Origin of the sequence: Actinacidiphila sp. bgisy167, assembly GCF_965342175.1 — a bacterium.
Lineage (GTDB): Bacteria > Actinomycetota > Actinomycetes > Streptomycetales > Streptomycetaceae > Actinacidiphila.
Genome location: NZ_CBDRBL010000030.1, coordinates 1 through 55,725, shown reverse-complemented (window position 1 = coordinate 55,725; position 55,725 = coordinate 1). Strand labels below are relative to the sequence as shown.

At 72.7% G+C, this 55,725-nt stretch carries 51 protein-coding genes, 1 tRNA gene, 1 other RNA gene and 3 pseudogenes (1 of these 56 only partly in view); 43 read left to right on the top strand and 13 right to left on the bottom strand.

Annotation, left to right across the window (positions count from 1 at the left end):
- The 4 genes from ACRWND_RS14685 to ACRWND_RS14670 all read left to right on the top strand — a co-directional run.
- Positions 1 to 1,681, top strand: partial view of a protein kinase domain-containing protein gene (locus ACRWND_RS14685; RefSeq protein WP_431949231.1) — the 3' portion only. The gene continues 74 nt to the left of window position 1, outside the view; only the last 1,681 of its 1,755 coding nucleotides appear in the window; the start codon falls outside the window, past its left edge; the stop codon is at positions 1,679 to 1,681.
- A gap of 237 nt (positions 1,682 to 1,918) precedes the next feature.
- Positions 1,919 to 4,054, top strand: coding sequence for a protein kinase domain-containing protein (locus ACRWND_RS14680; RefSeq protein WP_431949229.1), 2,136 nt, complete (start codon positions 1,919 to 1,921; stop codon positions 4,052 to 4,054).
- An 84-nt stretch (positions 4,055 to 4,138) separates the two neighbouring features.
- Positions 4,139 to 5,257 (top strand): peptide chain release factor 2, encoded by a 1,119-nt coding sequence (gene prfB / locus ACRWND_RS14675; protein ID WP_431949227.1) that lies wholly within the window; start codon positions 4,139 to 4,141, stop codon positions 5,255 to 5,257.
- A 307-nt stretch (positions 5,258 to 5,564) separates the two neighbouring features.
- Positions 5,565 to 6,437, top strand: a complete 873-nt coding sequence (locus ACRWND_RS14670) for a hypothetical protein (protein ID WP_431949225.1) — start codon at positions 5,565 to 5,567, stop codon at positions 6,435 to 6,437.
- Between the two features lie 101 nt (positions 6,438 to 6,538).
- Here the strand turns inward: ACRWND_RS14670 and ACRWND_RS14665 are convergent, their stop codons facing one another.
- The gene (locus tag ACRWND_RS14665; RefSeq protein WP_431949223.1) at positions 6,539 to 6,730 is read right to left on the bottom strand and encodes a hypothetical protein; all 192 of its coding nucleotides are present in this window, start codon (positions 6,728 to 6,730) and stop codon (positions 6,539 to 6,541) included.
- A 274-nt stretch (positions 6,731 to 7,004) separates the two neighbouring features.
- Between ACRWND_RS14665 and ftsE the strand changes: the two genes are divergently transcribed.
- The 10 genes and pseudogenes from ftsE (at position 7,005) to ACRWND_RS14615 (ending at position 16,446) form a co-directional block, all read left to right on the top strand.
- Positions 7,005 to 7,694: a cell division ATP-binding protein FtsE gene (ftsE, locus tag ACRWND_RS14660; RefSeq protein ID WP_431949221.1), complete on the top strand. Its 690-nt coding sequence runs from the start codon at positions 7,005 to 7,007 to the stop codon at positions 7,692 to 7,694.
- Between the two features lie 44 nt (positions 7,695 to 7,738).
- Positions 7,739 to 8,656 (top strand): permease-like cell division protein FtsX, encoded by a 918-nt coding sequence (gene ftsX / locus ACRWND_RS14655; protein ID WP_431949219.1) that lies wholly within the window; start codon positions 7,739 to 7,741, stop codon positions 8,654 to 8,656.
- Between the two features lie 81 nt (positions 8,657 to 8,737).
- A complete protein-coding gene (locus ACRWND_RS14650; RefSeq protein ID WP_431949217.1) occupies positions 8,738 to 9,901 on the top strand; it encodes a S41 family peptidase in 1,164 nt (387 codons plus the stop codon).
- 54 nt (positions 9,902 to 9,955) lie between these two features.
- Positions 9,956 to 10,438, top strand: a complete 483-nt coding sequence (smpB, locus tag ACRWND_RS14645; RefSeq protein ID WP_431949215.1) for an SsrA-binding protein SmpB — start codon at positions 9,956 to 9,958, stop codon at positions 10,436 to 10,438.
- A 118-nt stretch (positions 10,439 to 10,556) separates the two neighbouring features.
- Positions 10,557 to 10,944: a transfer-messenger RNA gene (gene ssrA / locus ACRWND_RS14640) on the top strand.
- 123 nt (positions 10,945 to 11,067) lie between these two features.
- A complete protein-coding gene (locus ACRWND_RS14635) occupies positions 11,068 to 11,241 on the top strand; it encodes a hypothetical protein (protein ID WP_431949213.1) in 174 nt (57 codons plus the stop codon).
- Positions 11,242 to 11,433: 192 nt separating this feature from the next.
- A pseudogene (locus tag ACRWND_RS14630) lies at positions 11,434 to 11,720 on the top strand (winged helix-turn-helix domain-containing protein); the annotation flags it as partial.
- A gap of 204 nt (positions 11,721 to 11,924) precedes the next feature.
- Positions 11,925 to 14,198, top strand: coding sequence for a HelD family protein (locus ACRWND_RS14625; RefSeq protein WP_431949211.1), 2,274 nt, complete (start codon positions 11,925 to 11,927; stop codon positions 14,196 to 14,198).
- Positions 14,199 to 14,545: 347 nt separating this feature from the next.
- Positions 14,546 to 15,967, top strand: a complete 1,422-nt coding sequence (locus tag ACRWND_RS14620; RefSeq protein WP_431949209.1) for an NAD-dependent malic enzyme — start codon at positions 14,546 to 14,548, stop codon at positions 15,965 to 15,967.
- A gap of 197 nt (positions 15,968 to 16,164) precedes the next feature.
- Positions 16,165 to 16,446 carry an HU family DNA-binding protein gene (locus ACRWND_RS14615; protein WP_319138084.1) on the top strand — a complete coding sequence of 94 codons (282 nt, stop codon included), beginning with the start codon at positions 16,165 to 16,167 and terminating at the stop codon, positions 16,444 to 16,446.
- Between the two features lie 85 nt (positions 16,447 to 16,531).
- Here ACRWND_RS14615 and murA read toward each other — a convergent pair whose 3' ends face one another.
- A complete protein-coding gene (gene murA / locus ACRWND_RS14610) occupies positions 16,532 to 17,866 on the bottom strand; it encodes a UDP-N-acetylglucosamine 1-carboxyvinyltransferase (RefSeq protein WP_431949206.1) in 1,335 nt (444 codons plus the stop codon).
- A 255-nt stretch (positions 17,867 to 18,121) separates the two neighbouring features.
- Here murA and ACRWND_RS14605 point away from each other — a divergent pair, with 255 nt between their 5' ends.
- The 6 genes from ACRWND_RS14605 (at position 18,122) to ACRWND_RS14580 (ending at position 25,615) form a co-directional block, all read left to right on the top strand.
- Positions 18,122 to 18,700: a YqgE/AlgH family protein gene (locus ACRWND_RS14605; protein WP_319138080.1), complete on the top strand. Its 579-nt coding sequence runs from the start codon at positions 18,122 to 18,124 to the stop codon at positions 18,698 to 18,700.
- 11 nt (positions 18,701 to 18,711) lie between these two features.
- On the top strand, positions 18,712 to 18,993 hold the full coding sequence (locus ACRWND_RS14600; RefSeq protein ID WP_431949204.1) for a DUF3039 domain-containing protein: 282 nt from the start codon (positions 18,712 to 18,714) through the stop codon (positions 18,991 to 18,993).
- A 67-nt stretch (positions 18,994 to 19,060) separates the two neighbouring features.
- A complete protein-coding gene (locus ACRWND_RS14595; RefSeq protein WP_431949202.1) occupies positions 19,061 to 20,224 on the top strand; it encodes a hypothetical protein in 1,164 nt (387 codons plus the stop codon).
- Positions 20,225 to 20,803: 579 nt separating this feature from the next.
- The gene (locus tag ACRWND_RS14590; RefSeq protein WP_431949200.1) at positions 20,804 to 21,712 is read left to right on the top strand and encodes an FAD binding domain-containing protein; all 909 of its coding nucleotides are present in this window, start codon (positions 20,804 to 20,806) and stop codon (positions 21,710 to 21,712) included.
- Positions 21,709 to 23,217, top strand: a complete 1,509-nt coding sequence (locus ACRWND_RS14585) for a (2Fe-2S)-binding protein (protein ID WP_431949198.1) — start codon at positions 21,709 to 21,711, stop codon at positions 23,215 to 23,217. The genes ACRWND_RS14590 and ACRWND_RS14585 overlap by 4 nt, the downstream gene beginning before the upstream one ends.
- A 61-nt stretch (positions 23,218 to 23,278) precedes the next feature.
- A complete protein-coding gene (locus ACRWND_RS14580; RefSeq protein WP_431949196.1) occupies positions 23,279 to 25,615 on the top strand; it encodes a xanthine dehydrogenase family protein molybdopterin-binding subunit in 2,337 nt (778 codons plus the stop codon).
- Positions 25,616 to 25,671: 56 nt separating this feature from the next.
- Here the strand turns inward: ACRWND_RS14580 and ACRWND_RS14575 are convergent.
- A tRNA-Cys gene (locus ACRWND_RS14575) sits at positions 25,672 to 25,743 on the bottom strand.
- A 91-nt stretch (positions 25,744 to 25,834) separates the two neighbouring features.
- Positions 25,835 to 26,704 (bottom strand): alpha/beta fold hydrolase, encoded by an 870-nt coding sequence (locus ACRWND_RS14570; RefSeq protein ID WP_431949194.1) that lies wholly within the window; start codon positions 26,702 to 26,704, stop codon positions 25,835 to 25,837.
- 58 nt (positions 26,705 to 26,762) lie between these two features.
- Here ACRWND_RS14570 and ACRWND_RS14565 point away from each other — a divergent pair, with 58 nt between their 5' ends.
- From ACRWND_RS14565 to ACRWND_RS14540, 6 genes are all read left to right on the top strand, one after another.
- The gene (locus ACRWND_RS14565) at positions 26,763 to 28,214 is read left to right on the top strand and encodes an MFS transporter (protein ID WP_431949192.1); all 1,452 of its coding nucleotides are present in this window, start codon (positions 26,763 to 26,765) and stop codon (positions 28,212 to 28,214) included.
- Positions 28,215 to 28,245: 31 nt separating this feature from the next.
- Entirely contained in the window at positions 28,246 to 28,446 is a 201-nt protein-coding gene (locus tag ACRWND_RS14560) for a hypothetical protein (RefSeq protein WP_431949190.1), read from the top strand.
- Positions 28,447 to 28,453: 7 nt separating this feature from the next.
- Positions 28,454 to 28,615: a hypothetical protein gene (locus ACRWND_RS14555; protein ID WP_431949188.1), complete on the top strand. Its 162-nt coding sequence runs from the start codon at positions 28,454 to 28,456 to the stop codon at positions 28,613 to 28,615.
- A 32-nt stretch (positions 28,616 to 28,647) separates the two neighbouring features.
- A complete protein-coding gene (locus ACRWND_RS14550) occupies positions 28,648 to 30,456 on the top strand; it encodes a DEAD/DEAH box helicase (RefSeq protein WP_431949186.1) in 1,809 nt (602 codons plus the stop codon).
- 330 nt (positions 30,457 to 30,786) lie between these two features.
- Positions 30,787 to 31,452 carry an IclR family transcriptional regulator gene (locus ACRWND_RS14545; RefSeq protein WP_431949185.1) on the top strand — a complete coding sequence of 222 codons (666 nt, stop codon included), beginning with the start codon at positions 30,787 to 30,789 and terminating at the stop codon, positions 31,450 to 31,452.
- A gap of 69 nt (positions 31,453 to 31,521) precedes the next feature.
- A complete protein-coding gene (locus ACRWND_RS14540; protein WP_431949183.1) occupies positions 31,522 to 32,310 on the top strand; it encodes a S16 family serine protease in 789 nt (262 codons plus the stop codon).
- A gap of 22 nt (positions 32,311 to 32,332) precedes the next feature.
- Here the strand turns inward: ACRWND_RS14540 and ACRWND_RS14535 are convergent.
- A pseudogene (locus ACRWND_RS14535) lies at positions 32,333 to 32,527 on the bottom strand (glycine betaine ABC transporter substrate-binding protein); the annotation flags it as partial.
- Between the two features lie 71 nt (positions 32,528 to 32,598).
- Entirely contained in the window at positions 32,599 to 33,075 is a 477-nt protein-coding gene (locus ACRWND_RS14530; RefSeq protein WP_431949181.1) for an Lrp/AsnC family transcriptional regulator, read from the bottom strand.
- Positions 33,076 to 33,208: 133 nt separating this feature from the next.
- Here ACRWND_RS14530 and hppD point away from each other — a divergent pair, with 133 nt between their 5' ends.
- Positions 33,209 to 34,354: a 4-hydroxyphenylpyruvate dioxygenase gene (hppD, locus tag ACRWND_RS14525; protein ID WP_431949179.1), complete on the top strand. Its 1,146-nt coding sequence runs from the start codon at positions 33,209 to 33,211 to the stop codon at positions 34,352 to 34,354.
- 73 nt (positions 34,355 to 34,427) lie between these two features.
- On the opposite strand, the gene ACRWND_RS14520 is transcribed toward hppD, so the two are convergent.
- A complete protein-coding gene (locus ACRWND_RS14520) occupies positions 34,428 to 34,859 on the bottom strand; it encodes a hypothetical protein (RefSeq protein ID WP_431949177.1) in 432 nt (143 codons plus the stop codon).
- Between the two features lie 135 nt (positions 34,860 to 34,994).
- Between ACRWND_RS14520 and ACRWND_RS14515 the strand changes: the two genes are divergently transcribed.
- A complete protein-coding gene (locus tag ACRWND_RS14515) occupies positions 34,995 to 36,362 on the top strand; it encodes an FAD-binding oxidoreductase (protein WP_431949175.1) in 1,368 nt (455 codons plus the stop codon).
- Between the two features lie 112 nt (positions 36,363 to 36,474).
- Here ACRWND_RS14515 and ACRWND_RS14510 read toward each other — a convergent pair whose 3' ends face one another.
- A complete protein-coding gene (locus ACRWND_RS14510) occupies positions 36,475 to 36,960 on the bottom strand; it encodes an SsgA family sporulation/cell division regulator (RefSeq protein WP_431949173.1) in 486 nt (161 codons plus the stop codon).
- A gap of 457 nt (positions 36,961 to 37,417) precedes the next feature.
- On the opposite strand from ACRWND_RS14510, the gene ACRWND_RS14505 reads away from it, so the two are divergent.
- From ACRWND_RS14505 to ACRWND_RS14495, 3 genes are all read left to right on the top strand, one after another.
- Complete coding sequence (locus ACRWND_RS14505) at positions 37,418 to 38,635, top strand: RDD family protein (protein ID WP_431949171.1); 1,218 nt, start codon at positions 37,418 to 37,420, stop codon at positions 38,633 to 38,635.
- A gap of 56 nt (positions 38,636 to 38,691) precedes the next feature.
- Positions 38,692 to 39,420: an RDD family protein gene (locus ACRWND_RS14500; protein WP_431949169.1), complete on the top strand. Its 729-nt coding sequence runs from the start codon at positions 38,692 to 38,694 to the stop codon at positions 39,418 to 39,420.
- An 80-nt stretch (positions 39,421 to 39,500) separates the two neighbouring features.
- Positions 39,501 to 40,157 (top strand): RDD family protein, encoded by a 657-nt coding sequence (locus ACRWND_RS14495; protein WP_431949167.1) that lies wholly within the window; start codon positions 39,501 to 39,503, stop codon positions 40,155 to 40,157.
- Positions 40,158 to 40,234: 77 nt separating this feature from the next.
- On the opposite strand, the gene ACRWND_RS14490 is transcribed toward ACRWND_RS14495, so the two are convergent.
- Positions 40,235 to 40,516: a hypothetical protein gene (locus tag ACRWND_RS14490; RefSeq protein ID WP_431949165.1), complete on the bottom strand. Its 282-nt coding sequence runs from the start codon at positions 40,514 to 40,516 to the stop codon at positions 40,235 to 40,237.
- A gap of 357 nt (positions 40,517 to 40,873) precedes the next feature.
- Here ACRWND_RS14490 and ACRWND_RS14485 point away from each other — a divergent pair, with 357 nt between their 5' ends.
- On the top strand, positions 40,874 to 43,198 hold the full coding sequence (locus tag ACRWND_RS14485) for an immune inhibitor A domain-containing protein (RefSeq protein WP_431949163.1): 2,325 nt from the start codon (positions 40,874 to 40,876) through the stop codon (positions 43,196 to 43,198).
- A gap of 75 nt (positions 43,199 to 43,273) precedes the next feature.
- Complete coding sequence (locus tag ACRWND_RS14480) at positions 43,274 to 43,591, top strand: hypothetical protein (RefSeq protein WP_431949162.1); 318 nt, start codon at positions 43,274 to 43,276, stop codon at positions 43,589 to 43,591.
- Positions 43,592 to 43,633: 42 nt separating this feature from the next.
- Here ACRWND_RS14480 and ACRWND_RS14475 read toward each other — a convergent pair whose 3' ends face one another.
- Together ACRWND_RS14475 and ACRWND_RS14470 are read right to left on the bottom strand one after the other, a co-directional pair.
- Positions 43,634 to 44,230, bottom strand: a complete 597-nt coding sequence (locus tag ACRWND_RS14475; RefSeq protein WP_431949160.1) for an isochorismatase family protein — start codon at positions 44,228 to 44,230, stop codon at positions 43,634 to 43,636.
- Between the two features lie 83 nt (positions 44,231 to 44,313).
- Positions 44,314 to 45,648 carry a nicotinate phosphoribosyltransferase gene (locus tag ACRWND_RS14470; protein WP_431949158.1) on the bottom strand — a complete coding sequence of 445 codons (1,335 nt, stop codon included), beginning with the start codon at positions 45,646 to 45,648 and terminating at the stop codon, positions 44,314 to 44,316.
- A gap of 81 nt (positions 45,649 to 45,729) precedes the next feature.
- On the opposite strand from ACRWND_RS14470, the gene clpS reads away from it, so the two are divergent.
- From clpS to ACRWND_RS14430, 8 genes are all read left to right on the top strand, one after another.
- On the top strand, positions 45,730 to 46,041 hold the full coding sequence (gene clpS, locus ACRWND_RS14465) for an ATP-dependent Clp protease adapter ClpS (RefSeq protein ID WP_431949157.1): 312 nt from the start codon (positions 45,730 to 45,732) through the stop codon (positions 46,039 to 46,041).
- Positions 46,042 to 46,146: 105 nt separating this feature from the next.
- Entirely contained in the window at positions 46,147 to 46,710 is a 564-nt protein-coding gene (locus ACRWND_RS14460) for a DUF2017 domain-containing protein (protein WP_431949156.1), read from the top strand.
- Positions 46,711 to 47,298: 588 nt separating this feature from the next.
- On the top strand, positions 47,299 to 48,735 hold the full coding sequence (locus ACRWND_RS14455; protein WP_431949155.1) for an amino acid permease: 1,437 nt from the start codon (positions 47,299 to 47,301) through the stop codon (positions 48,733 to 48,735).
- Positions 48,736 to 48,820: 85 nt separating this feature from the next.
- On the top strand, positions 48,821 to 49,246 hold the full coding sequence (locus tag ACRWND_RS14450; RefSeq protein ID WP_431949154.1) for a Mov34/MPN/PAD-1 family protein: 426 nt from the start codon (positions 48,821 to 48,823) through the stop codon (positions 49,244 to 49,246).
- 66 nt (positions 49,247 to 49,312) lie between these two features.
- The gene (locus ACRWND_RS14445) at positions 49,313 to 49,417 is read left to right on the top strand and encodes a putative leader peptide (RefSeq protein WP_322975702.1); all 105 of its coding nucleotides are present in this window, start codon (positions 49,313 to 49,315) and stop codon (positions 49,415 to 49,417) included.
- Positions 49,418 to 49,479: 62 nt separating this feature from the next.
- Positions 49,480 to 49,785 carry a MoaD/ThiS family protein gene (locus tag ACRWND_RS14440; protein ID WP_431949153.1) on the top strand — a complete coding sequence of 102 codons (306 nt, stop codon included), beginning with the start codon at positions 49,480 to 49,482 and terminating at the stop codon, positions 49,783 to 49,785.
- A complete protein-coding gene (locus ACRWND_RS14435) occupies positions 49,785 to 50,735 on the top strand; it encodes a PLP-dependent cysteine synthase family protein (RefSeq protein ID WP_431949152.1) in 951 nt (316 codons plus the stop codon). The genes ACRWND_RS14440 and ACRWND_RS14435 overlap by 1 nt, the downstream gene beginning before the upstream one ends.
- Before the next feature lie 231 nt (positions 50,736 to 50,966).
- Positions 50,967 to 51,719: an MBL fold metallo-hydrolase gene (locus ACRWND_RS14430; RefSeq protein ID WP_431949151.1), complete on the top strand. Its 753-nt coding sequence runs from the start codon at positions 50,967 to 50,969 to the stop codon at positions 51,717 to 51,719.
- A 79-nt stretch (positions 51,720 to 51,798) separates the two neighbouring features.
- Here ACRWND_RS14430 and ACRWND_RS14425 read toward each other — a convergent pair whose 3' ends face one another.
- The gene (locus tag ACRWND_RS14425) at positions 51,799 to 53,052 is read right to left on the bottom strand and encodes a PTS transporter subunit EIIC (RefSeq protein WP_431949150.1); all 1,254 of its coding nucleotides are present in this window, start codon (positions 53,050 to 53,052) and stop codon (positions 51,799 to 51,801) included.
- Positions 53,053 to 53,172: 120 nt separating this feature from the next.
- Positions 53,173 to 54,501 (bottom strand): PTS transporter subunit EIIC, encoded by a 1,329-nt coding sequence (locus ACRWND_RS14420; RefSeq protein WP_431949149.1) that lies wholly within the window; start codon positions 54,499 to 54,501, stop codon positions 53,173 to 53,175.
- A gap of 133 nt (positions 54,502 to 54,634) precedes the next feature.
- Between ACRWND_RS14420 and ACRWND_RS14415 the strand changes: the two are divergent.
- Together ACRWND_RS14415 and rph are read left to right on the top strand one after the other, a co-directional pair.
- Positions 54,635 to 54,871 (top strand): annotated as a pseudogene (locus tag ACRWND_RS14415) (glucose PTS transporter subunit EIIB); the annotation flags it as partial.
- 101 nt (positions 54,872 to 54,972) lie between these two features.
- On the top strand, positions 54,973 to 55,719 hold the full coding sequence (gene rph / locus ACRWND_RS14410) for a ribonuclease PH (protein ID WP_431949148.1): 747 nt from the start codon (positions 54,973 to 54,975) through the stop codon (positions 55,717 to 55,719).
- The last annotated feature ends 6 nt before the right edge of the window (positions 55,720 to 55,725 follow it).

The following is a 55,725-nucleotide window of genomic DNA, read 5'->3' as shown; positions in this document are numbered from 1 at the left end:
CCAGGTGCGGGACACCGGCGAGACCGTCGCGATCAAGGTGCTCAAGGAGGAGCTGGCGAGCGACCCGGACATCGTCATGCGCTTCCTGCGTGAGCGCTCCGTCCTGCTCCGGCTGCGCCACCCCCACATCGTCCGGGTCCGCGACCTGGTCGTGGAGGGCGAGCTGCTCGCCCTGGTGATGGACCTCGTCGACGGCCCCGACCTCTACCGCCACCTGCGCGAGAACGGCCCGTTCTCGCCGGTCGGCGCCGCCCTGCTGACCGCCGCCGTGGCCGACGCCCTGGCGGCGAGCCACGCCGACGGCGTGGTCCACCGGGACCTGAAGCCGGCCAACGTCCTGCTCGCCACGGTCGAGGGCCCGGACGGCGCCCAGCAGATGCACCCGATGCTGACGGACTTCGGCATCGCGCGCCTGGCGGACTCGCCCGGCGTCACCCGCACCCACGAGTTCGTCGGCACGCCCGCCTACATAGCGCCGGAGTCGGCCCAGGGCCGTCCGCAGACCTCGGCGGTGGACGTCTACGGCGCCGGCATCCTGCTGTACGAACTGGTCACCGGCCGTCCGCCCTTCAGGGGCGACAACGCGCTCGAGGTGCTGCAGCAGCACCTGAGCGAGGAGCCGCGCCGCCCCTCCACCGTGCCCGAGCCGCTGTGGACGGTCATCGAGCGCTGCCTTCGCAAGGAGCCCGGTGAGCGGCCCAGCGCGGAGAACCTGGCCCGCGCCCTGCGCGTCGTCGCGGCGGGTGTGGGCGTGCACTCCTCCCCGGCGCAGTCCGAGGCTGCGCTCGGCGTCGCCTCGCTGCTCGCGCCGGACCCGGCCCCCGCGACCGTCCCGGACACGCCGCTCGTGCCGCCGGGCGCCGCCGACCGCACCCAGGTGCTGCCGAACCGCCCGCCCGCCGGCGGGTACGACGCGTACGACCCCAATGCCGCGACCAGTGTGCTGCCCGCCTCTGCCGCCGGCGCGGCGGACGCGACGCGGGTGATCCCGGGCGGCTCGGCGTCGGCCGGGTCCGGCGACGGCACCCGTGTGATGCCGCCGGTGCCGGACGGGCCGCAGGGCTCCGGCCCGGACGCCCCGCAGGGGCCGCACCCGTGGGAGTCGCAGCTCAGCCGCGCCCGGGCACGCGCCGAGCAGACCGAGATCCAGTACCTGGACCCGGAGCAGGACCCGCTGCGTCGCAGACCCCGCCGGGCGGCCGCCCAGCAGCCGCCGCAGGCGCACCAGCCGCAGCCGCAGCCGCAGCCGCAGCCTCCGTACCGGCAGCCCGCCCAGGCCCCGCAGCCGCACCCCCAGCGGTACCAGCCGCAGCCGCAGCCCCGGCAGCAGCCGCCGCAGCCCCAGCAGTACGCGCCGCGCCACCAGCAGCCGCAGCACCAGCGCTACGAGCCCCAGCGCCCGCCGGCGCCCGAGCCCGCCGCGTACCGCGAGCCTCGGCAGCGCAGCGCCAACCCCATGAAGATCCCGGGCCTGGGGTGCCTCAAGGGCTGCTTCACGATGATCATCGTGCTGATCGTGATCATCCTGCTCGTCTGGTACCTCACCCCCGTCCAGGAGTGGATCGGCGAGGGCAGGAGCCTGTGGCGCACCGCCAGCGACGGTGTCGAGGGCTTCTGGAAGTGGGTCTCGGACCTCGGTGGCTCCTCGGGCGGCTCCGGGACTTCCGGCGGCACCCCGTAGGACCCCCGCACGACGCGCGCACGGCGCCGGGCACCGCCCGGTGCCGTGCGGCGGGTGCGCCTCCGGCGGCCGGCCCACCGTCACCTTCCACTGAGGCCGGGGTGGTGATTTGTCGACTTCTGGAGGGTGATTTCTCCCGGAGAAGCCGCACTCACCCCTGCCAGGCTCCCCCAACCGGCTCGCATCCGCGTAGCTTTGTCGCCAACACGACGGCACCTCGGAGGAGTCGGAGCAGCCTTGGGACGGAAGATCGGCAGCCGGTACACCGCGCACCAGGTGCTGGGGCGGGGTTCCGCGGGCACGGTGTGGCTGGGCGAGGGCCCCGAGGGCCCGGTCGCCATCAAGCTGCTGCGCGAGGACCTCGCCTCCGACCAGGACCTCGTCGGCCGCTTCGTCCAGGAGCGCACGGCCCTGCTGGCGCTCCACCACCCGCACATCGTCGGCATCCGCGACCTGGTGGTCGACGGCAGCGACCTCGCGCTCGTCATGGACCTGGTCCGCGGCACGGACCTGCGCTCCCGGCTGGAGCGCGAACGCCGGCTCACCCCCGCGGCAGCCGTCTCCATCACCGCGGACGTCGCGGACGGCCTGGCCGCGGCGCACGCCGCGGGCGTCGTCCACCGCGACGTCAAACCCGAGAACGTGCTGCTGGACAGCGCCGCCCCGCCCGGACCGGGCGGGGCGCCCCCGGCGCTGCTCACCGACTTCGGCATCGCGCGGCTGGTCGACTCCCCGCGCCGGACCCGCGCCACCCGCATCATCGGCACCCCCGACTACCTGGCCCCGGAGATCATCGAGGGCCTGCCGCCGCGGGCCTCGGTCGACATCTACGCCCTCGCCACCGTCCTGTACGAACTGCTCGCCGGCTTCACCCCGTTCGGCGGCGGCCACCCGGGCGCGGTCCTGCGCCGGCACGTCACCGAGTCGGTCGCGCCGCTGCCGGACCTGCCGGACGAGCTGTGGCGGCTGCTCTCCCAGTGCCTCGCCAAGGCCCCCGCCTCCCGGCTGAGGGCGGCCGAGGTCGGCGCCCGGTTGCGCGAGCTGCTCCCGTCCCTCGCGGGACTGCCCCCGCTGGAGGTGGACGCGCCCGGGGACCACCAGGGCGAGGAGGCGTACGACCCCGGCTCCCCCGCCGAGCCCTACGACGCGCCGGCCACCCGGCCGCGCGGCGCCGTCCCCCTGGTCCGCGGCTCCGCACCCGACTCGACGCGCGACACGCACACCAGCATCAAGCTGCCCACCGCGGAGGAACTGGCCGGCGCCCGGCCCGCCCCGGTGCCCGGCCAGCGGGCCCGCCACCGGGCCGTCCCCGACGCCCTCCAGCGCCGCCGTGTCAAGATCGGCGCCGCGGCGGCCGCCGCGCTGGTCGTCGGTCTCGGCGGCTGGGCGATCGCGGCCTCCGGTTCCGACGACGACGCCGGTTCCACCAGCCGCGAGGACAAGCCGACCAGCGAGGCCTCGACCACCCCGACCGCCCCCACCGGCGCCGCCGCCTCCCCGCAGGGCGCGGTCGACACCCCGGCGGCGACCACCGAGGAGGCCGCGCTGCGCTGGTCCGGCTACACGGCGCTGCCCCGCCTCCCTGACCGCGACGTCCACCCGGTCGGAGGCCCTCGCGCGATCGCCGTGTCCGGGACCACGTATGTCTTCACCCGGGGCAGCGACAAGAACATCTGGTATCTGGCCGCCGGCGCCTGGCACCGGCTCACCGGTATAAGCGTCGCCGACGACCCCTCGGTCGTCTCGTCGCGAGCCGGACAGCTGGACGTCTTCGCGCTCGGCACCGACCACAGGGTCTACCGCCGCACCCTGAGCGGCGGAGCGTGGGGCGACTGGTACCAGGTCGACCAGCCCGCCCGGTTCACCACCACCCCCGCCGCCGCGTCCTCCGCGCCCGGCCGCATCGACCTGGTCGGCTGCTCCGGCGGGGACCTCGTCACCTCCTCCTGGACCGACGGCCGCTGGAACGCCTGGGCACTGGTCCCCACCGCGGGCCGGATCACCGCCGCCCCCGGCCTGGTGTCGGCCGCGCCCGGCACGCTCGACGCCTTCGCCGTCCGCAAGGCCGACGGCGCGGTGCTGCGCCTGTCGTACGTCAACGGCGCCTGGCGCCCCTCCGAGATCGTCACCGGCCTCGACGCAACGGGCCGTCCCGAACCCGCCGTGTCCGACGGCCGGCTCTTCGTCCTCGCCCCCGCCGCCGACGGCGCCCTGGTCGCCGCGGTCCTCGACGGCGGCGCGTGGACCCCGGTGCCGCTCTCCGCCGGCACCTCCTCCCACCCCGGCCTGGCCACCGCGGACGACACCCTGACCCTCTACCTCCGGCGCCCCGACGGCACGCTCGCCCATGCCTCGGCCCCCCTCCCGGCCTGAGCGGTAACGGGGTTTCCCGGCCGGCGGCCGACCCGTCCCGGCGCACCGGAGCGGCAACGCGCGGCGTGCCGGTACGCTGGGGGCGTGGCAGTCCTGGATGTATCCGAAGAGCTCAAGTCCCTCTCGTCGACCATGGCCTCGATCGAGGCCGTTCTGGACCTCGACAAGCTGAGGGCAGACATCGCCGTGCTCGAGGAGCAGGCGGCGGCGCCGTCGCTGTGGGACGACCCCGAGGCGGCACAGAAGATCACCAGCAAGCTGTCGCACCTGCAGGCCGAGGTCCGCAAGACCGAGGCGCTGCGCGGGCGCATCGACGACCTGGCGGTGCTCTTCGAACTCGCCGAGGCCGAGGACGACGCGGACACCCGCGCCGAGGCCGAGGCCGAGTTGGAGTCGGTGCGCAAGGCGCTGGACGAGATGGAGGTCCGCACCCTTCTGTCGGGTGAGTACGACGCCCGTGAGGCGCTGGTCAACATCCGCGCCGAGGCGGGCGGCGTCGACGCCGCCGACTTCGCCGAGCAGTTGCAGCGCATGTACCTGCGGTGGTCCGAGCGGCACGGCTACCCGACGGAGGTCTACGAGACCTCGTACGCGGAAGAGGCCGGCATCAAGTCCACGACCTTCGTGGTCAAGGCGCCCTACGCCTACGGCACCCTCTCGGTCGAGCAGGGCACGCACCGGCTGGTGCGCATCTCGCCGTTCGACAACCAGGGCCGGCGCCAGACCTCCTTCGCGGGCGTCGAGGTGCTGCCGGTCGTCGAGCAGAGCGACCACGTCGAGATCGACGAGACCGAGCTGCGGATCGACGTCTACCGCGCCTCCGGGCCCGGCGGCCAGGGCGTCAACACCACCGACTCGGCGGTCCGGATCACCCACATCCCGACCGGCATCGTGGTCTCCTGCCAGAACGAGCGCTCCCAGATCCAGAACAAGGCCAGCGCGATGAACGTCCTGCAGGCCAAGCTGCTGGAGCGGCGCCGCCAGGAGGAGCAGGCCAAGATGGACGCCCTCAAGGGCGACGGCGGCAACTCCTGGGGCAACCAGATGCGTTCGTATGTGCTGCACCCGTACCAGATGGTCAAGGACCTGCGGACGGACTACGAGGTCGGCAACCCGCAGGGCGTCCTCGACGGCGACATCGACGGCTTCCTCGAGGCGGGAATCCGCTGGCGCAAGCAGCAGGAGCAGGACGTGCGCGCCTGACGCGTCGTCCTTTCGCGAGGTCTTCACAACTGCCGTCCGATGGGCGGCAGTTGTGCTTCTTGGGTCACAGCCCCGTAAGCAAGTGGGTGGCATAGGCCGCCAATTCCGGCATTGCGCTTGGAAGGCCCTTGACGGCGCTGTGAAATCTGGGAATCGTGATCCGCGGCATGCGTATGACTGGGGCGCGAGCGAACGGGGGCGAGCGCGGCCGGTGGTCTCAGCCCCGGCCTTGCAGTGCACCGCCCCGCAGGACGCTCCCCCTGTGACGCTGCTCCACTGACGAGAAGCTACTGGGGGTAGTTGCCAGATGAGCAAGAAGAACACGCGGCTGCGGATGGCCCGCATAGCCGCTGCCGCGGTGATCGCGGCCGGCGGGTCGTTGACGGCCGCCGGTGCCGCGCAGGCCGTCGGCCTGGACATCGGTCTGAACGCGGCCGGTACCGAAGTCGGCGTCTCCGCCTCTTTGGACGGTGACGACGACCCCACCACCGGCGTTACGGGCGACCCGACCGGTGACCCGACGACCGGTGACCCGACCGGTGACCCGACGACCGGTGACCCGACCGGTGACCCGACGACCGGTGACCCGACCGGTGACCCGACGACCGGTGACCCGACCGGTGACCCGACGACGGGCGACCCGACCGGTGACCCGACGACCGGTGACCCGACCGGTGACCCGACGACGGGCGACCCGACCGGTGACCCGACGACGGGCGACCCGACCGGTGACCCGGACCCGGGTGACTCGACCGGTGGGCCCACCGACCCGGGCAACGGCAACGGCAACGGCGATCCGGGCAACGGCAACGGCGATCCGGGCAACGGCAATGCGGGCAACGGCAATGCGGGCAACGGCAACGCCGGCACCGGGAACGGCGCCGGCGGTTCCGGAACCGGCGGTTCCGGGACCGGCGGTTCCGGCACCGGCGGCTCGGACGGCGACGGCACCACCTGCACCCTCGACGGCGACAGCGTGACCTGCGCCGACAACACCAACACCGACAACCTCGGCACCACCGAGGTCGTCACCCAGGGTGACACCACGGAAGAGCTGGCTGAGACCGGTGCCGGCGACAGCCTGTTCCTGCTGGTCGGCGCCGCCACGATGATCGCGGGCGGTTTCGGCTTCCGCCTGATGCCGCGCCTGGTCGGCGGCCACCGCAACGCCGCCGTCTGACGCACGCCCCTGTGCGCGTCCTGGGCCGCCGGGAACGCCGCAGGGGCCGTCAGCGCCTGAGCGGCGCGGGGCCCCTGTGCTTGTCGTGTGTGTGCGCAGCGCTACACCGTGGCCTCGTGCACCACCCACGCCACCGCGAGCAGCCCCACCAGCAGGGCGATCAGCGCCGCCGGGGAGATCGCCGCGAAGGGGTTCTCCTGCTGGATGCGGGCGCGATGGGCGCGGCAGACCGCACAGCGGCCCTCGCTGACGGGGCCGGCGCAGTTGGCGCACACCAGTCGGTCGACTGTCATGCGGTCGCCTCCTCCCAGGCGGCCTGGATGGCCGCACATGAACAACGCGCGACAGGGATGGTACGTTCCCGAGCCCCCCGACCCACTGTGCCAGCTTCCGCGACGCTCGGCGCGTTCCGCGCGGACGGCGGCTGCGAAGAGTGACGTATGTGGCCAATGCCGGCTTTGTCCCCTGGTGGTCGGTGGATAAACCCGTCATCACGGACCGTGGACTGCGCGGGCCGCGGCCGTTCGCGTAAGGTCGCCTCCGATCCCCTGTATCCGGAGTGCGACCGTGATCCGATTCGACAACGTCTCCAAGACCTACCCCAGGCAGAACCGTCCTGCACTTCGGGACGTTTCGCTGGAAATCGAGAAGGGCGAGTTCGTCTTCCTGGTGGGCTCCTCCGGCTCCGGGAAGTCGACCTTCCTGCGGCTGATCCTGCGCGAGGAGCGGACCGACACCGGCGTGGTGCACGTGCTCGGCAAGGACCTCGCGCGGCTGTCCAACTGGAAGGTGCCGCACATGCGCCGCCAACTGGGCACGGTCTTCCAGGACTTCCGCCTGCTGCCCAACAAGACGGTCGCGGAGAACGTGGCGTTCGCCCTCGAGGTGATCGGCAAGCCGCGCGGCACCATCCGCAAGACGGTCCCCGAGGTGCTGGACCTCGTCGGCCTCGGCGGCAAGGAGGACCGCATGCCGGGCGAGCTGTCCGGTGGTGAGCAGCAGCGCGTGGCGATCGCCCGGGCGTTCGTCAACCGCCCGATGCTGCTGATCGCGGACGAGCCCACGGGAAACCTCGACCCGCAGACCTCCGTGGGCATCATGCGGCTGCTGGACCGCATCAACCGGACAGGCACCACCGTGGTGATGGCCACCCACGACCAGAACATCGTCGACCAGATGCGCAAGCGCGTCATCGAGCTCGAGAAGGGGCGACTGGTCCGCGACCAGTCCCGCGGCGTCTACGGCTACCAGCACTGAGCCGGGGCCCCGCCCTGCACACCGCGGCCTTCTGAAAGGACAACATGCGCGCCCAGTTCGTGCTCTCGGAGATCGGCGTCGGCCTCCGGCGCAACCTCACCATGACCTTCGCGGTCATCGTCTCCGTGGCCCTCTCGCTCGCGCTCGCCGGCGGCTCGTGGCTCGCCCGCGAGCAGGTCGACTCGATGAAGGGCTACTGGTACGACAAGGTCCAGGTGTCGATCTACCTCTGCAACAAGAACGACGCCAAGACCCGACCCCAGTGCTCCAAGGGTGCCGTCACCGAGGAGCAGAAGCAGGACATCGAGAAGCAGCTCAAGGCGCTGCCGCTGGTGGACAAGTACTTCCACGAGAGCGCGGAGGACGCCTACAAGCACTACCAGGAGCAGTTCCCCGACTCGCCGCTGGCCGACACGGTCACTCCGGACCAGATGCAGGAGTCGTTCCGGGTCAAGCTCAAGGACCCGACCAAGTTCGAGGTGGTCGCGAGCGCCTTCGAGGGCCGTCCCGGCGTCCAGGAGGTGCAGGACCAGAAGGCCCTGCTGAACAACCTCTTCGGACTGCTCAACGGCATGACACTGGCCGCGGTGGTCGTGCTGGGGTTCATGCTCACGGTGGCGATGATGCTGATCGTCAACACGGTGCGCGTGTCGGCCTTCAGCCGCCGCCGTGAGACCGGGATCATGCGGCTGGTCGGCGCGTCCAGCTTCTACATCCAGATGCCGTTCATCATGGAGGCCGCGTTCGCCGGCCTGGTCGGCGGCGGTCTTGCCTGTCTGATGCTCCTGGTGGGCCGCTACTTCCTGATCGACCACGGCCTGGAGCTGCAGGCCAAGGTGCCGCTGATCAACTTCCTCGGCTGGGGCGAGGTGGTCCAGGTGCTGCCGCTGGTGCTGGTGGTGGGCGTGCTGATGCCCGCCCTGGCGGCCCTGATCGCGCTGCGCAAGTACCTCAAGGTCTGATCCGCACGGCGTGGTCCGCGCCGGAAGCGCCGCGCGGCCGGCTTCCCGTGCCGTGCGCGCTTCTCGCCTAGACTGCCCGACGTGCTGAGCCACTGTCCGCCCGGGAGACCACGCCGGCTGCGCCACGCCGCGACGCTGACGCTGGTCTTCGGGGCGGTCCTGGCGGCCGGCGCCGCGGCGGGCTCCTTCGGGCACCTCGTCGGGGAGCGGCGGACGCCGCCGCACTCCCGCATCCCGGCCGGCACGGTCGCCGACACCGACGAGATCGCGGCGGCGATCGCGGCGGGCAAGGTCGGCCCGCAGGCCGCCGAGGCCCTGGTCAGCCGGAGCGGCGACCGCTGGTCCTCCTTCTACACGGCGCAGGAGTACGAGGGCTTCGAGCAGTCCCTCGACGGCCGGTACGTGGGGGTCGGCCTGTGGGTGCGGCGCACCGAGGACGGCCGCATCAGGATCGACCGCGTCCAGTCCGGCAGTCCCGCCGCCCGGGCCGGCGTGCACGCCGCGGACCGGCTGACGAGCATCGACGGCGTCGCGGTCACCGGGATTCCCGTCACCGAGGTGGTCGCCAGGCTGCGCGGTCGCGGGGCGGCCGGCACCCCCGTCTCGCTCGGCCTGCGGCGCGGCGCGCGCTCCTGGGAGGCCTCCCCGCGGCGGGCCCTGCTGCCGACGGAGTCCGTACGGGTCCGGCACCTCGCGGGCGGCGCCACCGTCGTGACGGTGGACGCCTTCACCAAGGGCGTCGCCGAGCAGGTCCGCCGGGCCCTGGCCGGCCGACCGGGACACGGGGGCATACTCCTGGACCTGCGCGGCAACTCCGGCGGCCTGGTCACCGAGGCCGTCGGCGTGGCCTCGGCGCTCCTGGACGGCGGCCTGGTCGCCACCTACGACGTCCACGGCAGACAGCAGGCGCTCTACGCCGACGACGCCGGCGACACCGGCACCCCGCTCGTCGTCCTGGTCGACGGCGGCACGATGAGCGCGGCCGAACTGCTCGCCGGAGCCCTCCAGGACCGCGGGCGCGCCGTCGTCGTGGGCTCGCGCACCTTCGGCAAGGGCTCGGTGCAGATGCCCAGTCGCCTCTCGGACGGCTCGGTCGCCGAGCTGACCGTCGGTCACTACCGGCTGCCCGCGGGGCGGCGGGTGGACGGGCGGGGGATCGAGCCCGACCTGGCGGTCACCGGCGGCGCGGACGCCGAGTCCCAGGCGCTCGAGGTGCTGGACGGCCTGGGCGCGCCGACCCGCTGACCGGCACGCAAACCGGTACCCCCGGACCCGCCGAGGTGCGAGAATGGCCGCGCTATGGCAAAGGAAACGGGTCGCAAGCTGATCGCGCAGAACAAGAAGGCGCGGCACGACTACCACATCCTCGACACCTACGAGGCGGGTCTGGTGCTCACCGGCACCGAGGTGAAGTCGCTGCGCCAGGGACGCGCCTCCCTGGTCGACGGCTTCGGCCAGCTCGACGGGGGCGAGGCGTGGCTGCACAACGTGCACATCCCCGAGTACACCCAGGGGACATGGACGAACCACTCGGCCCGGCGCAAGCGCAAGCTGCTGCTGCACCGAGCGGAGATCGAGAAGCTCTTCCAGAAGTCCCAGGAGACCGGTCACACGATCGTGCCGCTCGCCCTGTACTTCAAGGACGGCCGGGCGAAGGTCGAGATCGCGCTGGCCCGGGGCAAGAAGGAGTACGACAAGCGGCAGACCCTGCGCGAGAAGCAGGACCGCCGCGAGGCCGACCGGGCCGTCTCGGCGGCGCGCCGCCGCCAGCGCGGGCAGTGAGCGCGGGCGCGCGCCGCACGCACCGGAATGCACTGGCCACCGTGCGCGTCGGTCACGTACGATGGCGTCAGCACCGCCGGACGGTCACCGCCCGGCGAGCAGCTTGAAAAATCAACATGGGGATGATCGGTTTCGACTGGGGATGTCGAAGCAGGGGAAGCGAGCCGAGGAAGCGGCAATGATCTCGTAAACCATATGCCGAAAAAAATAATCGCCAACAATAAGAGCGATTCCTCCGCCTTCGCCCTCGCTGCCTAATCAGTAGCTAAGCGAAGACTCCGCGGAGTGTCAGCCCGGGACTGTTCCCGACCCGGATCCTGGCATCAGCTAGGGAACTCAACCACTGGGCCCGGCCACGGGGCCCGGTGGGAAACCACACAGTGGCTGGGCCCGTCGGCGGCTTGTCCGCGTGACTGCCGGGGCCGAGAAAAGCACAGCGGACTGCGCTCGGAGAAGCCCTGATTCCGCACCACAGGACGCGGGTTCGATTCCCGCCATCTCCACTGACCCGCCGGAAGGCGATGTCCGCCCCGCGCACCGCGCGGGGCGGACATCGCCTTCCGGCTTTTCCGGCCGGGGACGTCAGACCCGGCGCCGGGCTCCGCGCCGCAGGGAGACAGCCGGTCTCGATGGTGTGGTGCCGCGTACTGCGCCACCTCGGACTGGACGCCCTGCTCGTGGCCGCGCGGCGCCTCGCCGACGAGGACGGCCGGCTCACCCCGCCGGACGGCGCCTGGCTGCCCGAGGCCGACGCCCGCGTCATGGCGCCCGAGGCGCTCCCAAGGAGCCAGCGCTCCGGGTGAGCGCAAGGTTGCGTGGCGGTCACCTCGGGCCATCGGGCGGAAACGCGCCGTTCCTGCTGTCGTGTGCATCACCCGACGAGCCATCAGGGCCAGGAGGCGTCATAACTGCCCCGAGCACCGCCGCTCGCAGGGGCGGCCGCTTGATCGAGCGCTGGGATCCGGAGGACGAGGAGTTCTGGGAGACCGGCGGCCGCGGGGAAGCGCCTGGAGATCCGCGGCCACGCGGCCCTCGTCGACGGCGAGCGGCGCGCCGTCCCGCCGTCCGGGATGGCCCTGCTCCGCGCGCTCGCCCGGCGCCCCGGCTGGGTCGTCTCCCGGGCCGACCTGCTCCGGGTGCTGACGGGTGCGGGGCGGGACGAGCACGCCGTCGAGACGGCGACGGCGCGGTTGCGGGCGGCGTTGGGGCGCCGGCGCTCGTCCAGACGGTGGTCAAGCGTGGTTACCGCCTGGCGCTCGATCCGGCCGCGGACGGGAAGTACGGACGCCGGGGTGATGTTCGGGTGCGGTCCCGCGGTCGTTCGGCCGGCCCGCGGTCCCGGCGTGCAGCCGGGACCCGGACCGTCCCGGGGGCACGCGCCGAGTGGGCGCGAAACGCCTGGTTGGCGTACGGTGTCAGGCTGCCCCGCTCGCCGGGGCGGCGCGCACGGCGCGTGACGTACGGAAGCACAAGAAGGGGGTCCTGCGTGGCAGCGGTCCGGGACACGGAGATCGCGGTCGAGCAGACGCATCTGGACCGGGTGTACGACCGGCTCGAGGAGAAGATCCACGAGGCGGAGTTCCTCGTGGACGACGCCGTCAAGCGAGGCCAGGTCGGCACGCCGGGTGCGCTCGCCGAGCGCGACGCCCAGGTGTTCCGAGCGGGGCTGCACCTGAACCGGCTGAACGCGGAGTTCGAGGACTTCCTCTTCGGCCGGATCGACCTGCTCCAGGGCAAGGACGGAAAGAAGGGCCCGGACGGGGCCTACACCTCCGTGGAGCCCGCCGAAGACGCGATCCGGCCCGACGGCACGGCGGACGTCGCCGAGACCCTGCACATCGGCCGGCTCGGCGTGCTGGACGCGGACTACGCGCCGCTGGTGATCGACTGGCGGGCCCCCGCGGCGGCGCCCTTCTACCGGGCGACCCCCGTCGCGCCCGGCCGCGTCGTGCGGCGGCGCGTCATCCGCTCCAAGGGGCGCAAGGTGCTGGGCGTCGAGGACGACCTGCTGCGGCCCGAGCTGACGACGGGTCTGCCGGTGGTCGGGGACGGCGCGCTGATGGCCGCGCTGGGCCAGGCGCGCAGCCACACGATGCGGGACATCGTCTCCAGCATCCAGGCCGAGCAGGACGTGGTGATCCGGGCCCCCGCGGCGTCGGTCACCGAGGTCACGGGCGGTCCCGGCACGGGCAAGACCGCCGTGGCCCTGCACCGGGCGGCGTACCTGCTGTACCAGGACCGGCGCCGGTACGCGGGCGGCATCCTGGTCGTCTCCCCGACGCCGCTGCTGGTGGCGTACACCGAGGGCGTGCTGCCCTCGCTGGGCGAGGAGGGCCAGGTCGCGATCCGTGCCGTGGGATCGCTCGTGGACGGCGCCGAGGCCACCACGTACGACGATCCGGCGGTTGCCCGGATCAAGGGCTCGCTGCGGATGCTGAAGGTGCTGCGCAAGGCCGCCCGCGGGGTGCTGGAGTGCGGGGGAGCGTCGGGGCGGTGCCCGGACCGGCTGCGGGTCGTGGCGTTCGGCCGGCGGCTGGAGCTGGACGCCGAGGAGCTGTCGGGCATCCGGCACGCCGTGCTGGGCGGCACGACTCCGGTGAACCTGCTGCGGCCCCGGGCCCGCCGTCTGCTGCTCGACGCGCTGTGGCGCAAGACCGGGCGCCGCTTCGACGATCCGGAGTTGGCCGCCGAGGAGCGGCAGGGCTTCGACGAGGACGTCTCCACCGAGCAGGAGTTCACGGACTTCCTGGCCGCGTGGTGGCCGGTGCTGACCCCGCGCGGGGTGCTGGCGGCGCTCTCCGACGAGAAGCGGCTGGGGCGCTGGTCGCGGCGGGTCCTGACGCCGCCCGAGGTGCGCCGTGTGGCGCGCTCGCTGCGCCGGCTGGACGCCGCGGGCAACGGGGCGCTGTCCGTGCACGACGTGGCGATGCTCGACGAGCTGGAGGCGCTGCTGGGCCCGCCGCCCAAGGTGCGCGCCCGCGAGGCGGACCCGCTGGATCAGCTGACCGGCCTGGAGGAGGTCACCACCTACGCCGACCGGATGGCGGGCGGGCGGCGCAGCCGGCAGGACCGGCTCGACGCGGAGCGCACCGAGTACGCGCACGTGATCGTCGACGAGGCGCAGGACCTCACCCCGATGCAGTGGCGCATGGTGGGCCGCCGCGGCCGTGCCGCGACCTGGACGGTGGTCGGCGACCCCGCGCAGAGTTCGTGGACCGACCCCGACGAGGCGGCGCTGGCCCGCGACGAGGCGCTGGGCACGCGTCCGCGCCGCCGTTTCACGCTCACCGTCAACTACCGCAACCCGGCCGAGATCGCGGATCTGGCGGCGAAGGTGCTGGCGCTCGCCATGCCGGGCAGCGAGGCGCCGCGCGCGGTGCGCTCCACGGGGCTGGTGCCCCGGTTCGTGGTGGCCGAGGGCCGCAGTCCCGGCGAGGCGGTGCGCGCGGAGGCGGAGCGGCTGCTGCGCGAGGTCGAGGGCACGGTGGGTGTGGTCGTGGCCATGGGCCGCCGTGAGGAGGCCCGGGGCTGGCTGGCGGGGCTGGGCGAGCGCGTCGTGGCGCTGGGCAGCCTGGAGGCCAAGGGCCTGGAGTACGACGCCACGCTCGTCGTCTCGCCCGCGGAGATCGCGGACGAGTCCCCGGCGGGACTGCGGGTGCTGTACGTGGCGCTGACCCGGGCCACCCAGCGGCTGACGGTGCTCTCCGGGGAGCGCGACCTGCCGGACGACGCCGGAGTCCCCGACCTGCTGCGGGACTGACGCCATGACGACGGCGGGGCGCCCCTCGGAAAGGGGCGCCCCGCCGGACGCATGTGACACCGACCCGCCATGCTCGCCTCGCGGCAAGTGGGCGCTCGAAGCGCCTATGGTTGGGCCCGGGGGCTTGGATCGAGCCGGTGCCTCACCCAGGCTAACAAACGATCCGTGATTGTCATTCCGTTCGTGCGCCGTTCCGGTGGCCGCCCCGGGAACATTAAGCACGCAAGCTTCCGTTGACCCCCCGAGCCGCTCGAGAGTCGTGCGTGGGCCCCCGGGTTTACGCGTACCCATCGGTAGGTGGGAGCATCGAGGGCGCATCAAGCAGCGACAGCGGAGGAACAGCGGCCATGGCAACGGCGCCAAGCGTCTCGTACTCAATCACGGTGCGGCTGGAGGTGCCCGCGAGCGGATCCGCGGTCAGCCAGCTCACCACGGCCGTGGAGGCCTCCGGTGGCGCGGTCCACGGCCTGGACGTGACCGCTTCAGGCCACGAGAAGCTGCGCATCGACGTGACCATCGCGGCCACCTCGACCGCGCACGCGGACGAGATCGTCGCGAAGCTCGCGCAGATCGAGGGCGTCGCGATCGGCAAGGTGTCCGACCGCACGTTCCTGATGCACCTCGGCGGCAAGATCGAGATGGCGTCGAAGCACCCCATCCGCAACCGTGACGACCTGTCCATGGTCTACACCCCCGGCGTGGCCCGGGTCTGCATGGCGATCGCCAAGAACCCCGAGGACGCCCGCCGGCTGACCATCAAGCGCAACAGCGTCGCGGTGGTCACCGACGGATCGGCCGTGCTGGGCCTCGGCAACATCGGGCCGAAGGCCGCGCTGCCGGTCATGGAGGGCAAGGCGGCGCTCTTCAAGCGCTTCGCGGGCATCGACGCCTGGCCGATCTGCCTGGACACCCAGGACACCGACGCGATCGTGGAGATCGTCAAGGCGATCGCCCCCGGCTTCGCGGGCATCAACCTGGAGGACATCTCGGCGCCCCGCTGCTTCGAGATCGAGGCCCGGCTGCGTGAGGCCCTCGACATCCCCGTCTTCCACGACGACCAGCACGGCACCGCCATCGTGGTGCTCGCGGCGCTGACCAACGCGCTGCGCGTGGTCGGCAAGCAGATCGGCGACGTGAGGGTCGTCATGTCGGGCGCGGGCGCCGCCGGCACGGCCATCCTCAAGCTGCTGCTCGCGGCGGGCGTCAAGCACGCCGTCGTCGCCGACATCCACGGCGTCGTGCACAGCGGCCGGGAGGACGTGGTCGAGGCCGGCTCCGGGTCGGTGCTGCGCTGGATCGCCGACAACACCAACCCGGAGGACATCACCGGGACCCTGCGGGAGGCGGTGCGCGGAGCTGACGTCTTCATCGGCGTCTCCGCCCCCGATGTCCTGGAGGGCGAGGACGTCGCCGCCATGGCCGACGGCGCCATCGTCTTCGCCCTGGCCAACCCGGACCCCGAGGTCGACCCCGCGATCGCCCGGGAGACCGCCGCGGTGGTCGCCACGGGCCGCAGCGACTTCCCCAACCAGATCAACAACGTGCTGGTCTTCCCCGGCGTCTTCCGCGGCCTCCTGGACGCCCAGAGCCGCACGGTCGACACTGACATGATGCTCGCCGCGGCGGCCGCCCTCGCGGACGTCGTCACCGAGGACGAGCTCAACCCGAACTACATCATCCCGAGCGTTTTCAACGACAAGGTCGCGGGCGCCGTCGCCGGCGCCGTCCGCGAGGCGGCCAAGCCTCAGGGCCTCGTCGCGGCTCCATGACGACAGAGCGTCATCGGGCCGTACACGACCCGCTTTTTGTGTGACTCTCCCGGGTGCCGGATTGGCGTTTCCCCCAGAAATAGGGGCAGGATGCGTACCTGGGCGGTGAGGGCCGCACCGCAGAAGCGCGACGAGCGTCTTCATATGCGTCTTCCCCGACGGTCGACGTTGGGGGTTTCCATGCAAGGAGTACTTAGATGAACCGCAGTGAGCTGGTGGCCGCGCTGTCCGAGCGCGCCGAGGTGACCCGCAAGGACGCCGACGCCGTTCTGGCCGCGTTCGCCGAGGTTGTCGGCGAGATCGTCGCCAAGGGCGACGAGAAGGTCACCATCCCCGGCTTCCTCACCTTCGAGCGCACCCACCGCGCCGCGCGCACCGCGCGCAACCCGCAGACCGGTGACCCGATCCAGATCCCGGCCGGCTACAGCGTGAAGGTCTCCGCGGGCTCGAAGCTCAAGGAAGCCGCCAAGGGCAAGTAATTCCGCGACTACCGCGACATGAGAAAGGGCGGCCTCCCCCGCGGGGAGGCCGCCCTTTCCTGTGTCCGGCGGCGGTGCGGCCGGGTCAGTCCGTGTCGGGCAGCTCGACCTTGGCGCCGAGCTTCTCGAGCTTCTCCATGAAGTTCTCGTAGCCGCGGTTGATCAGGTCGATGCCGTGCACCCGTGAGGTGCCCTGCGCGGCCAGGGCCGCGATCAGGTACGAGAAGCCGCCGCGCAGGTCGGGGATGACCAGGTCCGCGCCCTGCAGCTTGGTGGGGCCGCTGACGACGGCGGAGTGCAGGAAGTTGCGCCGGCCGAAGCGGCAGGGGGTGCCGCCCAGGCACTCGCGGTAGAGCTGGATGTGGGCGCCCATCTGGTTGAGGGCCGAGGTGAAGCCCAGCCGGGACTCGTAGACCGTCTCGTGGACGATGGACAGGCCCGAGGCCTGCGTGAGAGCCACGACCAGGGGCTGCTGCCAGTCGGTCTGGAAGCCGGGGTGCACGTCGGTCTCCAGGGCGATGGCGTTCAGCGGGCCGCCGGGGTGCCAGAAGCGGATGCCGTCGTCGTCGACCTCGAACGCGCCGCCGACCTTGCGGAAGACGTTGAGGAAGGTCATCATCTCGCGCTGGCTGGCGCCGCGGACGTAGATGTTGCCCTCGGTGGCCAGGGCGGCGCAGGCCCAGGAGGCGGCCTCCAGGCGGTCCGGGAGCGCGCGGTGGTTGTAGCCGCCGAGCTTGTCCACGCCGGTGATGTGGATGGTGCGGTTGGTGCCCATCGTGATGATGGCGCCCATCTTCTGCAGGACGCAGATCAGATCCTCGATCTCCGGCTCGATCGCGGCGTTGCTGAGCTCGGTGACGCCCTCGGCCAGCACCGCCGTCAGCAGCACCTGCTCGGTCGCGCCGACCGACGGGTACGGCAGTTCGATCTTGCAGCCGCGCAGCCGCTGCGGGGCCTCCAGGTACTGGCCCTCGGGACGCTTCTCGATCACGGCGCCGAACTTGCGCAGCACGTCGAAGTGGAAGTCGATCGGCCGGCCGCCGATGTCGCAGCCGCCCAGGCCCGGGATGAAGGCGTGGCCGAGGCGGTGCAGCAGCGGGCCGCAGAACAGGATCGGGATGCGGGAGGAGCCCGCGTGCGCGTCGATGTCGGCGACGTTCGCGCTCTCCACCTTGGACGGGTCGAGCACCAGTTCCCCGGGCTCGTCGCCGGCCTGCACCGTCACCCCGTGCAGCTGCAGCAGGCCCCGCACCACGCGCACGTCGCGGATGTCGGGCACATTGCGCAGCCGGCTGGGCTCGCTGCCCAGCAGGGCCGCCACCATCGCCTTCGGCACGAGGTTCTTCGCCCCGCGGACGTGGATCTCCCCCTCGAGGGGAGTGCCACCGTGGACAAGCAGTACGTCGTTAAGGCCGGCCATTGCTCTCGCGTTCCAGGAGACGGGCGGAAAGGAAGCTCGGTCCCCGCAGGCACCAAGGTGAAATGGTAAACGGCCTTCCGGCACGCGGAAGAGGGCCGAGACGTCCCACTCGTGTAATGGCTTCGCTACAGCACCCTCCGCGTCCGCCCTGTTCCGGAGGGTGTCCGCGGCCCGCGGGGCGCCTTTCCGCGCGGTTCGCGGGGAAGGAGGCCGCCCGCACCCCGTGCGACGGCGGAATGCGGGATTATGTTGCCCATGACCGAAGTGTCATCGCTCACCGGAAGACTGCTCGTCGCCACGCCCGCGCTCGCGGACCCGAACTTCGACCGGGCCGTGGTGCTGCTGCTCGACCACGACGAGGAAGGCTCGCTCGGCGTCGTGCTCAACCGGCCCACGCCGGTCGGGGTCGGCGACGTACTGGAGTCCTGGGCCGGCCTGGCCGGCGCGCCGCAGGTCGTCTTCCAGGGCGGGCCCGTCTCGCTGGACTCCGCGCTGGGCCTGGCCGTGGTGCCCGGGGAGCCGCGGGGCGGCGAGGACGCGGAGCCGCTCGGCTGGCGGCGGGTGTACGGCGCGATCGGCCTGGTGGACCTCGAGGCGCCGCCGGAGCTCCTGGCGGCCGAGCTGGGCTCCCTGCGCATCTTCGCCGGCTACGCCGGATGGGGGCCCGGCCAACTGGAGGACGAGCTCGTCGAGGGCGCCTGGTACGTCGTGGAGTCCGAACCGGGGGACGTCTTCTCGCCGGACCCCGAACAGCTGTGGCGCTCCGTACTGCGCAGGCAGCGCAGCGAACTCGCGATGGTCGCGACGTATCCGGACGATCCGTCTCTGAACTAGGCTTGCGTCCCATGAGCACTCTCGAGCCCGAGCGCGGGGCGGGCACCGGCACCCTCGTCGAGCCGACCCCGCAGGTGTCGCAAGGCGATGGCGACCACGAGCGCTTCGCGCACTATGTACAGAAGGACAAGATCATGGAGAGCGCGCTCTCCGGATCGCCGGTGGTCGCGCTGTGCGGCAAGGTGTGGGTGCCCGGCCGCGACCCCAAGAAGTACCCGGTGTGCCCGATGTGCAAGGAGATCTTCGAATCCATGCCCAGCGGCGGCGGGGACAAGGACAAGGGCGGCAAGTAGAGGCCGTCGGCACACCCGGCGGGTACGGCCGCGGTGCGGCGGCCGTACCGCGCGTGTTCGGGGGGACATGGCGCAGGACGACGCCGTCACGGCGGAGCGGGTCTTCGGGCTCTGCGAGCGGGGGCGCTTCCAGGTGGCGCACTCGCTCGTCGACGACGCCTTCGTCGCCCGCAACGGCAGCTTCGGCCACCTCGTACGCGCCCGGGTCTTCGCCTACGAGCGGCGCGCCGACCGCGCCCGGGAGGCCGTCGACTGGGCGCTGGCGTACGCGGAGGCCGGCGACCCCGACCCGCCGCTGCTGGCCGGGCTCGTCCTGCTGATGCTGGGCGACGCGCACGCCGCCCTCGGACTCGGCCTGCGGGTGGCCGCCGACGACCCCCGGGAGTGGCGCGCCCAGGTGCTGATCGCCGACTCCTGCCGGACGCTCTCCCGCCGCCCCGAGGCGGTCGCCGCCGCCCGCCGTGCGGTGCTGATCGCCCCCCGCGAGGCCGAGGCGCACGTCGCCCTCGCCCGGGCCCTGGACCTCTCGCTGCGTCCGGCCGACCGCGCCGAGCGCCGCACCGTCGCCGCCCGGGCCCTGCGACTCGGCGCCCCGGCCGCCGACGTGGCGGCGCGGCGCAGGTGGCTGCGGATCCTGCCCGTGCTTCCGGCGGTCGCGCTGGTGCTGTTCGCCGACCCCCTGGTGCTGGCCGGCGGGACGGCCGCCCTCGTGGCGCTGGCCGGCTGGCTGTGGCTGCTGCAGGCCCGCCGCTCCGGCAGCACCGGCCGGGAGCGGCTGCAGAGCGTACGCGCGGTCACCCGCGCCGAGTTGGACGGGGACCCGGCCCGCGCCCGGGCCGTGGCCCTGACCACGGCGGCCTGGCCGGCCATGCTGCCGGTCGTCACCACCGGCCTGGCGGCGGCCGCCGCCGCCGACGGCAGGCCCTGGCCGCTTCCGGCCGTCCTGTGCGCCGCCGCGGGCGCCGCCCTGGTGCTGTGCGCCGCCGCCCGTGCGGTGCGCTGGTGGTACGGAGACACCTTCCTGCGGCGCGACGCCGCGCCCAGCCGGCACGCCGTCCTCCAACTGACCGTTGTCGCGGCCCTCGTCGGCACTGTCGCGGTCCTCTCCGCGGCGCAGACGACGTCCAGGGCGGTGTGGGCCGCCGTGGCCGCGGCCCACATCCTGTGGTGCGTCGCCGGCATGCTGATCCCCGGTCTCGCACTGCACCGGGCCCGCCGCGCGGCCGGCTGAGGGATCTTCGCGCCCGGCCGGAAGCCGGTGCCGGTCCTCCCGCCGCGGCACGTCACTCCATGCCGGGACGACGTCATCCGCCACCTGGCCCTACGGGCGACGCGCCGCGTCGGAGACAGAGGTGACGGCTCGTCAAGGGGTTGCCGCACGCGCCCCCGTGGCCCGCGGTCACGGGGCGCCGCCGCCCGCATGGCCGCCTTCGACGGCGATGTGACGCACCGGGAGGCAGGCGCGGGCCACAGGGGCGTCCGCCCCGCCCTCGCGGCGGTGTCCGGGCGGCCTCGGACGCCCGATCGAGGGGCCGCCCCCGATCGTGTGAGCCCGGCGGCAAGCGCGGGCCGGTCGCCGCGGGAGATGGCAGGGTGGTGTGGCCAATCCGGCAAGACGTGTAAAGGAGTCCATTTCCATCGCAACCTGGAGAAAGCCGCGAACCGGACGAGGTCCCATCCGGAAGCCGGGTCTCCCTTTGCGACCCTCGCGTTGATCGCCCCGGAAGATGTGCCAGAGTTGCCACGTCCGGGCTGTCAGCACGTACCGTACGGCTACCGCACCGCGGACAGCCGGGGAAGGGGCAGCTGCGTGAGCACGTACGCACGGCAGGCAGCGCGCAATGTGGCGTTGCCGACCTCGCTCGACGAGGCCGTGGCGGCCTTGGCCGCCTCGCCCACCGCCGTGCCCGTCGCCGGAGGCACCGACCTCATGGCGGCCGTCAACGCCGGGCTGCTGCGTCCCGCGGGGCTGGTCGGTCTCGGGCGGATCAGCGAGATCCGCGGCTGGCAGTACGCCGACGGCGCGGCCCTGCTCGGCGCCGGCCTCACCCACGCCCGTCTGGGCCGCCCGGACTTCGCCGCGCTCATCCCCGCCCTGGCCGCCGCCGCGCGAGCCGCCGGGCCCCCGCAGATCCGCAACGCGGGCACCCTCGGCGGCAACATCGCCACCGCCGCCCCCACCGGCGACTCGCTGCCCGTGCTGGCCGCCCTGGAGGCGTCCGTCCTGGTCGCCGGACCGGACGGCAACCGCGAACTGCCGGTCAGCCACCTGCTCACCGGCATGGACCCGCTGCGGCCGGGCGAGATCCTGGCGTACGTCCGGATCCCGCTGCTGCACGCGCCGCAGACCTTCCTCAAGGCCACCGGCCGCACCGGACCCGGCCGCGCGATCGCCTCCGTCGCCGTCGTCCTGGATCCCGCCCGCCGCGGCGTACGCTGCGCGGTGGGAGCCGTCGCACCGGTGCCGCTGCGGCCGCTCGAGGCCGAACGCTGGGTCGCCGGGCTGATCGACTGGGACGGCGAGCGCACGCTGGCGCCGGAGGCCCTCACGGCCTTCGGCGAGTACGTCGCCGCCGCCTGCATCCCCGACCCGCTGCCGGCCGCGGACGGCGTGGGGGGACCTCCGGCCGCCGCCTCGGAACTGCCCCCGGCGGCCGTCCAGCTGCGGCGTACGGTGGCCGCACTGGCCCGCCGGGCGCTGGGGAGGGCACTGGCATGAGTGACGACGTGTACGACGACAGGACACCGGACGGGCGCATGACCGACCAGCCGCAGGAGGGGTCCCACCAGCAGCACGGTGGAGGATTCACCCCGGGGCACGGGGTGTGGGAGCCCTCGCCCTACGGCGATTACGACCCCGACCAGACCATGCACGTCTCCTTCGCGGCGCAGTTGTCGATGCCCGAGCCGGGCGCCGACCCGCTCGCCGCCCCCGGCCACGGCTATGCCCCCGCACCGCCAGGGGTGCCGACGGGGGGTGCCCACGCCGAGCCCGCCGTTCCGGCCGCCGGCGAGGACGCGGCCACCACGTGGGCGATCCCCGTCGTACGCGAGGACGCCGCCGCCGACGATTCCGGCGAGTACGCGATGGGCGCCTTCGCGCCCGCTCCCGGCGGCCCCGGGCCGGCGCAGCCCTGGACGGCCCCCGCCGCCCCGCAGGCGCCGCCGATGCCGCACGCGGGGCCCGCCGACGGCGGCTGGTCGCTGCCCGCGGACGCCACTGGCCGGTGGACGCTGCCGCAGACCCCGGACGGCGTCGCCGAGGAGGCCGGCGAGCACCACTTCGCGCCCGCGGCCGCCGCCGAACCCGCGGCCGCCCCCGAACCCGCGGCCGCCCCCGAACCGGTGGCCGCCCCCGAACCCGCGGCCGCCCCCGACTCCATGGCGCTCGGCGACGCCTCGGAGCCCTGGACCGAGCCGGCCGCCGGCGAGGGCCCCGCACACCCGCAGGAGCCCGTCGCGGAGTCCGCCGCGGCACCATCCGGCCAGGACCCGCAGCAGGACCCGCTGCCGGACCCGGTTGTGGACGCCGCGCAAGCCGCGGACTACGCCGCGGGCCCCGCCGCTGACCTCGCCGCGCCGCAGCCGCAGGTCGCGGAGGAAGCGGCACCGGAGGAGACGGCCGGGGAACCCGGTGCGGAGCTCGGCCCGGACGCGCACAGCGAGCACCCGGTGGACTCCTACGTCCTGAGCGTCAACGGCACCGACCGGCCCGTCACCGACGCGTGGCTCGGCGAGTCCCTGCTCTACGTGCTGCGCGAGCGCCTCGGCCTCGCCGGCGCCAAGGACGGCTGCGAGCAGGGCGAGTGCGGCGCGTGCTCTGTCAAGGTCGACGGCCGTCTCGTCGCCTCCTGCCTGGTGCCGGCGGCGACCGCCGCCGGTAGCGACATCCGCACCGTCGAGGGGCTGTCGGCCGACGGCGGCCCCTCGGACGTGCAGCGCGCGCTCGCCGAGTGCGGGGCCGTGCAGTGCGGCTTCTGCATCCCCGGCATGGCGATGACCGTGCACGACCTGCTCGAGGGCAACCACCACCCGACCGAGCTGGAGACCCGGCAGGCCATCAGCGGCAACCTCTGCCGCTGCTCCGGCTACCAGGGCGTCCTGGAGGCCGTGCGGCGGGTCGTGGCCGAGCGCGAGGAGACCGCCGCGGACGACCCCGCCGCCGACCCGGCCGACAGCGTCCGCGTCCCGCACCCGCGTCCCTCCTCCGGAGGCCCGGCGTGAACACCCCGAACCACCTGACCCGGCACCACCTCCCTGCTCGCGGCAGTGAAAGGTACGCGCGATGACGGGCCCCGACGCCGCGACGGCCACCCCGGCCGTGGGCACCCCAGCGACGGCGGCGGCCGACGCCGCCGCGCAGCAGTCCGCGCCGCACGGCATCGGCGCCTCCCTGCCGGCCACCGACAGTCTGGCCAAGGCCCAGGGCACCTACCCGTACGCCGCCGACCTGTGGGCCGAGGGCCTGCTGTGGGCGGCCGTGCTCCGCTCCCCGCACCCGCACGCCCGCATCCTGTCCGTCGACACCACGGAGGCCGCCGCCCTGCCCGGCGTGCGGGCAGTGGTGACCCACGAGGACGTCCCGGGCGACGCCACGCACGGACGCCGCGTCGCCGACCGGCCCGTCTTCGCCAAGGACACCGTCCGGCACCACGGCGAGGCCATCGCCGCCGTGGCCGCCGACCACCCCGACACCGCCCGGCTCGCCGCGGCCGCCATCCACGTCGAGTACGAGGTCCTGGAGCCGGTCATCGACCCGGAGCGGGCGTTCGCGGCGCCCCCGCTGCACCCCGACGGCAACCTCATCCGCCACATCCCGCTGCAGTTCGGCGACCCGGACGTGGTCGGCGAGGTCATCGTCGAGGGCCTGTACCGGGTGGGCCGCCAGGACCCGGCGCCGGTCGGCGCCGAGGCCGGCCTCGCCGTGCCCCGCCCCGACGGCGGCGTGGAGTTGTACGTCGCCTCCACCGACCCGCACAGCGACCGCGACCTGGCCGCCGCCTGCTTCGGGCTGGAGCCGGACCGGGTCAAGGTCGTCGTCACCGGAGTGCCCGGCGCGATGGGCGACCGCGAGGACTCCGGGGTGCAGATCCCGCTCGGGCTGCTCGCGCTGAAGACGGGCTGCCCGGTGAAGTTCGTCGCCACCCGCGAGGAGTCCTTCCTCAGCCACAGCCACCGCCACCCGACCCTGCTGCGCTACCGCCATCACGCGGACGCCGAGGGCCGGCTGGTCAAGGTCGAGGCCCAGGTGCTGCTGGACGCGGGCGCGTACGCCGACACCTCCGCCGACGCGCTCGCCGCGGCCGTGGCCTTCGCAGCCGGCCCCTACGTCGTCCCGCACGTCTTCGTCGAGGGCTGGGCGGTGCGCACCAACAACCCGCCCGCCGGGCACGTCCGGGGCGAGGGCGCGATGCAGGTCTGCGCGGCCTACGAGGGGCAGATGGACAAGCTCGCCGCCAGGCTCGGCCTGGACCCGGCGGAGATCCGCATGCGCAACGTCATGGCCACCGGCGATCTGCTGCCCACCGGCCAGACGGTCACCTGCCCGGCGCCCGTCGGCGAGCTCCTCAAGGCCGTGCGCGACGCCGACCTCCCCCCGCTGCCCGTCGACGACGACGAGTCCGAGTGGCTGCTCCCCGGCGGCCTGGAGGGCGCGGGGGAGCCGGGCGCGGTGCGCCGCGGCGTGGGCTACGCGCTGGGCATGGTCCACATGCTCGGGGCCGAGGGCACCGACGAGGTCTCCACCGCCACCGTGCGCGTCCACGACGGCGCCGCCACCGTCATCTGCGCCGCCGTCGACACCGGTCAGGGCTTCGCGACCCTGGCCCGGCAGATCGTGCAGGAGGTCCTCGGCGTCGAGGACGTCCGCGTGCTGCCCTCCGACACCGACCAGCCGCCTGCCGGCGCCGCCGCCCGCGGCCGCCACACATGGGTTTCCGGCGGCGCCGTCGAACGCGCCGCCAAGATGGTGCGCACCCAGCTGCTGCAGCCGCTGGCCGGGAAGTTCGGCATGTCGCCGGAGCTGCTCTCCATCGCCGACGGCAAGATCACCTCGTACGACGGTGTGCTCTCCACCACCGTCGAGGAGGAGCTTGCCGGCAAGGAGCTGTGGGCCACCGCGCAGTGCCGTCCGCACCCCACCGAGAGGCTCGACGACACCGGCCAGGGCGACGCTTTCGTGGGCCTCGCCTTCTGCGCCGTGCGCGCCGTGGTCGACGTCGACATCGAACTCGGCGCGGTCCGGGTCGTCGAGATGGCCGTCGCCCAGGACGTCGGCCGGGTCCTCAACCCGGCCCAGCTGCGGGCCCGCATCGAGGCCGGGGTCACCCAGGGCGTCGGCATGGCACTCATGGAGGACCTCCGCGCGCCGCGCGGCGTCATCAAGCGGCCCAACCTCACCGGGTATACGCTGCCCACCGCGCTCGACGCGCCCGCGATCCGGGTCGTCCGGCTCGTGGAGGAACGCGACGTGCTCGCCCCCTTCGGCGCCAAGGCCGCCAGCGCGGTCCCCGTCGTCGTCTCCCCGGCCGCCGTCGCCTCCGCCGTCCGCGCGGCCACCGGCCGCCCGGTCAGCCGCCTCCCCATCCGCCCCCAGCACGCGGTGGTCCGCCCGCAGGGCTGACCCACCGCCAGACACCCCGAGGGGCCCGGTCCGTGCGGACCGGGCCCTTCGCGCGGAGGCCGTGGCGGGAATCGAACCCACGTCACTCGATGTGCAGTCGAGCCCCTGAAGCACTCGGGCACACGGCCGTGCGTCGTCGACGTGCATCGACCACAGGCGCGGCCCCCGGGAGGGGGTCAACGCTTCCGGGCGGCCCGCAACAGGACTGCCCCACCCCGTTCATGAACCGCCGGGGACAGCCGCGCCCGACAGGAACTCCTCCACCACCGAGCGGAACAGCTCGGGTTCGTCCACCCACGGGAAGTGCCCGACGGCGTGCAGCGGGCGAAGCCGGGCGTGCGGGAAGCAGGCCGCGACGGCCTCGCCCGCGCGCATGCCGGTGACGGCGTCGCGGTCGCCGGTCAGGACCAGGACCGGGCAGGTCACCTCGCGCAGACGGGCCAGCACGGCGCGCCGGCCCGGTTCGTCCACGCCCTGCCAGAAGCCGGCCCGGGGCACCGGGTGCAACTGGCCGCCCTCGGCGGCGGCGTGGGCGCGCTGGCGCTCGCCCCAGTGCCCGTACGCCATCGGCGCGATCCGCAGCAGCAGCGCGCGGACCCGGTCGAGGTCGTCGGCGCTCTCCAGTTCGGCGAGGGCGGCGACCGCCTCCGGCCACCAGGGTTCGCCGACGCGGCTCTCGAAGATCTCCCGGGCGTCGTCGGGCAGCTCGCCCTGCAGCCGGGAGCCCGGGGCGACCAGCACCAGGTGCGTCAGCCGCTCCGGGTAGGCGGCGGCGTACGCCTGCGCGGTCGCCGCGGCGGCGTCGTGCGCGAGCAGGGCGAAACGCTCCAGACCCAGGTGCCCGCGCAGCGCCTCGACGTCCTGGGCGAGTCGCGGGAAGGAGTAGGCGAGCGGATCGCCGGCCGGCGGGCTGCCTCCGGTGCCCCGGCTGTCCGGGACCACCAGCCGCCGGCCCCCGTCCAGCCCGCCCAGGCCGCCCAGGTAGGCCGCGTCCCGTCCCGGGCCGCCGGCGAGGGCGAGCAGGACGGGCCCCTCGCCGGTGTCCGCGTAGGCGAGCTCGGTTCCGTCGTACGTCGTGTAGTGCGGCATGGCCTACGCCTTCCCCGCCCGCGCCGCTTCTCGCGCCGCCGTCCGGGGACCGATCGGGATGCCAGGGGTGCAGGGCTGTTTGACCCCTTACCCTGTCGTGGTGACCACCGCAGAGACCGAGCCGGTATCCGGCCCCGCAGGCATGCCCTTCGCCGCTCCGGACGCCGGCACCGACACCGTGCTGGGCGGCCGCTACCGCGCGCTGACCCTCGCGATGGTCTCCGTCGTCCTGCTCATCGCCTTCGAGGCCACGGCCGTCGGCACCGCCATGCCCGTGGCCGCGCGCGAGCTGGACGGGCTGCCGCTGTACGCCTTCGCCTTCTCCGGTTACTTCACCACCTCCCTCTTCGCGATGGTCGTCAGCGGCCAGTGGTGCGACCGCACCGGCCCGCTCGCGCCGCTCGTCGCCGGCATCGGCGCCTTCGCCGTCGGGCTGGCCGTGTCCGGCACCGCCCAGTCCATGTGGCCGTTCGTACTGGGCCGCGCCGTGCAGGGCATCGGCGGCGGGCTCGTCATCGTCGCCCTGTACGTCATCGTCGGCCTCGCCTACCCCGAACGCCTGCGGCCCGCGGTGATGGCCGCCTTCGCCGCGTCCTGGGTGCTGCCCTCCATCGTCGGGCCGCTCGTGGCCGGCACGGTCACCGAGCAGTTCGGCTGGCGCTGGGTCTTCCTGGCCATCCCCGTACTCGTCGTGCTCCCGCTGCTGATGGGCCTGCCCGCGCTGCGCCGCACCTCCCTGCGGCGGCCCCCGGACGACCGCAAGGCTCTGGACCGCCGCCGGCTGTGCCTGGCGTTCGCCGTCTCCGCCGGCGCCGGGCTGCTGCAGTACGCCGGGCAGGACCTGCGGCCGCTGTCGCTGGTCTTCGCCCTGGCGGGTGCCGTGCTCGTCGTCCCGGCCGCGCTGCGACTGCTGCCCCGGGGCACCTTCCGCGCGGCTCGCGGACTGCCGGCCGTGGTGCTGCTGCGCGGGGTGGCTTCCGGCACGTTCCTCGGCGCCGAGAGCTTCGTCCCGGTGATGCTCGTCACACAGCGGCACATGTCGCCGACCCTCGCCGGGCTCTCCCTGGCCGGCGGCGGGGTCACCTGGGGCATCGGCTCCTGGCTCCAGGGCCGCCCGCGCCTGGAGCCGCACCGCGAACGCCTCGTCGTCCTCGGCATGTTCCTCATGGCCGCCGCGATCGCCGGCGCCGCCCTGACGCTGCTGGACGCCGCCCCCGCCTGGACCGCGGCCGCGGCGTGGGCCGTGGGGGGCATCGGCGCGGGCCTGGTCATCTCCTCCCTGAGCGTCATCCTCTTCAAGCTCTCGCCACCCTCCGAGGCCGGCGCCAACTCCGCCGCCCTCCAGGTCTCCGACGCCCTGGCCAGCGTCGTCCTCGTCGCCGCCGCGGGCACCGTCTTCGCCGCCCTCGGCGGGGCGGCGGGCGCCTTCACGGCCGTCCTCCTGCCCCTGGCCTTCCTCGCCCTCGCGGGCGTCGGCGTGGCGGCGCGGCTGCGCCTGAAAACGGGGTGAGGCGGGAGCGCGGGGAGGTTACCGTCCCGGTGTGAAAGAGCTGACCGTCGTATTCACCGACGCCGAGTGGGAGTCCCTGAGCGACCTCGCCGACGCGCACGGCGTGCCGGTCGCGGAGTTCGTGCGCGCGGCGGTACGGGCGTACCAGGCCGCCGAGGCCGTGCGTGTCCGCGCCGCAGGGGAGGCGTACGCCTCCGCCCACGCGGACCTGCTGCGCAGGCTGGGGGAGTGAGGTGACCATGCGCCACCTCACCCTCGCCGAGGTCACGGACCTCGCCCGCCTGGCCTGCGGCGGGGAGCCGCCCGCGCTGCGCGAGCCCGGGCTGAGCCCCAGCAAGACCGCCGCCGCCAGCCACGCCGTCCGCTTGCACGACCCCGGGCCGAGCGCCAGTAGGCTGTGACGGTTGTCGTACCCGACCCGTCACCGGAGACCGTGACTACCACCGCCCCGCACAGCGCCAGCAACTCGCACTCGCACCACCTGTCGCCCGCCTTCCCCGGCCGCGCCCCCTGGGGCACGGCCGGCAAGCTGCGCGCCTGGCAGCAGGGTGCCCTGGACCGGTACATCGCGACGCAGCCACGTGACTTCCTGGCCGTCGCGACCCCCGGCGCCGGCAAGACGACCTTCGCGCTCACCCTCGCCTCGTATCTGCTGCACAACCACCTCGTGCAGCAGATCACCGTCGTCGCCCCCACCGAGCACCTGAAGAAGCAGTGGGCGGAGGCCGCGGCCCGGATAGGCATCAGGCTGGACCCGGAGTACAGCGCGGGGCCGCTCGGCAAGGAGTACCACGGGGTCGCGGTGACCTACGCGGGCGTCGGCGTGCGCCCGATGCTGCACCGCAACCGCTGCGAGCAGCGCAAGACGCTGGTGATCCTGGACGAGATCCACCACGCGGGCGACAGCCGGTCCTGGGGCGAGGCGTGCCTGGAGGCCTTCGAGCCGGCGACCAGACGGCTGGCGCTGACCGGGACGCCCTTCCGGTCGGACACCAACCCGATCCCGTTCGTGACGTACGAGGAGGGCAACGACGGCATCCGCCGCTCGTCGGCCGACTACACCTACGGTTACGGCAACGCGCTCGCCGACGGTGTCGTGCGGCCTGTGATCTTCCTCTCCTACAGCGGCACCATGCGCTGGCGTACGAAGGCCGGCGACGAGCTCTCCGCACGGCTCGGCGAACCCATGACCAAGGACGCGATCAGCCAGGCGTGGCGGACCGCGCTGGCGCCGACCGGCGAGTGGATCCCGAACGTGCTGCGCGCCGCGGACCAGCGGCTGACGGAGGTCCGCAAGTCCATCCCGGACGCCGGTGCGCTGGTGATCGCCACCGATCAGGACTCCGCCCGCGCGTACGCCAAGCTCATCCGGGAGATCACCGGGCACAAGGCGACGCTGGTGCTCTCCGACGACGCGGGAGCGTCCTCCCGGATCGAGGAGTTCAGCGCGAGCGACGACCGGTGGATGGTCGCGGTCCGCATGGTGTCGGAGGGCGTGGACGTCCCGCGGCTGGCCGTCGGGGTCTATGCGACGACCATCTCCACGCCGCTGTTCTTCGCGCAGGCGGTGGGCCGTTTCGTACGGTCCCGCCGGCGCGGCGAGACGGCCTCGGTCTTCCTGCCCACCATCCCCATGCTGCTGGGCTTCGCGAACGAGATGGAGGTCGAGCGCGACCACGCCCTCGACAAGCCCAGGAAGGAGGGCGAGGAGGACCCGTACGCGGAGTCCGAGAAGGAGCTGGCGGAGGCCGAGAAGCAGCAGGACGAGGACACCGGCGAGCAGGACATGCTGCCCTTCGAGGCGCTCGAGTCCGACGCCGTCTTCGACCGGGTGCTCTATGACGGCGCCGAGTTCGGCATGCAGGCCCACCCGGGCAGCGAGGAGGAGCAGGACTATCTGGGCATTCCGGGTCTTCTCGAGCCGGACCAGGTGCAGTTGCTGTTGCAGAAGCGGCAGGCCCGGCAGATCGCGCACAGCCGGAAGAAGCCGGACAGCGAGGCGGACCTGCTGGAACTCCCCGCCGAGCGGCGGCCGATCGTCACGCACAAGGAGCTGCTGGAGCTGCGCAAGCAGCTGAACACGCTGGTCGCGGCGTACAACCACCAGAGCGGCAAGCCGCACGGCGTCATCCACAACGAGCTGCGCCGGGTGTGCGGCGGTCCGCCGAGCGCGGAGGCGACGGCGGGGCAGCTCCACGAGCGCATCAAGAAGGTCCGGGAATGGGCGACCCGGATGCGCTGAGCGGCGGTCGTGGGCTCAGGCGCGGTGCGCCTCCCTGATTCTGACGTATCGTCAGCGATGCCGCGGATCCTGCGGCCGTTGGGGAGGTTCGGCGGAGGATTTGCGGTGGCGGCTCCAACCGACCGGCTCGCGTGACCGGATTGTGGACGAAGTCTTCCGCTCAGCGGTACCCGCTCGCTAGCGTTCCGGTCACGCAACGCGCCGTGGCAGTGGAGCCTCGGGGCGCCAGCCGGTACCGCCAGGCCGGTGGCCACTCCGCGCTCTGCCGCGGGACCGCCAGTGCTCCCGCCGTGCGAGATGAGCCGCCACTCACACGATTAAGGGGGCGTCGTGACCGCGGAGACCTCTCAGACACTTGATCGGGGCCTGCGGGTCCTGAAGCTGCTGGCCGACACCGACCACGGGCTGACCGTCACGGAACTGGCGATGAAGCTGGGCGTCAACCGCACGGTGGTCTACCGCCTCCTCGCCACCCTGGAACTGCACTCCCTGGTCCGCCGCGACCTCGGCGGGCGCGCCCGCGTCGGGCTCGGTGTGCTGCGGCTGGCACACCAGGTGCACCCGCTGCTGCGCGAGGCCGCGCTGCCCGCCCTGCGCTCCCTCGCCGAGGACATCGGGGCCACCGCCCACCTCACCCTCGTCGACGGCAGCGAGGCGCTGGCCGTGGCGGTCGTCGAGCCGAGCTGGACCGACTACCACGTCGCCTACCGCACCGGCTTCCGGCACTCCCTGGAGCGCGGCGCCGCGGGCCGGGCGATCCTGGCCGGGCGCAGCCTGCAGCCCTTCGAGCCCGATCCGCGCTGCTGCGAGGGCCCCGGCTACGTCCTCACCCACGGCGAGCTGGAGGCCGGCGCGAGCGGCGCCGCGGCCCCGCTGGTGGGGGTGCCGGGCGTGGAGGGCAGCGTCGGTGTGGTGATGCTGTCCGACGCGGTACCCGAACGGGTGGGCCCGCGGGTCGTCGAGGCGGCGGTGGAGGTCGCCGACGCCCTGCGGTGAGGGTTCGCGCGGGGGTGGGGCGCACCGGGCTCCGGCACGCCGGCCGCCGCCGTGAACTACATTCACCTCATGCCTTTCGTCTCCGCCCGGAACCGGATCCTCGCCCTCTGCGCCGCGCTCGTGGCCGTGCTGCTGGCGGTGGCCCTGTTCGCGCCGCTGCCGATCTCGATCGTCATGCCGGGGCTCACGGCCGACGTGCTCGGCGACGACCAGGGCAAGCCGGTGATCACGATCACCGGCACCGAGACCCGCGAGACCTCGGGGCAGTTGCGGATGACGACCATCGCGGCGACCAACCCGGACGCGGTCGTCCGCTTCGATGACGTCCTCACGGCCTGGTTCGCCACCGACCAGGCCGTGATGCCGCGCGACGCGGTGTACCCGACCGGCGGCACGGTCAAGGAGATCGAGCGCCACAACCGGGCGGAGATGACGGAGTCCCAGCAGGACGCGACCGCCGCGGCCCTGCGGCAGCTGCGGCTGTCCCCCTCGGAGGTCGACGTCACCCTCCACCTCGCGGACGTCGGCGGGCCCAGCGCGGGCCTGATGTTCAGCCTGGGCATCATCGACAAGATCGAGGGCAACGGCCGCGGCGGCGACCTCACCGGCGGCCGCAGGATCGCCGGCACGGGGACGATCACCGCCGACGGCAAGGTCGGGCCGGTCGGCGGTGTCCCGCTCAAGGAGCAGGCCGCGCGGCGCGACGGCGCGACCGTCTTCCTCGTCCCGAAGGCCGAGTGCGCCGACGCCAAGTCCGAACTCCCCAAGGGACTGCGGCTGGTGCCCGTCACCACCCTCGACGGCGCGGTCGACGCCCTGGAAGCCCTCGACACCGGAGGCAAGGTCCCCAGCTGCTGAGGCCCGCCCACCGGTGCGCCGCTCAGCCCGCCGTGATGAAGCCCTCCTTCACCAGCCAGGCCTTGGCCACCTCGTGCGGGTCCTCGCCCTCCACGTCGACCTTCGCGTTGAGCTCACGGCCGACGGCGTTGGTGAGCTTCGCCGACAGCGGGTCGAGCAGGCCGCGGATGGCCGGCCAGCGGTCGAGGGTCCTGCCGTTGACGACGGGGGCGGCGTCCGTGCCGGACGGCGAGGTACTCCCAGAAGCTCACCCGGAATCACCCCCGCCGTCCCTCGTCTCCGTGCCGGCTACGCGTCCGCGTCCTGCGCCGCCTGCTCGACCAGCGGGATGATCCGCAACGGGACCGGATTCTCCATGACGATCGCCGTGGAGGCCCGCACGATGCCATCAAAGCCCACAACCCGGTCGATCACACGTTGGAGGTCGGCGTTCGAGCGGGCCACCAGCCGGCACAGCATGTCCCCCTGCCCGGTCGTGGTGTGCAGCTCCAGCACCTCCGGCACGCCTGCCAGGTGCGCCCGCACGTCCGGGCCCTGTCCCTGCTTGATCTCCAGCGTCGCGAAGGCCGTCACCGGATAACCCAGCGCGGCCGGGTCCACCTGCGGCCCGAAGTCGCGGATCACCCCGTTGGCCTGAAGCCGGTCAAGTCGTGCCTGCACCGTCCCGCGCGCCACTCCCAGGCGGCGCGACGCCTCCAGCACGCCGATCCGGGGTTCCTCGGCGAGCAGCTTGATCAGCCGACCGTCCAGCCGGTCGATCCCCATGGCGCCCCCTGCCCTCCCGTGACGGTGGTCACTGTGCACAGAATGCCAACTGCATCTGCTGTACCGCTGTACAGATTGCCCAATGGTTCTGACAAGTATTGCGCACCTTGAAGTGTCAGGCGAGGCTGCTGCCATGACTGAGACCCTGGATCACACGGCCCCCACCCCCGGCGACGCTGACCCGTTCCCGGTCAAGGGGATGGACGCTGTCGTCTTCGCCGTGGGCAACGCCAAGCAGGCCGCCCACTACTACTCGACCGCGTTCGGCATGAAGCGCGTGGCCTACTCCGGACCGGAGAACGGCAGCCGCGAGACCGCCTCCTACGTCCTGGAGTCCGGGAGCGCCCGCTTCGTGTTCACCTCGGTCATCAAGGCCACCACCGACCACGGCCGCTTCCTGGCGGAGCACGTCGCCGCCCACGGCGACGGCGTGGTGGACCTGGCCCTGGAGGTGCCGGACGTCCGCGCCGCCTACGACTATGCCCTCGCGCACGGCGCCACCGGCCTGGAGGAGCCGCACGAGGTCTCCGACGAGTTCGGCACCGTCGTCGTGGCCGCCATCGCCACCTACGGCGAGACCCGCCACACCCTGGTCGAGCGCGGCGCCTACAAGGGCCCGTACCTGCCCGGCTACGTCGCCGCCGAGCCGATCGTGGAGCCCCCGGCCAAGCGGTTCTTCCAGGCGATCGACCACTGCGTCGGCAACGTCGAACTCGGCAGGATGAACGACTGGGTGACCTTCTACAACCGCGTCATGGGCTTCACCAACATGAAGGAGTTCGTCGGTGACGACATCGCCACCGAGTACTCGGCCCTGATGTCCAAGGTCGTCGCGGACGGCACGCTGAAGGTCAAGTTCCCCATCAACGAGCCCGCGATCGCCAAGAAGAAGTCGCAGATCGACGAGTACCTCGAGTTCTACGGCGGCCCGGGCGTCCAGCACATCGCCCTCGCCACCAACGACATCGTCGCCTCGGTCCGCGCGATGCGCGCCGCCGGCGTCGAGTTCCTCGACACCCCGGACTCCTACTACGACACCCTCGGCGAGTGGGTGGGCGACACCCGCGTCCCGATCGACACCCTGCGCGAGCTGAAGATCCTGGCAGACCGGGACGAAGACGGCTACCTGCTGCAGATCTTCACCAAGCCTGTCCAGGATCGCCCGACCGTCTTCTTCGAAATGATCGAGCGGCACGGTTCGATGGGCTTCGGCAAGGGCAACTTCAAGGCGCTCTTCGAGGCGATCGAGCGCGAGCAGGAGCGCCGCGGCAACCTCTGATCGCCGACACGGCGGACTCCGGCGCCGGTCCGTGCCCCCACGGGGGAGGGGCGTGGACCGGCACCGGCCGCCGTCAGAAGACGAGCCTGAAGTGGCGGAAGGCCATCACGAGCGCGTACGCGCCGAACGCCCACAACGCCAGCGCCCCCAGCACCGCCCCCGTCGCCGCCCACAGCCCCGTGCGCGGCGGCCGCCGCAGCGCCCCGGCGAGCGCGCCGGCCACCGTACCCGCCGCGGGCAGACCCCCGATGAGCACGGCCGCGTTCTCCAGGGCCACCTTGGTGCGGTGGTTGCCGGCCCAGTCCGTGGGGCTCGCGTGCCGCGCCGCGTCCACCGCGCCCATGACCCACAGCACCACCGGCGGGGCGAGCAGCACGACCGCCCACACGCAGCGCACCACGATCCTGCGCCCGTGCCGCCGCACCTGCTCCGCGTCCCGGGCACCCGTCGCGCCCGTCGTGCCCGTCGCGCCCGTCGTGCCCGTCCTGTCCGTCGTCTCCGTCACGTCGGTCATCCTCGCCGGGTGGTGCCCGGGCCACCATCCGTACGGATACTCACGCACACCCGCAACGCGCCCCGGAACCGATCCGCCCCGTGACGCGATCTTCCCCGGGCGGCGGCGCGGTGCGAAGCTGGACGCATGGGCGATCTCATCGACCGGCTGCGCGCCGGGCTCCCCGACGAGGCCATCCTCGTCGATCCCGACGTCACCGCCTCCTACGCGAACGACATGGCGAGCTTCTGCCCCTCAGGGGCGCCCGCGGTGGTCGTTCTGCCGCGCACCGTGGAGCAGGTCCAGCACGTCATGCGGACCGCCACGGCCCTGCGGGTGCCCGTCGTGCCGCAAGGAGCCCGTACCGGCCTGTCGGGCGCCGCCAACGCCACCGACGGCTGCATCGTGCTCTCCCTGACCAGGATGGACCGCGTCCTGGAGATCGACCCCGTCGACCGCGTCGCGGTCGTCGAGCCGGGCGTCGTCAACGCCGCCCTGTCCCGCGCCGTCGCCGAGCGGGGCCTGTACTACCCACCGGACCCCTCCAGTTGGGAGCAGTGCACCATCGGCGGCAACATCGGCACCGGCTCCGGAGGCCTGTGCTGTGTCAAGTACGGGGTCACCGCCGAGTACGTGCTCGGCCTGGAAGTCGTCCTGGCCGACGGGCGGCTGCTGCGCACCGGCCGGCGCACCGCCAAGGGCGTCGCCGGATACGACCTGACCCGGCTGTTCGTCGGCTCCGAGGGCAGCCTCGGCATCGTGGTGCGGGCCGTGCTGGCGCTCAAGCCCGCGCCGCCCGCCCAGCTGGCCCTGGTGGCCGAGTTCCCCTCGGCGGAGGAGGCCTGCGCGGCCGTCTGCGACATCATGGCCGGCGGGCACGTGCCCTCGTTGCTGGAGCTGATGGACGGCACGACCGTGCGCGCCGTCAACACGATGACGAACATGGGCCTGCCCGAGTCCACCGAGGCGCTGCTGCTCGCCGCCTTCGACACCCCCGACCCCGCCGCCGACCTGGCCGCGGTGGGAGCGTTGTGCACGGCCGCCGGGGCGACGCAGGTGGTGCCCGCCGAGGACGCGGCGGAGTCCGAGATGCTGCTGCAGGCGCGGCGGTTGGCGCTGCCCGCGCTGGAGCGGGTCTCCACGGCCACGATGATCGACGACGTGTGCGTGCCGCGCGGCAGGCTCGCCGCGATGCTGGACGGGGTCGCGGCGATCGCCCGCAAGCACGACCTGACGATCGGGGTGTGCGCGCACGCCGGGGACGGCAACACCCACCCCGTGGTCTGCTTCGACGCCGCCGATCCGGAGGAGTCCGGCCGGGCCCGCGAGTCCTTCGACGAGATCATGGCCCTCGGCCTGGAGCTCGGCGGCACGATCACCGGGGAGCACGGCGTCGGGGTCCTCAAACGCGAGTGGCTGGCGCGCGAACTCGGCCCGGTGGGGCTGGAGATGCAGCGCGGCATCAAGGCCGTCTTCGACCCGCTCGGCATCCTCAACCCGGGCAAGGTGTTCTGAGCCCGCCGCCGAGCCCGCCGCTGCGGCCGCCGCCGGGCCCCGCGGGCCTCGCCCCGGGCGTCCGGCGGTCGGGCGTCCGGCGGTTCGGGCGGGTGTACGCGCGTCCGGCCGCTCAGGCGTCCGGCGGTCCGTCGGAGCCGTGCCGCGGGTCGCGCGGGCGGCGCTCGTCGAGACCGCCCTCGCCGGCGGCCGGGGCGAGCAGCTCGTCCAGCCGCTCGTCCATGGACAGGTGGTCCAGCTCCGTCCCCGGCGGCACCGCCCGCAGCGTGCGCTCCAGCCACGCCGCCACCGGGTGCGAGGGCGCCTCCAGCAGCGCGGTGCCGTCCGGCGAGCTGAGGGCCATGCAGATCACGCTGCGCCCGTCCGTCTTGGTCGGCCAGATCCGCACGTCGCCGTGTCCGCTCGGCCGGAACACCCCCTCGACCAGCAGCTCCCGGGCGAAAGTCCAGTTGACCGGGGAGCCCGAGCCGAGGTGGAAGGCGATGTGCACGGCGAAGGGATCCTCGGCCCGGTAGGCCAGCATGGCCGGTACGGGGATGCTCCGCTCGGGCGACAGCACCAGGTGCATCTCCAGTTCGCGTTCGACCACAGTGTGCATCTCGTCGTCCTTTCCTCGGCGCGAAGGCCCCTGGCGGCGCTGCGCGGCGGATGCCGCGCGGGGCCCGCACCGGGAGAGAGCGCATACGGCCCTCACCATGACGCGGGTTCCGGCGATCGGAAGGACTTTTCCCGAATGCCTGGCACACGCGAGATGCATGCGGTACACACGGAATGCCGGCGTCCGCTCCGCACGGGGTGCGCCCGGTTGTCGACGGTGATCCCGTTTCCGCCCCCGCCGCGCGCACGACTCCGCGGCGCGCGTGCCCCCGTCCGTCCGAGGCGGCGTCAGTTCGGAAGCGTATCGGTTCGGCCGCCGGGATTTGCCCCGGAATGCCGATCATCGCCCGTGGATCGTTTCTTTCGTCCGCCCGCCGCGTTCTTCGTTAGTGTCCTCCTTGCACGCCGGGGGACGGCGGGCTGGTCGAGCGTGTCGGTCGTGAGGGGAGTTGTCACGGATGACCTCCGGTAGCAGCGGCGGGAGTATGCCCGGACCCGGGTACTACCCGGACCCGTCCATCCCGGGCTACATCCGGTACTGGAACGGGTCCTCGTGGGTGCCCGGCACGAGCCGCCCCGCGCCGCAGCCGGGCGAGGACCTCGCGCCGCCCTCGGGCACGGCCGTGGCGGCGGCGGGACCGGCCATCGCGCCGCCGCCCACGCCCTCCGTGCCGGACACCCCCCAGGCGGTCGCGACGCCGCGGACCCCCGCGCTGGAGGAGTCTGGGCCGATGTTCCTGGACGAGGACCCGCGGGCGCCGCGGGCCGAACGCGGACCCGATACCGTCACCGGACTGCCGCCCCGGCCGGCGCCCCAGGAGCCCCTCGCGGAGGCCGCTCCGGAGCGGGCGTGGGGCGCCGACCTGGCCCGGCAGGACCCCGCGCCCCGTGTGTCGTGGGGCGCCCCCGAACGTGCGGAACAGGCCGTCGCGCCCGTACCGGCCCCGGCTCCCGCACCGGCCGCGCCCGCACCCGCCCCCCGGGCCGCCGCGGCACCGGCCCCCGCGCCCCAGGCCCCCGCTGCCGCGCCGGCCGAGAGCCCCGCGCCCCGGCAGCCGGCCGCGGCCGTCCCCTGGGCGCAGCAGGTGCACGATCTGGCCCGTCAGGTCCCCTCGCAGGGCGGCGAGTCCGCGACCCCGGCACCGTGGCGTCCGGTCGCCGACGACCCGTTCGCCTCCGCGCGGGACCAGGCACGCCCCGCCTCTCTCGGGAAGCGGCTGGTGGCCCGGCTGATCGACACCGTCGTGGTGGGCGCGGTCGTCGCGGCGGCCGCGATGCCGCTGGGGACGGCGGCGTACGAGCACCTGCGCGACAAGGTGGACGCCGCCCGGCTGACGGGCGAGGAGGTGACGGTCTGGCTGGTGGACGGCACGACGGGCGTCTACCTGGGCATCGTCGCCGCCGTCGCGCTCGTCACCGGGCTGCTGTACGAGGTGCTGCCCACCGCAAAGTGGGGCCGCACCCTCGGCAAGAAGCTGCTCGGCCTGCGCGTGCTGGACATCGAGAGCCAGTACGAGCCGGGCTTCGGGCAGGCGCTGCGCCGGTGGCTCACCCGTACGGTGCTGGACGCGCTCGTCGTCGGCTTCCTGGGGCTGGCGTGGTGCCTGTTCGACCGGCCGTGGCGGCAGTGCTGGCACGACAAGGCGGCGCGCACCTTCGTGGCCCGCGAGCGCTGACACCCGAACGGCCCCCGCCGGAGGCGCGGCCGTATCGTCCGGGTTTCACTCGGGACATGAGCACCGACCAGCCCGAGGACCCGTACGCCAAGCCGCCCCGGGAGCCGTCCGGGCCCGCGCAGCCGTCGGCCGGGCAGTCACCGCCCGGCGGCCTGCCCGGTGAGCAGCCGCCCGGGCAGGAGCCCGGGCAGGAGCCCCCGGGGCAGCAGCCGCCGCCCGGGCGGCAGGCGTACCCGCCGCCGTACCCGTCCGCACCAGGCGGCTCGCCCTACGACCGGCCGGCCTACGGCGGTGGGGGCGACCCGTACGCGAGCGGCTCCTACGGCATGGGGGAGCCGGATCCCCTTGCGGGCATGCCCCCGTTGGCGAACCGGGGGCGCAGGCTGGCCGCACGCATCGTCGACGCGCTCGTCATCGGCATCCCCGTCTACGGCCTCACCGGGCTGATCTGGAACTACGACTACAACGCCACCGGCGCGGTGTTCTCCCAGAGCGTGATCTACGCCGTGGTCTATCTGGCCTACCAGGTGTTCATGCTCACCCGGTACGGGCAGAGCCTCGGCAAGAAGCTGTTGCGGGTGCGCGTCGGCATGCTCGCCGACGGCGCCAAGCCGACGGCCCCGGCGGCGCTGAAGCGGGAGTCGGTCTACTCGCTGGTGCCGATCGTCCCGTGCTGCGGTGAGGTCTTCTGGGTCATCGAAGTGCTCTGGTGCACCTGGGACAAGCCGTATCGCCAGTGCCTGCACGACAAAGCGGGGCAAACCGTGGTGGTCTCCGTGGGGTGAGGCGGGCTTCGGGTGATCGTCGCAGGGCCGTGACCATCCGGCGTCTATGCGTCGTCATGCCCGGCTGATTTACTCGTCCCATGAGTTCGAATCAACCGCCCGGCTACGGTTATCCGCAGGGCGGCTCGGGGGGCCAGAACCCGTACGGTGAGCAGCCGTACGGCCAGCAGCCGTACCCCCAGGGCCAGAACCCTTACGACCAGCAGCCGTTCCCGCAGCAACAGTCGCCTTACGCCTATCCGCAGCAGGGGCCCGGCTACGGCCAGATGCCGACGGACCCGGCCCTGGCGGGCATGCCCCCGCTGGCCGGAAGCGGCCAGCGCTTCGTCGCCCGGCTCATCGACGGGGCGATCTTCCTTGTCCTCGCCTTCGTCCTCAGCATGGCGTTCGGCGCGTCCTTCACGGACCCGGACGACCTCGGCAAGGTGGTCGTGGTCTCGCTCATCGTCGGTGTCGCCAGCTTCCTGTACGAAGCGCTGATGCTGAAGTCCAGCGGCCAGACCATCGGCAAGAAGGTCATGAAGATCCGCGTGGCGCGGCTCGCCGACGGCAGCGTCCCGGGCAACGCGGCCTGGGCCCGCGCCGGTACGTACGCCGGTATCAGCGTCGCCGGCAACGTGATCCCCTGCGTGGGCTTTCTGCTGCCGCTGCTGAACGTCCTGTGGCACCTGTGGGACAAGCCGTACCGTCAGTGCTGGCACGACAAGGCGGCCAAGACCGTCGTCGTGAAGGTCTGACAGACCCCGACGTCAACGACGGCCCCGGAGCGTCCGCTCCGGGGCCGTCGTTGTCCGGCGGGGAGGCGGGGCGGTGCTCAGCGGCGCAAGGAGTGTCCGCCCAGGCGGCCTTCGGTGGTGCCCCGGACGCGGGCCCGCGGGACCGGGTGCCGCTCGGTGGGCCGCGCGCGCTTCGCGCGGCGCACGGCGGGCGGGATCGCCGCCGTCACAGCGACCAGGACGCCGAGCGCCAGGCCCGCCGCGGCGACGACCACCACCGCCACGCCCGATCTCGCCTCGGAGAGCAGCAGCATCGCGAGGGTGGCGAGCACCACGGTCGCCGAACCGTACGTCAGCTGAGCGGGGGTGGGACGCGGCATGGCTGATCCGTCCTCAGGCGTCGTGTGTGGCGGAGCCTCGGCCAGGGCCGGTTCACGGCGGTTCGGGAGTGGCACGCCGACCATCGACCCTACGCTGCGAGATGCCCGCGCGGAACACCCGGTAAGCGCGACCTGACCCACGGTGTGGAGCACGGGGGGCGCACGGTCGCATCACCCTCCCATCGGCCATGGCGGGTTGGGGTGAAACGTGCGCGTCCTGACCGCGGTGTCCGCTATGTGCCCGCTATGTGCTACCAAATGGTCGCTCACCGTACTCGTCGGTCATGTACAAGTCAAGATCTGTTTTTTTGGGCCCCACTCCGATGCAATGTCCCCCACCCAGGGAGGTCATACATCGTGATAAGCCAACGACGGACCATCAGATCCGCCGCTCTGGCCGTGGCGATCGTCGCGATAGGCGCCACAGCCTTCCCCGTCGCGGCAGCCCAGGCCGACCCGCAGACCGGGCGTGTCGTACGGCACGACCCGGCGCGAGCGGAGCGCGTCGAGCACGATCTGAAGGGCCCGCTGAGCGAGCGTCAGTCCGCCCAGCGCCAGCAGGCGATCGAGCAGGTCATCTCAGGCAAGTCGAAGATCGAGGACCGCGGCGCGTCAGGCGTCGTGAAGCTCGGCAAGAACAAGTACGTCGAGCTCGCGCGCGAGAAGACCGACAAGATCTTCGTGATCCTCGCCGAGTTCGGGACCAAGACCGACCCCGCGTACGGCGGAACGCCCGGTCCCGTGCACAACGAGATAGCCGAGCCCGACCGCAGCACGGACAACAGCACGGACTGGCAGGCGGACTACAACCGCCAGCACTTCCAGGACCTGTACTTCTCGAAGGCCAAGGGTGATGAATCCGTGGCCACGTACTACGAGAGGCAGTCCTCCGGCCGCTACTCGGTCGCGGGCGAGGTCGCCGACTGGGTCAAGGTCGACTGGAACGAGGCCCGGTACGGCAGCAACAAGTGCGACAACTGCGCCTGGTACCTCGTCGCGGACGCGGTGAACAAGTGGGTCGACGCGCGCAAGGCCGCCGGTGACACCGCCGCCCAGATCAAGGCGAAGCTGGCCGAGTACGACCAGTGGGACCGCTACGACTACGACGGCGACGGCGACTTCAACGAGCCCGACGGCTACATCGACCACTTCCAGATCGTGCACGCCGGCGAGGACGAGTCCGCCGGCGGCGGCGCCCAGGGCGAGGACGCGATCTGGGCCCACCGCTGGTACGCGTTCGGCAGCGACCAGGGCTCGACCGGCCCGCAGGGCAACCTGCTCGGCGGCACCCAGATCGGCGACACCGGCGTCTGGGTCGGCGACTACACCGTCCAGCCGGAGAACGGCGGCCTCGGCGTCTTCGCCCATGAGTACGGCCACGACCTCGGTCTGCCGGACCACTACGACACCACCAACAGGGCGGAGAACTCCACCGCCTTCTGGACGCTGATGTCGTCCGGTTCGTGGCTCGGCACCGGCAAGGACGCCATCGGCGACCGGCCCGGCGACATGACGGCCTGGGACAAGCTGCAGCTGGGCTGGCTGAACTACGACCTCGCCACGGCAGGCAAGACCTCCCTCAGCACCCTGGGCGTCGCCGAGTACAACACCGCCAGGAAGCAGGCCCTGATCGTCGCGCTCCCGCCGAAGAGCGTGACGAGCGAACTGGCCGTCCCGGCCGAGGGCGCCAAGCAGTGGTGGAGCGGCAGCGGCGACAACCTGAGCAACACGCTCACCCGCGATGTCGACCTCACCGGCAAGACCTCGGCGAGCCTGTCCCTCAAGGGCTGGTACGACATCGAGACGGACTACGACTACCTCTACACCGAGGTGTCCACCGACGGCGGCGCCACCTGGACGGCCGTCGACGGCACCATCGGCGGCGCCCCGCTCCCGCACGACGCCAGCGGCAAGCCCGCCCTGACCGGCACCGCGGCCTCCTACCAGGACATGGCGTTCCCGCTGGACGCCTACGCCGGCCAGTCGGTCAAGCTCCGCTTCCGCTACCAGTCCGACGGCGGCGTGGCCCAGAAGGGCTTCCTCGCCGACGCGATCACCCTGACCGCCGACGGCGCGACCGTCTTCAGCGACGGCGCGGAGTCCGGTGACAACGGGTGGACCGCCAAGGGCTTCACGATCAAGGGTGCCACGTACTCCGAGGAGTTCCCGCAGTACTACATCGCGGAGAACCGGCAGTACGTCTCGTACGACCAGACCCTGAAGGTCGGCCCCTACAACTTCGGCTGGGCCACCAGCAAGGAGAACTGGGTCGAGCACTACGCCTACCAGAACGGCCTGCTGATCTGGCTGTGGGACACCTCGATGCGGGACAACAACGTCAGTGCCCACCCGGGTGCCGGCCGGATCCTGCCGATCGACGCCCACCCCAAGGCGCTGAAGTGGAACGACGGCACGCTCATGCGCAACCGCGTGCAGGCCTACGACGCCACCTTCACCGCGGCCCGCACCGACGCCCTGACCCTGCACAAGAACGGCGTCGCGACCAAGGTCGCGAGCCAGCCGGGAGTCACGGTCTTCGACGACAGGAACCCCTACTGGTCCGCGGAGAACCCCACGGGCAGCGTGAATACGACCCCGAGCAACACCCGGATCACGATCCTCCACGAGGCCAAGGACGGCAGCACCGTCACCGTCAAGGTCGGCCCCTCCGGAAAGAAGTGATCACGCACCGCGCGAAGTGACCTGATCGGCCCCCGCCCTCTGGTGGACGGGGGCCGATCTGCGGATCATGTGCTTATGGCCAGCGGCGGGTTCACCAGGCTTCCCAGCGGCGACGTCGTCGTGGCCCTCCGGCTGCCCTCGCCCGGCGGAGCCGCGGAGGAGCACATCAGGGTGCTCGTCGTCGCGGTCAACCGGCAGCGCGCGCTGACCCGCCTGCGCAACCTCGGCTTTCGCGCCGTCCGCCTCGTCGGCAACATGGAGCCCCCGACGGCCGACGAGATCAACGCCGTCCTCCACCACCCCGAGGGACTCGTCTGGCGCCGCATCCCCTCGGCGCCCGCCGCCCCCTGGCAGTCCATCGCGGCACTGCTCGGCCCGACCGTCCGCCGCTGAACCGGATACGGCCCGCGGAAGTCCGCCCCCCTCGGGCGGCCGTCAGGCCCGTTCGCGGACGACCGGCTTGCCGGACAGCTCGGCGCCGGCCGTACGCAGCTCCTCCAGCGCCCGCTCGGTCGTCTCCGGCATGACGCCCGCCGTCAGGTCGAGCAGCACCCGGGTGCGGAAGCCCTCCCGCACGGCGTCCAGCGCGGTCGCCCGCACGCAGTGGTCGGTGGCGATGCCGACCACGTCGACCTCGGACACCCCGCGCTGGCGCAGCCACTGCGCCAGCCCGGTGCCGTTCTCGTCGACGCCCTCGAAACCGCTGTAGGCGCCCGCGTAGGCGCCCTTGTCGAAGACCGCCTCCACCGCGCCCGAGGCGACCGCCGGCGCGAAGTTCGGGTGGAAGCCGGCGCCCTCGGTGCCGGCGACGCAGTGGTGCGGCCAGGTGCGGACGAAGTCGGGGTGATCGGAGAAGTGCTCGCCCGGGGAGACGTGGTGGTCGCGGGTGGCCACCACGTGCCGGTAGCCGGCGGTGGCGTCCCCGACCAGGTCGGTGATGGCGGCGGCGACCTCCGCGCCGCCGGCGACGGGCAGGCTGCCGCCCTCGCAGAAGTCGTTCTGCACGTCCACGACGATCAGTGCGCGGTGCATGGCGTCCGGTCCTTTCTCGTCGGCGTCCCGTCCTTACCGACTGTAGTGAGCGGCGCCCCGCCGCGGCAGGGCGCCTGCGGCGATCAGTGGGTGATGTACTCGGTGGGCAGCACCGGCTCGCCGCGCGACAGCTGCGTCGCCGACAGCGGCAGTGCGGCACGTGCCTCGATGTGGCGGGCACGGGCGCTGTCCAGCGGCTCCCGGCCGACGGTCTCGCCGCCCAGCACCAGCGGCACCAGCAACTGCCGGTCCGCCAGCGGCCCGGGTACCGGTCCGGTGCCGAGCACCTCGGCCTCGGCGACGCCGTCGGCGTCCACCCGCCGGGCCGCCCACTTGCGCCCACCGATGCTGGTCTTGCCGCCCATCGACTTCTTGGCGACCGGCACCAGGGGGGCGCCGGGGTCGGCGGAGGCGGCGCGGGCGACGAGCTTGTAGACCATCGAGCAGGTCGGATGCCCGCTGCCGGTCACCAGGGAGGTGCCGATCCCGTACGCGTCGACCGGCGCCGCGGCCAGCGAGGCGATGGCGTACTCGTCCAGGTCCGAGGTCACCACGATGCGGGTCTTGCGCGCCCCCAGATCGTCCAATTGCTGCCGCACCCGGTGGGCGAGCAGCAGCAGGTCCCCGGAATCGATGCGCACGGCCCCGAGTTCGGGGCCGGCGATCTCCACGGCGGCCCGGACGGCCGTGGCCACGTCGAAGGTGTCGACCAGCAAGGTGGTGCCGCGGCCGAGCGACTCGACCTGCGCGGTGAACGCGCCCCGCTCGTCGTCGTGGAGCAGGGTGAAGGCGTGCGCGCTGGTGCCGATGGTCGGCAGGCCGTAGCGGAACCCGGCGGCCAGGTTGCTGGAGGAGGCGAAGCCCCCGACGTAGGCCGCGCGGGAGGCCGCGACCGCGGCCAGTTCGTGGGTGCGGCGTGCGCCCATCTCCATCAGCGGCCGGCCCGCGGCGGCCACGGCCATCCGGGAGGCGGCGGCCGCGATCGCCGAGTCGTGGTTGAGGATCGACAGCACCACCGTCTCCAGCAGCACCGCCTCGGCGAAGGTGCCCTCGATCCGCATGATCGGTGAGCCGGGGAAGTACACCTCGCCCTCGGGATAGCCGTGGATGTCGCCGCGGAAGCGGTACCCGGCCAGCCACTCGAGGGTGGGCCCGTCCACCACCCGCTCCCGTTCCAGGAAGGACAGGATGTCGCCGTCGAAGCGGAAGTTCTCCACGGCGTCCAGTACCCGGCCCGTGCCGCACACCACCCCGTAGCGCCGCCCTTCGGGCAGTCGGCGGGTGAACACCTCGAACACCGAACGCCGGTGGGCGGTGCCGCTGCGCAGCGCGGCCTGCAGCATGGTCAGCTCGTACCGGTCGGTGAACAGCGCGGTGGAGGGGACCATGACAGGCAGCCCCAGGTCTGCAGTGCTCATGGCTGAGGATGCTACCCCTATTTCGTCAGAGTGACGATTTCCCGGGGGCCGGTTTCCCTGCGGGCACCGTCTGGTGACAGCATGGGTCACGTGAGTGTCGCCCCCGCAGAGATCGAGCGGACCGAGTCGAGCGAGGCCCCCTTCGAGGTGCCGTCCCCGGACGTTCCCTGGGTGACTGTCGTCCACAACGACCCGGTCAATCTGATGAGCTACGTGACCTACGTCTTCCAGGCGTACTTCGGCTACCCGAAGGACAAGGCCACCAAGCTCATGCTCGACGTGCACCACAAGGGCCGGGCCGTGGTGTCCAGCGGCACGCGCGAGGAGATGGAACGCGACGTGCAGGCGATGCACGGGTACGGGCTGTGGGCCACCCTCACGCAGGACCGCTGAGGCCGCGGGACGCGAGGCGGGACAGCGACGCCGGACCACCGACGCGACACACCCGGACGACCACCGAGACGACCACCGAGCCCCTGAGGGACGGCTGATACCGACATGCCCGGCTACTTCCAGACCGCTGCCGAAGGCGGCGCCGCCATCGCGCTCGACGAGGTCGAGATCTCCATCCTGCGCAGCCTGGCCGTGCAGCTCCTGGAACTGATCGGCCCCGGCGCCGCGGACACCGCCGAGCCCGCCGACCCGCTGGCCGAGCTCTTCGCGGAGGGCCCCACCCGGCCCCCCGAGGACCCGGCGCTCGCCCGGCTCTTCCCGGACGCCTACGAGGAGGAGGCCGACTCCTCGGAGTTCCGCCGCTTCACCGAGAACGACCTGCGCGCCCGCAAACGCGACGACGCCCTCGCCGTCGTCCGCAGCCTCGACGCGCTGACCGCCGGCGGCGACGGGGGAGCGGTGCTGACCCTCGACGCCGGGCAGGCGCGCCAGTGGCTCGGCGCCCTCAACGACCTGCGACTGACCATGGGCGCCCGGCTGGAGATCAGCGACGACGAGAACAGCGAGCTGTACCGGCTGCCGGACTCCGACCCGCGCAAACCGCTCGTCATGGCCTACCTCTGGCTCGGGGCGCTCCAGGAGAGCCTGGTGGAGACCCTCATGCCGTGACGCGGGGGCGCCCCTCGACCAGGGGCGCCTGTGCCGCAGGTCGGCTGGGCCTCCGGGGCTGCCGCGTCTCCGGGTCGGCTGGGCCTCCGGGGCGGCCGCGTCTCCGGGTCGGCTGGGCCTCCGGGGCGGCCGCGTCTCCGGGTCGGCTGGGCCACCGGGGCGGCCGCGTCTCCGGGTCGGCTGGGCCTCCGGGGCTGCCGCGTCTCCGGGTCGGCCGGACCTCCGGGGCTGCCGCGTCTCCGGGTCGGCTGGGCCACCGGGGCTGCCGCGTCTCCAGGTCGGCTGGGCCACCGGGGCGGCCGCGTCTCCGGGTCGGCTGGGCCACCGGGGCCGGTGGCCGCGAAGTCCGGCCGCACCCCCATTCGGCGCACCTTCGGTCGGCAACTCCCTGTGCCGTGTGCCACATTTGCGCTGCGTGCCCGGCGCGCACCCCCGTGATCCACACGCTCGGCCACCCGCCGCGACGCCACCCCGTCGCGACAGGTCGCCCGCCCGGCCGGCCCCGGCGCGCACCTGCACCACCCGGGGGGGACCGGAACCCGACCCGGGCCCGCACGGCCGGACGGGCAGGGAGAAAGGCGCAGCGACATGACCTCGACGCAGGTCGAGCGGCACGAATCCGGCGGCGGCGCCCCGGGAGCCGATCCGGAGGAGGGCTACCGGCGCGGACTCGGCGCCCGCCAGGTGCAGATGATCGCGATCGGCGGCGCCATCGGCACCGGCCTCTTCTACGGGTCCAGCAAGGGCATCGCCGCCATCGGGCCCAGCCTGATCGCCTGCTACGCCGGCGCCGGCCTGGTGATCTTCTTCATCATGCGGGCCCTCGGCGAACTCCTCACCCATCGCCCCTCCTCCGGCAGTTTCGCCGACCACGCCCGCGAGTTCTTCGGACCCCTCGCCGGCTTCGCCACGGGCTGGTCGTACTGGGCCCTGTGGGCCACCGTCTGCATGACCGAGGTCACCGTCGCGGGCGCCTACATCAACTTCTGGTGGCCGTCGGTCCCGGTCTGGTCCACCGCCGCGGTCGCCCTCGTGGCGCTGTTCGTCGCCAACCTCGTCTCGGTCGGGATCTTCGGCGAGCTGGAGTTCTGGTTCTCGACGATCAAGGTCACGGCGATCGTCGCGATGATCGTCATTGGTGCCGGAGTCCTGACCTTCGGCTTCTCCGCCGCCGGCGACACCGCCTCCATCACCCACCTGTGGGCCGACGGCGGCTTCGCACCCAACGGCGCCTGGCAGGCCATGCTCGCCATGCAGGGCGTGATCTTCGCCTACCTCGGCGTCGAACTCGTCGGCACCACCGCGGGCGAGGCCAAGGACCCCAAGCCGACCCTGCGCAAGGCGATCAACACCATCCCGGTCCGCATCGGCGTCTTCTATGTCGGCACGCTGGTCGTCCTGCTGTCCGTCTTCCCCTGGACCACCTACGACCCGGGCGTCAGCCCCTTCGTCCAGGTCTTCGCCCGGGTCGGCATCCCCGCCGCCGCCGGGATCATGAACTTCGTCGTCCTCACCGCCGCCCTGTCGTCCTGCAACTCCGGCATCTACTCCACCGGCCGCATGCTGCGCGGCCTGGCCGTCAACGGCGAGGCGCCCCGGGCCGTGGCGAAGCTCAGCGGACGGCGGCTGCCGCTGCCCGCACTCGTCGTGTCGACCCTCGTCATGGGCATCGGCGTGATCGTCAACGTCGTCTCCCCGGACAAGGCCTTCGTCTACATCACCTCCGTCGCGACCTGCGCCGGCCTGTGGACCTGGATCATGATCCTCGCCGCGCACCTGCGCTACCGCGCCAGAGTCCGCGCCGGCCTGCTGCCCGCCTCCGACTTCCGCATGCCCGGCGCCCCCGTCACCAACTGGTGCGCCATCGCCGCGCTGCTCTTCGTCGTCGGACTGATGGCGACCGACCCGGACACCCGCCTCGGCCTCTACGTCTGGGCCGTCTGGTCGGCGCTGCTGGGCACCGGCTACCTCCTGCTCAAGCGGCGCACCCCCGGCGACCCGGTACCGGCCCTCGCCCAGGAGTGAACCCTCCGGTCCCCGCAGGGCGCGGCAGCCGACCCCTCCGGGGGGCGGGTGCCGCACGGCCACCCCCTTACCTATCCTGGCGACCATGCTGACCATCACCCGCGCCCTGTACGACGCACTCGTCGCCCACGCGCGCGCCGACCACCCGGACGAGGCCTGCGGCGTGATCGCCGGCCCGGCCGGCAGCGACCGGCCCGAGCGGCACATCCCGATGCTCAACGCGGCCCGCTCGCCCACCTTCTACGAGTTCGACTCCATCGACCTGCTGGGGCTCTACCGCGAACTCGACGACCGCGACGAGGAACCGGTGGTCATCTACCACTCCCACACCGCCACCGAGGCCTATCCCTCGCGCACCGACATCTCCTACGCCAACGAGCCCGGCGCCCACTACGTGCTGGTCTCCACCGCCGACACCGACGACGCGGGCCCTTTCCAGTTCCGCTCGTTTCGCATCGTGGACGGCGATGTCGCCGAAGAGCCCGTCGAGGTCGTCGACTCGTACGCCTGAGACAGCGCGTCCCGGATCCTGGGACGCCCATCTCCCGGGCCCGGGGGGAATCGATACGATGACCCCATGGTTTCCCTCGACGTGAGCGACAAGGCGCCGGGCACGCTGCTCGTGGCGCGGCTGCACGTCGACCTGTGCCGCCTCGCCAGCGCGGCATGTCCGTGCGCCTGAGCGCCGTCACCGCGCGCCACCCCCGCCTTCCCGCCGTATTCACGCACCCTTGGAGCCGACGCATGGCCATCGAGGTCCGCATCCCGACCATCCTCCGCACCTACACCGGCGGCGCCAAGGCCGTCGAAGGCAGTGGCAGCACCCTCGACGAACTCCTCGCCGACCTCGACACCCGCCATGCCGGCATCCGCGAGCGCATCGTCGACGGCGGCGAGCTGCGGCGCTTCGTGAACGTCTACCTCAACGACGAGGACGTGCGCTTCCTTGACGGCATCACCACCAAGCTCACCGACGGCGACAGCGTGACGATCCTCCCCGCCGTCGCCGGCGGCAGCGGTCCGAGCGCCCACCTCGGCGGCGCGCGCTGATGCGGTACGACAGCCCGCTGGCAGCCGTCGGCAACACCCCGCTGGTACGGCTGCCGCGCCTGTTCCCCTCCGCCGAGGTCTCCGTCTGGGCCAAGCTGGAGGACCGCAACCCCACCGGCTCCGTCAAGGACCGCCCGGCCCTGCACATGATCGAGCAGGCCGAACGCGCCGGACGCCTCACCCCCGGCTGCACGATCCTCGAACCCACCTCCGGCAACACCGGCATCTCGCTCGCCATGGCCGCCCGGCTCAAGGGCTACCGCATGGTCTGCGTCATGCCGGAGAACACCTCGTCCGAACGGCGCGAGCTGCTGACGATGTGGGGCGCCGAGATCATCCCCTCCCCGGCCGCCGGCGGCTCCAACACCGCCGTCCGCGTCGCCAAGGAACTGGCGGAGCAGCACCCCGACTGGGTGATGCTCTACCAGTACGGCAACCCCGACAACGCCGGCGCCCACTACTCAGGCACCGGTCCCGAGATCCTCGCCGACCTCCCCTCCGTCACCCACTTCGTCGCCGGTCTCGGCACCACCGGCACCCTCATGGGCGTCGGCCGCTACCTGCGCGAAAAGGTCCCCGGCGTGCAGATCGTCGCCGCCGAGCCCCGCTACGACGACCTCGTCTACGGACTGCGCAACCTCGACGAGGGCTTCATCCCCGAGCTGTACGACGAGTCCGTCCTCACCACCCGCTTCTCCGTCGGCTCCGAGGACGCCGTCCGCCGCACCCGCGAACTGCTCCAGCAGGAGGGCATCTTCGCCGGCGTCTCCACCGGAGCCGCCCTGCACGCCGCCCTCGGCGTGGCCCGCAAGGCCGAACGCGCCGGAGAACGCGCCGACATCGTGTTCGTCGTCGCCGACGGGGGCTGGAAGTACCTGTCGACCGGCATCTACACCGCCGCGTCCACCGAGGAAGCGGTCGCAGCCCTGCACGGCCAGCTCTGGGCCTGAGCCGCCCTCCCACGGCGCCCCCGCCCGCCGGACACCCGGCGACGGGGGGCGCCGTACTGGTGATTCCGCCCACAACAGGGCTCCGCGAAGGAGCACGCGCCCGCCGTGCGCCTTACGCTCAAGAACACACGGCGGGTCGCTCCCGCCCCTCCCCCCTCCCCCTGCGGAGCGGGGGGGCGTCGTGGCGCGCCAACGCAAGACCCCCGGAACGATCCACGGAGGTTTCTGCACATGAAGCTCACCGTCGTCGGCTGCTCGGGTTCGTTCCCGTCCGCGGAATCGGCCTGCTCGAGCTACCTCATCGAGGCCGACGGCTTCCGGCTGCTCCTCGACATGGGCAACGGCGCCCTCGGCGAGCTGCAGCGCCACTGCGGTCTCTACGACCTCGACGCCATCCTCCTGAGCCATCTGCACGCCGACCACTGCATCGACATGTGCGGGTACTTCGTCGCGCGCTACTACCGCCACGAGGGCGGCCCCGCCCACGCCATCCCCGTCTACGGCCCGGCGGGCACCGAGCGGCGGCTGGCCGGCGCGTACGGGGACGTGCCCGACGAGAAGTGCATGAGCGAGGTCTTCGACTTCCGCACCCTCGAACCCGGCACCTTCCGCATCGGCCCCTTCAGCGTCACGGCCGACGTCGTCAGCCACCCCGTCGAGGCGTACGGCTTCCGTGTCGAGCACGCCGGTCGCTCCCTCACCTATTCGGGTGATACCGGTCCGTGCGACGCGCTGCGCACCCTCACCGAGGGCACCGACCTGTTCCTGTGCGAGTCCTCCTTCACCCACGGCAAGGAGGACATCCCCGACCTGCACCTCAACGGCCGTCAGGCCGGCCAGTACGCCGAGCGCGCGGGTGCCAGGCGTTTGGTGCTCACCCACATCCCGCCGTGGACCGACCCGCAGATCAACCTCGAGCACGCCCGCGAGGTCTACGACGGCCCCGTCGAGGTGGCGAAGGCCGGCGCGGTCTACGAGATCTGACCGGTCCTGTCCGAACGGCACGAAGCCCCCGGAACCGCAGCTGCGGTTCCAGGGGCTTCGGCCTGAGCGGTGCCGGGCGCTACGCCTTGGCGGCGTCCTCGAGCTCGTCCTCCGGCTCGCGGCCTGGGGTGGGGAGGTTGAACTTGGTGATCGCGAAGCGGAAGACCACGTAATAGATCACCGCGAACACCAGGCCGATGGGGATGATCAGCCAGGGTTTCGTGTCGAGCTTCCAGTAGAGGGCGTAGTCGATCAGACCGGCGGAGAAGTTGAAGCCCGCGTGCACGCCCAGCGCCCAGGTGACGGCCAGGGAGACGGCGGTCAGGACGGCGTGCACCACGTACAGCAGCGGGGCGACGAACATGAACGAGAACTCGATCGGCTCGGTGACGCCCGTGACGAACGAGGTCAGCGCGAGCGAGGTCATCATGCCCAGCACGGCCTTGCGGCGCTCGGGGCGGGCGGAATGCGCGATCGCTAGGGCTGCCGCCGGGAGCGCGAACATCATGACCGGAAAGAAGCCGGACATGTACATGCCTGCGCTGGGGTCGCCCGCGAGGAACCGGCCGTAGTCGCCGTGCGCGACCTTGCCGGCGGCGTCGGTGAAGTCGCCCAGCTGGAACCAGGCCACCGTGTTGACGAACTGGTGCATGCCGATCGGGATCAGCGCGCGGTTGACCAGCCCGAACAGGCCGGCGCCGGCCGCCCCGAGACTCGTCATCCACTCGCCGAAGTGGCTGATGCCGTTGCCGATGGGCTCCCAGACCAGGCCGAAGAAGACCCCTACGACGATGCCGACGAACGCCATGATGATCGGCACCAGGCGGCGGCCGTTGAAGAATCCGAGCCAATCGACCAGTTTGGTGCGGTGGTACCGCTGCCACAGGACGGCGGCGAGCAGACCCATGATGATGCCGCCGAGGACGCCGGGGTCGTTGTACTTCGCGGCGATGTCCGCACCGGCCTGGACCTTGGCCTCCGTGACGGGGAACGCCTCCAGCACCTTGCTGTAGACGAGGAAGCCGACGACGGCCGCGAGGGCGGTCGAGCCGTCGGCCTTCTTGGCGAAGCCGATGGCGACGCCGACGCAGAACAGCAGAGGCAGGGCGCCGGTGAGCGCGCCACCCGCCTTGTCGAAGACGGAAGCCACGTGGTCCCAGCCCAGCCCCTTGGGGCCGAAGACGTCGTCCTGGCCGAGACGGACCATGAGTCCCGCCGCCGGCAGAACGGCGATCGGCAGCTGCAGGCTGCGGCCGACCTTCTGCAGGCCCTGGAAAAGGCCGGAGCCCCGCTTCTTCGCTGCGGGCGCCGCCGATGCGGTGGCGGTTGTCATGGGGGTCCTCCTGGTCTGAACCACCTGGTGGTGTAGACCAGTATTAACCTGTACTCCGCAGGTTCGGGGAAAGCCTCCTCGCGTGTGGTCTAGACCGCACTCCAGAGCGTGGCGCCCCTGCTACGCCTTGACGTTGTCCCGCTCCATCCCCTCCGCGACCTCCTCCGGTTCGCGCCCCGGAGTCGCCAGGTCGAACCTGGTGATCGCGAAGCGGAAGACCGCGTAGTACACCGCCGCGAGAACCAGCCCGATCGGGACGATCAACCACGGCTTCGTCGCCAGGTTCCAGTTGATGACGTAGTCGATCAGCCCCGCCGAGAACGCGAAACCGTCGTGCACGCCCAAGGCCCACGTCACCGCCATGGACACCCCGGTCAGCACCGTGTGGATCGCGTACAGCGCCGGCGCCACGAAGAGGAACGAGTACTCGATCGGCTCCGTGATGCCCGTCACGAACGAGGTCAGCGCCACCGACAGCATCAGGCCCCCCACCTCCTTGCGGCGGGCCGGACGGGCGCAGTGCGTGATCGCCAGCGCGGCGGCCGGGAGGGCGAACATCATGATCGGGAAGAACCCCGAGGTGAACTGCCCCGCCGTCGGATCACCCTGCAGGAAGCGGGTGATGTCCCCGTGCACCACCGTCCCGTCCGGCTTGGTGAAACTGCCGAACTGGAACCACACGAAGACATTGAGGAACTGGTGCAGCCCCACCGTCAGCAGCGCCCGGTTCGCCACACCGAAGATCCCCGCCCCGTACGAGCCCAGGTCCGTGAGCCACTGGCTGAACGCGGTGAGCCCCGCACCGATCGGCGGCCAGACGAACACGCACAGCACCGCGAAGGCGATCGCCACGAACGCCATGATGATCGGCACCAGGCGGCGGCCGTTGAAGAAGCCCAGCCAGTCCACCAGCTTCGTGCGGTGGTAGCGCTGCCAGAAGAACGCGGTGAGCAGCCCGATGACGATCCCGCCGAACACCCCCGGATTCTGGTACGCGGCCGGGATGGCGGCTGCGGGCGTCCCCTGAGGGATGCACGCCCCGCTGATGGTGCTCGTCGCCAGGAAGGCCGTCCCCTTCGGGCAGTCCTGCGGGAACTGGTGCAGCACCCCGTAGTAGACGAGGTAGCCGGCCACCGCCGCCAGCGCCGTCGAGCCGTCCGCCTTACGCGCCATGCCGATGGCGACGCCGACCGCGAACAGCAGCGGCAGCCCCAGCGAACCGTCCAGCAGCGCGCCGCCGGCGCCGTCGAAGACGTTCGCCACCGCGTTCCAGCCCAGCCCCTCGGGGCCGAAGACGTCGTCCTGGCCGAGCCGGTTCAAGATGCCCGCCGCCGGCAGCACCGCGATCGGCAGCTGCAGACTGCGCCCCATCTTCTGCAGTCCCTGGAAGAGCGCGGAGCCCCGCGTCCGGCTCGGACGCGGGGCGGCCGCGGAGGCGTCCGAACCCATGGGCCACCTCCCGGCGGTAGTGTGGTGTAGACCAGTTGCGGCGCGGCTGGGACACTCATGGATCCCCGCAAAGGCGTTCCATCACTGCATTACCGTGTGAAATCGGACCGAACGGCCGACCAAACCAGGAGTACAGATGGCCAGCAAGGCAGAGAAGATCGTCGCCGGGCTCGGCGGGCTCGACAACATCGAAGAGGTCGAGGGCTGCATCACCCGTCTCCGCACCGAGGTCAAGGACGCCTCGCTCGTCGACGAGGCCGCGCTCAAGGCCGCCGGAGCCCATGGCGTCGTCAAGATGGGCACCGCCATCCAGGTCGTCATCGGCACCGACGCCGACCCCATCGCCGCCGACATCGAGGACATGATGTGACCCGGCGCTGACCGCCGGACCACCACCCCGACCTCACCCGCACGGGGCCCGTTCCAGGACCGGCACGGGCCCCGCGCCGCGCTGCGACTAGGCTCGACGGCATGTCTCGTATCGACGGCCGCACCCCCGAAGAGCTCCGCCCCGTCACCATCCAGCGCGGCTGGAGCAAGCACGCCGAAGGATCCGTCCTGGTCTCCTTCGGCGACACCAAGGTCCTCTGCACCGCCTCCGTCACCGAGGGCGTCCCCCGCTGGCGCAAGGGCAGCGGCGAAGGCTGGGTCACCGCCGAGTACGCCATGCTGCCCCGCTCCACCAACACCCGCGGCGACCGCGAGTCCGTCCGCGGCAAGATCGGCGGCCGCACGCACGAGATCTCCCGCCTCATCGGCCGCTCCCTGCGCGCCGTCATCGACTACAAGGCGCTCGGCGAGAACACCGTCGTCCTCGACTGCGACGTCCTCCAGGCCGACGGCGGCACCCGCACCGCGGCCATCACCGGCGCCTACGTCGCCCTCGCCGACGCCGTCGCCTGGATGCACGGCCGCAAACTCGTCCGCGCCAAGGCCCAGCCCCTCAGCGACACCGTCGCAGCCGTCAGCGTCGGCATCATCGACGGCGTCCCCATGCTCGACCTCTGCTACGAGGAAGACGTCCGCGCCGAGACCGACATGAACGTCGTCTGCACCGGCGACGGCCGCTTCGTCGAAGTCCAGGGCACCGCCGAAGGCCAGCCCTTCGACCGCAAGGAACTCAACAGCCTCCTCGACCTCGCCGTCGCCGGCTGCGCCGAGCTCGACGCCCTCCAGCGGGCCGCCCTCGCTGAACTCGAACAGATCACCAAGAACTGACAAAGA

What these genes read in the sequence shown, in the direction of transcription:
- ACRWND_RS14670 (WP_431949225.1), top strand. Translation starts at nt 5,565, where the DNA reads ATGAGCAAGAAGAACACGCGGCTGCGGATGGCCCGCATAGCCGCTGCC.
- ACRWND_RS14665 (WP_431949223.1), bottom strand. Translation starts at nt 6,730, where the DNA reads ATGACAGTCGACCGACTGGTGTGCGCCAACTGCGCCGGCCCCGTCAGC.
- ftsX (WP_431949219.1), top strand. Translation starts at nt 7,739, where the DNA reads ATGCGCGCCCAGTTCGTGCTCTCGGAGATCGGCGTCGGCCTCCGGCGC.
- smpB (WP_431949215.1), top strand. Translation starts at nt 9,956, where the DNA reads ATGGCAAAGGAAACGGGTCGCAAGCTGATCGCGCAGAACAAGAAGGCG.
- ACRWND_RS14635 (WP_431949213.1), top strand. Translation starts at nt 11,068, where the DNA reads ATGGTGTGGTGCCGCGTACTGCGCCACCTCGGACTGGACGCCCTGCTC.
- ACRWND_RS14620 (WP_431949209.1), top strand. Translation starts at nt 14,546, where the DNA reads ATGGCAACGGCGCCAAGCGTCTCGTACTCAATCACGGTGCGGCTGGAG.
- ACRWND_RS14615 (WP_319138084.1), top strand. Translation starts at nt 16,165, where the DNA reads ATGAACCGCAGTGAGCTGGTGGCCGCGCTGTCCGAGCGCGCCGAGGTG.
- murA (WP_431949206.1), bottom strand. Translation starts at nt 17,866, where the DNA reads ATGGCCGGCCTTAACGACGTACTGCTTGTCCACGGTGGCACTCCCCTC.
- ACRWND_RS14605 (WP_319138080.1), top strand. Translation starts at nt 18,122, where the DNA reads ATGACCGAAGTGTCATCGCTCACCGGAAGACTGCTCGTCGCCACGCCC.
- ACRWND_RS14600 (WP_431949204.1), top strand. Translation starts at nt 18,712, where the DNA reads ATGAGCACTCTCGAGCCCGAGCGCGGGGCGGGCACCGGCACCCTCGTC.
- ACRWND_RS14595 (WP_431949202.1), top strand. Translation starts at nt 19,061, where the DNA reads ATGGCGCAGGACGACGCCGTCACGGCGGAGCGGGTCTTCGGGCTCTGC.
- ACRWND_RS14585 (WP_431949198.1), top strand. Translation starts at nt 21,709, where the DNA reads ATGAGTGACGACGTGTACGACGACAGGACACCGGACGGGCGCATGACC.
- ACRWND_RS14580 (WP_431949196.1), top strand. Translation starts at nt 23,279, where the DNA reads ATGACGGGCCCCGACGCCGCGACGGCCACCCCGGCCGTGGGCACCCCA.
- ACRWND_RS14570 (WP_431949194.1), bottom strand. Translation starts at nt 26,704, where the DNA reads ATGCCGCACTACACGACGTACGACGGAACCGAGCTCGCCTACGCGGAC.
- ACRWND_RS14565 (WP_431949192.1), top strand. Translation starts at nt 26,763, where the DNA reads ATGCCAGGGGTGCAGGGCTGTTTGACCCCTTACCCTGTCGTGGTGACC.
- ACRWND_RS14555 (WP_431949188.1), top strand. Translation starts at nt 28,454, where the DNA reads ATGCGCCACCTCACCCTCGCCGAGGTCACGGACCTCGCCCGCCTGGCC.
- ACRWND_RS14540 (WP_431949183.1), top strand. Translation starts at nt 31,522, where the DNA reads ATGCCTTTCGTCTCCGCCCGGAACCGGATCCTCGCCCTCTGCGCCGCG.
- ACRWND_RS14530 (WP_431949181.1), bottom strand. Translation starts at nt 33,075, where the DNA reads ATGGGGATCGACCGGCTGGACGGTCGGCTGATCAAGCTGCTCGCCGAG.
- hppD (WP_431949179.1), top strand. Translation starts at nt 33,209, where the DNA reads ATGACTGAGACCCTGGATCACACGGCCCCCACCCCCGGCGACGCTGAC.
- ACRWND_RS14515 (WP_431949175.1), top strand. Translation starts at nt 34,995, where the DNA reads ATGGGCGATCTCATCGACCGGCTGCGCGCCGGGCTCCCCGACGAGGCC.
- ACRWND_RS14510 (WP_431949173.1), bottom strand. Translation starts at nt 36,960, where the DNA reads ATGCACACTGTGGTCGAACGCGAACTGGAGATGCACCTGGTGCTGTCG.
- ACRWND_RS14505 (WP_431949171.1), top strand. Translation starts at nt 37,418, where the DNA reads ATGACCTCCGGTAGCAGCGGCGGGAGTATGCCCGGACCCGGGTACTAC.
- ACRWND_RS14500 (WP_431949169.1), top strand. Translation starts at nt 38,692, where the DNA reads ATGAGCACCGACCAGCCCGAGGACCCGTACGCCAAGCCGCCCCGGGAG.
- ACRWND_RS14495 (WP_431949167.1), top strand. Translation starts at nt 39,501, where the DNA reads ATGAGTTCGAATCAACCGCCCGGCTACGGTTATCCGCAGGGCGGCTCG.
- ACRWND_RS14490 (WP_431949165.1), bottom strand. Translation starts at nt 40,516, where the DNA reads ATGCCGCGTCCCACCCCCGCTCAGCTGACGTACGGTTCGGCGACCGTG.
- ACRWND_RS14480 (WP_431949162.1), top strand. Translation starts at nt 43,274, where the DNA reads ATGGCCAGCGGCGGGTTCACCAGGCTTCCCAGCGGCGACGTCGTCGTG.
- ACRWND_RS14475 (WP_431949160.1), bottom strand. Translation starts at nt 44,230, where the DNA reads ATGCACCGCGCACTGATCGTCGTGGACGTGCAGAACGACTTCTGCGAG.
- ACRWND_RS14470 (WP_431949158.1), bottom strand. Translation starts at nt 45,648, where the DNA reads ATGAGCACTGCAGACCTGGGGCTGCCTGTCATGGTCCCCTCCACCGCG.
- clpS (WP_431949157.1), top strand. Translation starts at nt 45,730, where the DNA reads ATGGGTCACGTGAGTGTCGCCCCCGCAGAGATCGAGCGGACCGAGTCG.
- ACRWND_RS14460 (WP_431949156.1), top strand. Translation starts at nt 46,147, where the DNA reads ATGCCCGGCTACTTCCAGACCGCTGCCGAAGGCGGCGCCGCCATCGCG.
- ACRWND_RS14455 (WP_431949155.1), top strand. Translation starts at nt 47,299, where the DNA reads ATGACCTCGACGCAGGTCGAGCGGCACGAATCCGGCGGCGGCGCCCCG.
- ACRWND_RS14450 (WP_431949154.1), top strand. Translation starts at nt 48,821, where the DNA reads ATGCTGACCATCACCCGCGCCCTGTACGACGCACTCGTCGCCCACGCG.
- ACRWND_RS14445 (WP_322975702.1), top strand. Translation starts at nt 49,313, where the DNA reads ATGGTTTCCCTCGACGTGAGCGACAAGGCGCCGGGCACGCTGCTCGTG.
- ACRWND_RS14440 (WP_431949153.1), top strand. Translation starts at nt 49,480, where the DNA reads ATGGCCATCGAGGTCCGCATCCCGACCATCCTCCGCACCTACACCGGC.
- ACRWND_RS14435 (WP_431949152.1), top strand. Translation starts at nt 49,785, where the DNA reads ATGCGGTACGACAGCCCGCTGGCAGCCGTCGGCAACACCCCGCTGGTA.
- ACRWND_RS14430 (WP_431949151.1), top strand. Translation starts at nt 50,967, where the DNA reads ATGAAGCTCACCGTCGTCGGCTGCTCGGGTTCGTTCCCGTCCGCGGAA.
- ACRWND_RS14425 (WP_431949150.1), bottom strand. Translation starts at nt 53,052, where the DNA reads ATGACAACCGCCACCGCATCGGCGGCGCCCGCAGCGAAGAAGCGGGGC.
- ACRWND_RS14420 (WP_431949149.1), bottom strand. Translation starts at nt 54,501, where the DNA reads ATGGGTTCGGACGCCTCCGCGGCCGCCCCGCGTCCGAGCCGGACGCGG.
- rph (WP_431949148.1), top strand. Translation starts at nt 54,973, where the DNA reads ATGTCTCGTATCGACGGCCGCACCCCCGAAGAGCTCCGCCCCGTCACC.